Here is a 40547-nt window from a genome sequence, read left to right on the forward strand (position 1 = left end):
GGTCTGTCAGGTCCCCGAGTTCCAGCGCCAAAAGATCGCGATCCCAGCCCGCAGCTTCGGCCAGCCGATTGTCGGCCAATATGTAGGCCCGCTTTTGCGCCTCGCTCAGGTGGCGAAGTTCAATGACCGGCACCTCGGCCAGTCCCAGCTTGCGTGCCGCCAGCACCCGCCCGTGCCCCGCGATAATGCCATTCTCGCCGTCGACCAGAACTGGGTTGTTGAAACCGAACTCCCGGATCGATCCGGGGATCTGTGCAACCTGGGTTTCCGAATGCGTGCGGGCATTGTTGGCATAGGGGATCAGCATCTCTACCGGGCAATGTCGAATGGACGTCGCGCCGCGAAGGCCATCGCTGTCCAGGTCTTGTATCACGACGGTGCGTCCCATGAGCCCCCCGTTGGGAATTGGTCGTGTCCGTTTGCTTGCTTGGCTGAAGTATATCTCTGTTTTTAAGTTACTGAAAGGATGACAGTTTCACGCAAACGACGACAGGGGCGCACACAGACCGACAGGGAGGTTAGGGCTATCCCATGGAGGTCCGGCACCATGACGCGGTTCAGCGTGGAATCTGATGCACAGCGGCGAAATGGTAAGAATCCAATGACTGCTTTGCGGATACTCCTGTCATTCGCTGCATCAGCTCGATCTGTGCCGCGCTTTCGAGCCGCTGTACTGGAGGGGCGGGAAGCGGAACTTCGCTGCGGTTGCAGTGCAAGAAATCAAGCACGCTAAGCAGACATCCGCCAGTCAGAGCGACAGTTCGCAAGTGGTGGCGAGCGATCAACTCTCCTCTGTCGGGTTTTGGGTAAGTGACCTATGATGGAGGGCAGACCGCCCGACGCTGTCGAAATGCGATCATACACCAATACGAGAGACGTATCGTCAATATGAACCCCGGACATCAACACATCATAGTGCTCTCGGGGCCAACAGGAGTTGGGAAAACGACTTTGGCCCACGAAATGTTTCTGCTTTTCGGAGCGCTCCATGTGTCAACCAGCTCGCTGATTTCCAGTATCCGACCTACTCTACTTCCAGGCAGGGTATCTCTACAGCAAGCCGGCAACAGTCTCGACGAAGAAACCAATTTTCGCTGGATTGCTGACGAAGTGTCGAAGCTTGAGCGAGAACTCTCGGACCGCTCACTGGTGGTCGATGCGGTCCGCAAACCGGAACAGGTTCTGGCGCTTCGTGAGCAAACGACCCTGAATATCACACACGTTCACCTAGTGGCTAGCTACGACCACCTTGTTCATCGTCATAGACTAAGATCGCGTGACATAGATGCCGGCCAAGAATACGACACCATCGTAAAGGATGCTAGCGAAAGCTATCAGTCGGAATTGGCTGACGTTTCTGACCTCAAACTCGATGCCGAAGTTGCCTCTCCATCACAGTTGGCAGCAAAAGTCTTGTCGTTTCTCAATGGTGCGGCCACAGAAACCGCCTAGTCGCTATGCTGTTTCCGGCAAGCTCGAAATCGCATCCAAAACTTTGGATGCGCGCTCCTCTAAGGAACCGCGCACTTCGAGGGTTGGCATCCCGAAGTGATCCAGCAGTTCTCGGATTACTTCATCGATGTACGCCTGGTAATCAAGGTCCGCCGGTCTCAGTTCGTCTTGCTCCATCGGGAACTCAATTGGCAGGTATAAGTAGAGCCGGGTCCTGTGCTTCTCTGCGTGTATCTGCTCGACGATCAGCTTCTCAAGTGAGTACGAAAACCGATGAGGGAACTGGTCGCGGGTATAGGCATAGAGGTCGAGAATCGATCTGTCGGTCAAGACGAGCTTGGTTTGAACTTGGCGCACCTCTGCCAAACAGTAGCCAAGGTACTCAAAGACGCCATCGAGGGAAATCTTGTCGTTGACGTAGAAGCCGCGCTTGGCGATCTCCCTTGCCGGCTCACGGATGACACTGATGTCTTCGGGGCTCGCCGCATGCGCGGTTACTTCCTCGATTAGTGAGGTCTTGCCGACGCCGTGCGCGCCGGTGACGGTGATGAAATAATGGTCCATCGCAGAAAGGCCCCCAACCTCTAGGCTTTACCGAAGCCTGAACACCAAGTTATCCTCCATACAAGCAACAATTTGTGAGCAATTCCGCAAGGAGCGTAGATGGCCACCTCGCAACAACAACCAGCAGCTCAACCAACTGGCGTGTTGCTGCGCAAGGAGATCATTGATCGAGAAATAATTTTGGAGGACCCGTGCGGGACTTGCTTCAAGCCTGCAAGCTACGATCTGCGAATCGGTGACGACTACATCGACCCCACTGACGGTGAGCAAAGTGCCTCGCTTAAGCCTCTTCAAGGAAAATCGATAACGATTCCACCCTTCGGAGCCATGATTGTCTCAACACATGAAGTTGTGAAGATCCCCGGAGATGTGATTGGCAAATTCAACCTTCGGATCAAAATGGCCTTGCAAGGCCTTTTTGTTCAAATGGGTACACAAGTTGAACCTCATTACCATGGCAAGCTTTTCGCGGTTCTCTACAACATCACATCTGAACCAATCGAACTCTTCACAGAAGGCGGACAGGACAAGGTAGGCAAGGGCCGGGATCGCCTGTTCACTATTGAGTTCTTCAACGTTGGGCGAGAGGCTGAGAACGACGATCCTGGCCAAAAAGAAGTCGTAGATATCAGAGATTTTGTAAAGAACACGAAATTCTCTAAAAGCACAATTCGGGCGATGCAACAAGAGGTAGAGCGCTTCCGAGGTGAAATTCATAATCTGGGACAAAAGATAAGTCATACCGAAAAAGAGATATACGAACGCTTAAACCAACAATTCCTTGGTGCGTTCCAAGCGGCACAAGCGCAGGTAGATGCCGCAAAGACTATTGGGGAATTGAAAGCCGCTGGCGAAGCCGAGAGCTCGAAACGTCTACGAGAATTAGTTGACGGAAACAAAGAAGAGATAGGGAGAGCTAGGTCCGACTTTGATCATCGCCTCACAAGAGTTGAGGAGAAACGGCGTCACCTAGTTTGGGGCGTAATCTTGGGCGGGTTTGGTCTAGCGTTCCTAAGTGCACTCATTCCGGTCATTCTGGGACTGGCTGTGAACTACACCAGAGGATGGGCTGACGGGGATCGCGGCGAAGTCGTTCTGAGAGACGTCACCGCACTTCGAACGCAACTGGAAGCACTGACGAGCCGGCTCGATGACGTTAGAAAGATTGACACTCTAAGCCTGGAAATCGAAGCTCTAAAGGCCGAGATCGTTGCGCTTCAGCAACAGCTAGGCTATAATGTGGAGCAAAATGGAGCGGAGACACCGCCTCCGCCGGAGCAGTAAAGCGATGTTTAAGTACGCCTTCATCGGAGCGGGTCCAGCCGCATTGAACGCCGTTGTCGAGTTGCCGCTCGGCGACCGGCGGGCGGCTGTCGTTGTCGACGCTGGTTTCAAGAAGGGACGAAAGATCTGCCCGTCGCTAAAAAAACATTCTTGCTCAAGCTGTTTCAAAGAGAAATGTCATGTGATCAATGGCATAGGTGGGTCATCGGCAACGTTTGGCAACAAATACTGTCACTTTCCGGCCAGTTCTGGCGTCCAAGAGTTGATGAGCGTCAAGCCTGACGTTCGGTCAGAGGCATCCGCTCATGGAAGAAGCGTCGTGGTTCAACATCCCAACGTGCCAAACCGGAAGGTGTATGACGTCAGCATTGCGCACGCGGACAGCTACAGAGCGGCGCTCGACGACCTGATCTCGGACGTGCAGTCAACGACACCGATCCTCGAAGGTTGGTCAGTGGAGAGCATTGAGCGCCTAGGTGCCAACTGTTTCAGACTGGTCTCGGAGACGGGCGAGGTGATTGACACCGAGAATGTCGTGATCGCAACGGGTAGAAGCGGGCACATTGCATTAAGGCGATGGTTGGATCAGCTGGGCATTGAATACGCTGAGAACTCGCCAGACATCGGTGTTCGGATCGAAGCCCCATCGAACACGATCAGCAGGCAGTTCCTTTACCAGGATGACCCGAAGTTCAAGTTTGATTTTGGTAGCCTAGGACAGGCGAGAACCTTCTGCACGTGCAAAGGCGGGCAGATCGTTCCCGTCAAATTTGGAAGCGGCTTCTTTGCGGATGGTGCCTTTGTAAGAAAAGACACCGGACGGACCAACGTCGCGCTAATGGCAAGAACTGGAGAGGTTTTCGAACCGCAGCTCCTTGAGGAATGGTGCCAGTCCGTCAACGAGGCGAGTGAGGATCGGCTGCTCCTCGGAGCCTTTGACAAGTTTTCGGGAAGCGCTTCCACGTTGGAACAAGAAATAATTGACGTGATCCCAGAAGGACCGAGCCCGCAGTACAAGAAGGCGCTTCAGGCTTTGCTTCACAGGCTTCTCAACGATCCGTCTTGCCAGATTTTTGATGGCGCTACAGGAGAGCATGGGTCTCTCAAAGTGTTCGGTCCTTCAATCGATCTCTACTGGCCCAAGGTGCAACTGTCTCAAGGGTTCAAGGCTTCTGTCGAAGGTGTTTACGTCATCGGGGACGCTGCAGGAGTGTCGCGCGGTATTGTTCAGGCAATGGCGGCAGGGGGCTCTTGGGCACATTCGGTCAGTTGCAATGCCGCACGCAATGTAGCCCTATGGTGAGGTTTGGCGTCGCTGGATACCCGTTAGCTTTCACAGAAAGTCCTGACGGCAAAGATCGGTCAAAGATATTCGAATGGGTTTCCAAGATTGGTTTGGATGCAGTTGAGCTGCAGATGACATATGGACCGAGGACAAAGCCTGAAAAATGCTTAGAATATAAGGCTCTAGCTGATGGCCTTGGGATAAGGCTATCCGTACACGCGGCATACTATATCGTTTTGACAAGTGGTGAGGAAGACAAGATTTCTCGCTCGATTGACACGTTGAACAAGACCTACGAATTGACCGACCTACTAGGTGGTAAAGAGGTGATATTGCACCCGGGGCCATTGTACGGTGGAGATGAAGAAGAAGTTTCCGCGAGGTTTGCGGACAATGCAGCCAGGTTCGTCGACCAAATTGGGTCCACGGAAATTGGCCTGTTTATTGAGACGGCTGGGAAAGTCGGTCAACTTGGTTCAGTTGAAAAAATTCTCTCACTGTCGCAGCAAATTGAAGGTGTTCATCCTTGCATCGATTTTGGGCATGTCCATGCCAGAACGCTAGGAACGCTTGAGAGCGCCAACAACATTTTCGCGCTTTGCGATCAAATTCAGTGTTTTCTAGATAATAACCCGCTAAAGAGAGCGCATTTTCACTACACTCCGATCCATTTCGGGCCGCGGGGCGAAATTCAACATCGTGCAGTGGATGATCGCTATCCCGAACCACCGCAGAAAGACCTGTTCGGAGAAGCCGCTGTTGGCGAAAGTTCGGAAGACGGCCTGTTTCATCCAAGACCGGCCCCAGTTGCGGAAGCCCTCAGCAAGCTGCCTGGGGACTTCACTGTCATCTCCGAGACCCATAACAGCCAAGAAATTGGCGCGAAGACCCTCAAGAGAAGTTATTTGGACAACGTACGATCCGGTCTTGGCGTGGCAGAGGCGCGTAATGGCTGAACTGAGGCCCTGTTCTCGCAAACTTTGAACCCGGCCATCCCTTGATTTCGCACTCGCCGCGAATGGCCGGTAAGCGGGCTGTGCTTGCAACACTGCAAAGGTAGGACGAAGGTCCGGACTGGGCCGGGAGCGACGGCTCATCCTTTCTGCACTTGCGAGACGGTGCCTAGGCATCATAGAGCAATAAAGGCTCCAAGCGGTCCTCTGACGATTTCAATCAGCAACAGAACCAAGGCGTCGCCACTCCGCCAGACCACCAAAAGTCCTTTCGATCAGCGCCCGGGCTTCGTCTTCGCCGATCAACCCTGGCAGCCGCCACGCCCGCTGCCACGATCGGCCGCGTCCTGGGCGACGGTAGGAGGCCGATTTAAGCGACATTTCCCTTATATGATCCATATAAGAGGAATGTCGCTTAAATCCGGCTCTCTCGAAAGCTTTCTGGGCCTGCTTTTCGCTGCTAAACAGGGCCGGATGCAGGGCAGTGGCATCACCCGGGCTGTCGACGGCGACGCCCGCCAGCAACATGTTCTGCATCAGGTCCGGTGCTGCCAAGTCCCAGCTGGTGACCACAGCATGCACCAAGGGGAGGGCGACATCAGCGAGCACTTGGACTTCGAGCGGCGTCTGCGCCGTCGGGTTCACCCCACGCCCGCGGCCGATGGCCTGTATCAGTTCGTCGTCGCAGATGGCCGAACGCAACAGCTCGCCCGCCGGATCGCCGTGGGCAATCACCCGAACCGGGCGCCTGGACCCATCCGGCATGTGCACGGCGCGGCGGCAGAAGCCGTAGCCGCCGGCCACTTCCTTTCCGAAAAATCCGCCGACGAGGTGGTTAATATCTTCAGATGGAGGCAAAGGCCGCCCGACCAGGATGATCTGCGCGGCGTCGCACCAGGCATCGAGCCCTGCGATGGCGTTGAAATGCGCCGTCTCCACATTTGGGATCCCTGCAAAGGCGGCTTCAGCGGATTGGTAGGTAATCACCAACGTGCGGTCCGGCGCCACACGCAGCGCATGCCAGCGCAGGTAATCGACGACCTCGGCAAGGTGGCGACGCCTTCGAGCGTTGTTCTCACCGGTTGCTCGTGAGGCCTCGATCAAGTCCGACTTTCCGAACCGACCCGTGATCAACCGCAATGAATGTGCGGTGTGGAGGCGTCGATCTTTTCCACGTCCAGGGTCGGGAGCACCCTGCGAGCAATCTCCGGCCTCAGCGTGGCGTCAAGATGCAGGACAGGCTTCGAGCGCAGGTTTGGACGGATGACATGCATCCCGGTGATCAGCAGGTCGTGCAGCCCGGTCTTCGGATCAGGCGGCAGGGTCCTCACCTGTCCGCGGCTGTCGTTTCCTTCAAGGATATCGGCGCAGATGTTGAACAGCCCGCCCTGGCGTGTCGCGATCTGGTTCTGCGCCCCGATGGCGGCGGCGACCTGACGTTCGTCGCGGGACATGCTCGGATAGAGGCCGGGGTCCATGCGGCGGGCGTATTCCAACCCGGCAGCCCTGCGGCAGTGCTCGACCGTGAGCCCGCCGGCCACAAGATTGCCTTTCCGCACCGCGCCCGGTCCGGTGGCTATCAACGCCATCATCAGGGTGTGGCGCAGGTCCAGGAGATCGGCAGCAGAGGCGGCCGCCCCGAGTTTTGATGATCCCCGCTTGCGACCGGAGATGGATTGTTCCGCCAATGTCTCGACCTTGAGCTCTTGGTTCTCGATCATGGCGCGAGCCCAGCATCCTTCATCGATCAGCAACAGCGCAAAGGTTCCCGGTTCGGACGAAAAGCCGGTGAAGAGGGCGTCATAGGGCGCGATGACCACATCCGCTGCAGCCACCTCGCGCTGGTTCTCCTGCTTGAGACACGTGTCATGGAACTGGCACGCGCGATTGAGCTTGTCGCGGCAAACCGTGTTGGAAACGTCGAGCCCCGCAGTCAGCGCCAGCCGCACCGCCTCGACATCCCGGCACATCAGTTCGCCCCGGGTCGGGTGACGCATCTCATATCCTCGCAGAACCGCCACCGTGACCCCGGTCTGCCGCCACTCGGCAGCGCATTCCTCTGCCAGCGCGTGGGAGGGCGTGAACACGGCGATCCGGTGGGGAAGACCCGCGGCTCGCAGCCGTTCGCGCAGCGCCAGCAGATGGCGTCGCGCCGCCGAACTCTTGCCCAGCCCCACGGTGGCCCGCAATCCGATCTGCGGGGCGGGCTCTGCCTCTTCGCCACTGTGCCAAGCCTCGATCCGGTCGCAGGCATTCGCGAGGAATGCGTCCAGTTGTCCGCGCGCTGCGGCAACGCTGCGCCCGACAGGAGTATTCACGGGTTCGGGCGTGTCGGTGCTGCGCGGCGGCAGAAGTCCACTCCGAAGCAGGCGGAGCTTGTCGTTGACCTTCTTTCTCGCATCACCCTGCCTGTAAGGGCGCTGACTCCCCTTTCGTGCCCGCGAGAGGTCCGTTGAACCGACGAAGCGGTCCCAGACCTGAAGCGACACTGCCTCGGCGTCCGGCGCCAGACCGACGTCCAGTGCATCGTGCACCGCGTGAAACGCGATGATCGACAGCCAGACGTCGCGCCCGTCGATGACCAGCCCATCGACGCGGACGGGCTGATTGGGCTGGGGTGGCGATCCTCGCGGGCGAGGCGGTGTGGACGACCGACTCGGCAGCGCAGCAGATGCTTCGCCCAGGAAGGTGCGCAGCTGATCGCATGTAACGGAGGGAAGGTCGGTCAGGACGATTTCCAGCGGGGTGTCGCCAGTGGGCCAGCTGTAGGCCCGCCCGGTGTCGGGATGGACGCCGAAGGCCACGAACTGCTGGCCACTCCCGAGCACCTCAATGCCCGGCACCTGCATTTTGGCGAAGGGCGCGTCCGTGCGGTAGAGCAGCAGCCGTTTTGGCCAAAGCCCGACACGGACAAGGGTTACCCCGAGGGTCTGTTCGGCCTTGTGGGCCACCTCATGGGCGAGGTCGGCGTCGAGCAGGTCGATGTCGAGGCCGACCAGGGCACCCGTCCTGAGTCCGATGCCGCAGTCCGAAAACTTCGTGGACCAAGTATCGACAGCTCCGACATCGATTGGCACCGTCGACCATCGGGTCAGCGCGGGCACCTTGGTGCCGGTCCGGATCGGGATCGGGAGATAGCCGTTGTCGAACAGCCTGGCCGCAGCCAACCCATAGGTGATGGCACCAGCACCTGCGGGGCGGTCTCGGGCCACCCGCTTGTCTGTCTGCTTGTCCGGTGGGGGCCTGGTATGCCACTCCACCTTCACTGGTTATTTGCCTCGCGGACCGTGCAAGGCCTCAGACTCAAAAGTGTCGACGTCCTCCTCCCGGTAGACCACGCGCCCGCAGAGCTTCAGCCAGCAGGGGCCAGTGCCATTAACGCGCCAACGCTCCAACGTCCGAGGGCTTACGCGCCAGCGAGCGGCAAGTTCGGCGGGCGTCAGATGGCGGGGCGCAACAGAAAGCCCACCGGAGTCGAATGCACTGGAGTCGTCGGCTTCTAAGTCAGTTCCCGCACCGGTGATCGGCATTGTCCCCATCACACGATCTCCTGATTAATGAGTGGGGAAGCGCGGCGATAGAGGGCGAAGAGCGGCGTGCCGCACTCGGTTATCTCGACATAATGAACCTGGTAGTCGTCCGTCTGGTTAGTCCGGAACTGCAAATCCCAAGCACGGAACAGCCCGGGCAACCGGTTGAAGGTGGTGTCTGTCATGATCGTGTCCGTTTCGCTGCAAGACCTAAGCGAGGTCTCGAAAAGGAAAAGCCAACCGGACCGGCAGGTTGGGACATCGCTTTCAGCTACGGTCATGATCGGCTTGCAGCCTGGCGATGGCGCGCTGGTAGCGTTTGCGCGCGACGTCATGAGTCAGGCCCAGCGATGCGGACGCTTCCTTCTGGGAGAGCCCGAAGATGACGACAGCGATTACCAGGAAAGCGTCGTCACCGACGACATGCTGCAAGCGACGCACCAGGTCCTTCATAGACGTCTCGGAATTCCCTAGATGAGGCCGCCCGTCCCCGCCGATTGAATCAGCCAGATCGTTAGTGAAGGCGACCTCGACCCGGTCGCGCTCCTTCGTCAGCATCCGGCGGATGTCGCGTTCGACATTGCGCAGCAGGGTTGCCGCTATCCGGGACACCCGGGCAAGGTCCAGGGTGGAAATGCCGGCGGTGACCCGGCCAGCAAGTTCCGTCGCCAGTCGATCCGGGTCATTCCCGAACCACCGCATCAACCTGCCGTGGATTGCATCGAGGCCAGGCCAGAGGGCGAGGATCAGCGCTACCTTGGCGGTCCCCGACGTCTCCGCCATGCGCTGCGCCTCCGCGATCAACGCGCTCAGCACGGTGTTCTTGCAATCCGCGTCGCCGGACGTCGTGTTCAGGAAGGCCAGCAGGCTCGGCAGATCGGCGTATGGGGACAACGCTGGTTGGTGCTGTCGCAGCAGAATGAAGGACGAGATGAATGTCATACGTTGGGTCGAGAGCACAAGTTTTCGATGAACCGCGTGCCAGGGGGCTCGCATGGGACGCCTGCCTTGCGGCCGGGCGTCAGGCGCCTCATCGTGGCCGGGTCAGGGCGTCGCGCGCCTCATGGGGAATGAGTAAAACCGGCCGGGGACACCGGCCGGTCGTAGGTTCAGCGCAGTTCGTTGAGCTTGCCGCAGTTGCGGCAGACAGCGGTCACCGGGATGGAGACGACATACTGGTGCCCCCGGGCGAAGCAGATTTCGACGCGCTGTTCATTGAGGTGGCCGAGCTTCATGAAACACTTGGAGCAGAGCCAAGTTTGCTCGGTGGTGCACGACGTGCTGCGATTGGTGTGGCGGTTGGGGCGAAAAGGTGCGGCCATCTGAGGGCTCCTGTCGTTGAAGGAGCGCCACAGTTGTCAGGCGAATCAGGAGGTCGTCAGACCCCCCAAAAGGAGATCAAACGGAGATGGGCTCCTCACACAGCGCCCAGAACCCACGCTTCGGTGAATATAGATATCGGTTTTCAAGTTCCGGCCATTCATCTCCGATCATCTGTGGGAGTTGCTTGAACCCTGGGTAAGCCTTGAGTTCCGCCAGCTTGACACCAAACTCGCGGCTTTGGTGGGCCTTGAAGAGGCGTTCAAACAGCAAGACCTTCTTGGCTCCGATGACGATCCGCGGCTGCTGACCAGGAACGGTAACCTGCGCTGCGCCATCACCCTGCCGTCGAAAGTGGACCGCGCTGCCCCGCAGGGCGGCATCAATCGAAGCTTCGTAGGCAATACGGATCGAATCCACGTCGAGATGTCGATCGTCGGTATCCAGATAGTCAGGCAAACCCAAAACAACGTTGCAGCCTGAATACGGGAACCGAGCCGACTGCGGGGTGAAAACGATGCCGCGCGCGTTGTTGCTTTCACCACGCAGTAGCCGCTCGGTCCGTTCTAACAGTTTGTCGTTGGACATGCCCCGCATCAGGAAGACCGGAACATCGGCGAGCCCGATACTGGTCCTCCCAAGTTAGTGAAGGTGTTCGTCCAGTTCACGAACGCGTCCCTTTAACCCAAGCGCCGAGATGGTCTGACGCAGTGCGTCCCGGACATAATCGAAGCGGACCTCGTACTTCGTGATGTCTTCCGAAGCCATGCGGTGACCGGAGCCGCCGGGCTCCAAGCTAAGCGGACCTGGCCATCCGTTCGGCCCGCTTCGACGTAATGGGGCATTTCGCCAAGTTCGTCATCCTCGAACAAGATGACGTCCGACCACCCCTTGCTTACCAGAAAACCGTGCGAGGTCAAATCGGCCGCATCGACACCGATTTCCGCCAGGAGTCTGCCGGTGACGACAGTCTCGGTCAGATCATACAGAGCCATAAGTTGGGGCAGTCGTTCAAGGCGAGCACGCGGACTTAAACCCGAAATGCGTTCCAGAACGCCCCATGCCTCGAGCAGGTCGTAACCGAGCGCGCGCTTCATTGGGTCCCGTTCGCTCTGGATATTGGACTTGTTGCGTCCGAACACTTGGAACTTCAATGATCCAGACTTTCCCTTCGGTCCTGAGTATTCGATGTGGAACCCGACTCTTGTAATGTACCCGCCGCCCGTACCCGGAATGACCTTACCGAAAACCTCTCTGGCGGTTGTATCAATGTCTTTGTCCGGGGCAACCGTGAGTGCCACCTTCTTCGTCCAGTCACCCAGCGCGATTTGCACTTCCGTAATTGAGGCGCTTCGTACGCGATGCGCCTCCTGATCGGGGATCGGGAGTTTGAGTGACCTTCTGAATCTCGACAGATCAAAATTCTTTTGGGTGAGGGGCTTGTTCGACAGGTCGTGCCGGAGCGTTTCGCCAGCAAAAATGTTGGCTACCTCGCGCCTTTCAGTTGCATCCCTCGCACAGACTTCTATTAGCTGCCTCCTCTGAGAGTAGACCAGAAGTAGCTCGTCAGGGGGCCGGAAATATACCAGCTCCGTCTTTTTGTTGGGTCGTACCGTTTTCTGGCTGGAATAAGGACCAAAGAAGGTGACCGCCACAAGGATTTCAGGTGCGACGCCATCCCCTATTGGCAATTCAATCGCATCAACGTGACAACCTTCGCCATGTTGAAGACGATCGGCAATTTCCGTAACCAGCTTCACGTCGTCGATGTCTTCCGTGCCGATCGGTATCGACGCGTCGATCGACCAAGATTGATATACCCTTCCATGGTCCCTGTAGACCTTGACCTGCATTGCGCGCTTGGCCGCCTCGAACAGGGGAACAGCATTGCAGAACGCCCAGAGCGAGCGTTGTAATGCATCCTGCACTTGACGCATTTCGCTGAGATCGCCGAACCGACGATGTTCGCTGAGTTTTCGCAGCATGATATCCGGCTCTCGCTCGGCCATAGCAGTTATGCGCATCGCTTCCGTCTCCAAGAGCTTGATGCGGTCATCCTTCAAGGTTTTGATCCTCATCACTGGGCCGTCGTCGGAGGCGGCGTCCGCATTCGGATCGTTCTCGGCCATTAGTACGGGTAGAAACTCCGAGAACTGTGGGTGGCGTAGAAATTCGTCAATCATTGTTTCCGGGCATTCTATCACGAGGCGCGACAGCTCAGGCGCCCCGCGAAACAAATTGCGAGCCATGGCCAACTCCAATGTGAATTGCTCTAGAATCGTCTTCGGATTGCGGCGCATTTGGTGCGTGTTGACAAGCCTTGAGATTCTCAAAATGTTCCGATTTGCGAACCGGCGCTGTCCCAATCTCGGTCGGAAGACGGCTTTTCCCTTTCAGAACGACAAGCTGAAAGGACGCCTCGTGCCGGGTTCAAACCCCCTCCATCCCTCCTACCTGAGCCCGCGCGAGCGCCGCGCAGAACTCTGCGCGATCCTGGCGCTGGAGCTCGTCCGGCTCTGCCAGTCAAGCCAACTATCCGCGGGGATTGGAGAAAGTTCGCTACACAACCCATCCGATCCGAGCGGTCATGAGACCATGCAAACTCGGAGAACCGGATGACCCATGACCCCATCCCCGCACGCCTGGCCGCGTTGAAGACCACCCCGACGCCCGTTCTGAAAGCGCAGTGGCGCGAGTTGTTCGACAGCGAGCCGCCACCGTTCAACCGGCGCTACCTTGAGTCCCGTCTGGCCCATCGCCTCCAGGAACTGGTCTACGGAGGTCTGAAACCGGAGACGATCCGGCGACTGGAACAACTTGGTGAGGAACTGGACGGCGGCGACAAGAAGAAGCGCGGCATGCGAGCCGATCGCGACCGCCCGATCACCGGCACGCGGCTGCTGCGCGAGTGGCAGCGTGTCGAGCAGGTCGTCCCCGTCACCGCCGACGGCTTCGAATGGCAGGGGCGGCCCTACAAGTCGCTGTCTGCCATTGCGCGCGCGATCACGAAAACAAGATGGAACGGGTGGGTATTCTTCGGCCTGAAGAACCACAGGGGGCGGACATGACGAAGCCGCCTGAAAAATCGAAGGTCGTCCGCAAGCTGCGCTGCGCGGTCTACACCCGGAAATCCTCCGAGGAAGGACTGGAGCAGGAGTTCAACAGCCTCCACGCCCAACGGGAGGCCTGCGAAGCCTACATCGCCAGCCAGCGGTCCGAGGGCTGGGTGCTGGTGCGCGATCAGTATGACGACGGCGGCATCTCCGGCGGGACGCTGGAGCGCCCCGGCCTGAAGCGGTTGATGGCCGATATCGAGGACGGGCTGGCCGATGTGGTGGTGGTTTACAAGATTGACAGGCTCAGCCGCTCGCTGGCTGACTTCGCCAAGCTGGTCGAGGTGTTTGACCAGAACGGGGTGACCTTCGTCTCGGTGACGCAGTCGTTCAACACGACCACGTCCATGGGGCGGCTGACGCTGAACATCCTGCTGTCCTTCGCCCAGTTCGAACGCGAGGTGACGGCCGAGCGCATCCGCGACAAGGTTGCCGCCAGCCGCAAGAAGGGCATGTGGATGGGTGGCGTGCCGCCCTACGGCTATCGGGTCGAGAACCGGAAGCTGCTGGTCGACGAAGATTCCGCAGCACATGTCCGCTGGATCTTCGCCCGCTTCATCGAGATCGGCTCCTGCACGGTTCTGGCCCGCGAGGTCGGCGCGCGGGGCATTGCCACGCCACGCGGCAATCGGATCGACAAGAAGTACCTCTACCGGATGCTGTCCAACCGCGCCTACATCGGCGAGGCGGTCCACAAGGGCGAAAGCTATCCCGGCGAACACGACGCGATCGTCGACCACGAGACTTGGGACAAGGTTCACGCCATCCTGCAGGAGAGCCCCCGCAAGAGGGCTGCCCGGACTCGCTCCGACACGCCCGCGCTGCTGAAGGGGCTTCTCTTCGGTCCCGATGGCGCCGCGTTCTCGCCGACACACACCCGCAAGGGCGGCAGGCTCTACCGCTACTATGTCAGCCAGACGGTCCTGAAGCACGGCGCCGGGGCGTGTCCCATCGGCCGCGTGCCTGCTGGCGAGATCGAGGCCGCCGTCATCGACCAACTGCGTGCCGTCTTCCGCCAGCCCGAGATTATCGCGGGCACATGGAAGGCAGCGCGGCCGCAGGGCGACGGGATCACCGAGGCCGACGCCCGTGACGCGTTGACTCGTCTGGATCCACTGTGGGATGAACTCTTCCACGCTGAACAGGCGCGTATCGCGTCGCTGCTGGTCGAACGGATCGACATCGACACCGATGGCCTCGATGTTCGCCTGCGCATCGACGGGTTGACCGAGCTCGCGTGCGAAATGCTGGCAGATCTCGGAGCATCAAAATGAACCGTGCGAAGCCAACGCCGGAAACGGTGACAGTGCGAATCCCGTTCCGACTGGTAAAGCGCGGCGGGCGCAAGGAGATGCAGCTGCCCGAAGGCGCGCCCCAGCGGCGGCGGACCGACAGCACACTGGTCAAGGCGCTGGCCCGCGCCTTCCGGTGGAAACGAATGCTCGAAACAGGCGCGTTCGCGACAGTCGCCGAGTTGGCTGCGCATGAGGGGATTGCACCGTCCTACATGACCCGATTACTACGGATGACGCTGCTCGCGCCGGAAGTAGTTCAGACTATCCTCGACGGGCGGCAAGGGGCCGAAATGACACTGGCGCGGATTCTGGAACCATTTCCAATTGAGTGGGAAGACCAGACACTTGACGGTGCCATTGAGTGGAACTCTAGGTTTTGAGGTGACTGGCGAATGAATTCGATAATATGGTAGGCGGAATACCAGAAAGGAAGCTAGGAATGTCTGATTGGTTTGAAACACACACAGCGAGTATTGTGGCTGACCGACCAGTTGCGCATGATGCTTCTTTGCCCGTCTATTCCACCAAGCTTGGTGAAATGTATCTGGGGCAGTCCGAAGACGTTCTTCGCACCAAACCTGTAAAAAAATATGCAGGCCAGGTTCAACTTGTGATGACCTCACCACCATTCCCGTTAAACACTAAGAAAGCCTACGGAAATCGAACGCAGGATGAATACGTTGAATGGTTCGCCGATTTTGCGCCGATTTTGCGCGATATGGTGACCGAAGATGGGTCGATTGTAATTGAAATCGGCAACGCGTGGATGCCTGGTCGTCCCGTAATGTCAGTTCACGTTATGAAGGCTTTTCTGAACTTTTTGGAAAAGGGTGATTTACATCTTTGCCAAGAATTCATTTGGTACAACCCTGCACGTCTTCCGTCACCTGTAGAATGGGTCAATAAAGAACGATCTAGAGTCAAAGATGCGTTCACACGCATTTGGTGGATGTCACCGAACGAGCGGCCGAAAGCCGACAATCGAAAAGTTCTGCGCGAATACAGTCCCAGCATGAAGCGATTGATCAAGTCTGGAAAGTACAACGCCGGGCCACGGCCCTCAGCTCACAATATTGGGGCAGAGAGCTTTAAGACCGACAACAAGGGGGCGATCCCGCCAAATGTTGGTGATGTTGACGGCATTCCGCCGATCGACGGAGTGATTTCGCAAGAACAGTTCGAACAAACCCTGCAACTTGTCTCTGAGTTTCAGGGAGCCACGAACCTAATAAGGGCTGCCAACACAGTATCAAGCGATGGCTATCGCAAATTTTGCCTCGATCAAGGAACTCAGGTTCACCCAGCGAGAATGCCAAGGAGTCTGGTGGACTTTTTTGTACGGTTTCTTACCGACGAGGGCGACATGGTTCTCGACCCATTTGCGGGAAGCAACACGACCGGCGCGGTTGCCGAGGATCTCGGACGTAAATGGCTCGCAGTTGAGGCCGATTGGAAATACGCAGCGCACTCAATAGGCCGCTTTTCTCCAACTAGCCTCTTATCCACGTGTCAGGGCATCACGTTCGAACCTCGCCGGAATGGGCGATAAATAAATTCTACTGAATAGGAAAGAATCAGCCATGCGCAGAAGCGTCAATTCCGCGGAAAATTCGACATTCCCCAAAGCTTACCGAGAGTTATTTACTCATCAGCTTCATCAGCTTCATCAGCTTCATCAGACAAATCTCGCTCCTTTATCTCCCAGATACCATCCCCAAGGTAACGCGTACCTGACGACGAAAGCGCATGCGACACAGTACTCTTGTCAATCTGCCGTTCAGTGATGAATTCTAGCCAGTCCTTAATGTCCGAAATTTTCATTGGCCCTGGAACCTGTTGCATCAGCCTATCGAGCGCAGTTTTAAGTGTAACCCGCCTGGTGCCGCCCCATTCTTTCAAGTAGGCGAAGCGGCCAACACCGATTGCTATTCGATCATCTAATGCAGCAATACTAAAGATGGCCTCCGCGTCCACTAAAGGCGAGCAATCGATGTACTGCTTCACCTCATCTAGATGTATCCCGGCCCCCTTTTTCCGAAGCGCGCTGAAAACCTTGTCGACGAGGGCTGGTTGTTGGTCTCGCTTCACTACAAGATCTCGGTCGTTTAGCCCCCAAAGACCTCGTCCCACCCGCAATACTGGGTCACGGTTCCATATCTGAAAGGTACTGTTTACTCCTCTGAATTCAGAAAGACGCTTGTTGACTTCACCCGTTGAAAGTGGGCCGCCGGCAGCTTCCAAAATCCCAATGACGGCATCTCTAAGGTCAACGCGATGCTGATCATCCGCTTCGGGAAGAGCCCAAACTAGTCGACCAAGGTACTTCAATGGCGACTTCATCTGTAATGCAACATTAAGCCCGTATTTATCCAGTCTTTCGCATAGAGCGCCATCTATTTCTTGTAACTCCGACACCAATTCGGACGCATGCCATTGACGGCCATCGGCCTGGTCCGCCACGATATCGAATGCCATTTCCGCCACCTTCTCAATCTCGGCATCGGATAAAGGAACGTGTTTCCTGAGGCCGTAGGTTCCTCGACCAAGAAGAACACCTACGTTAGCAACAGCGTTGCGAATTTGAGACTCACCGATATGCCTGCCCGAGATTTCGCTAACCATCTGGGCCACCTCGCTCGTGTGGAGCGGGTTTGGACTATCTTCTAAGGCAACTTGAACCAGTTGCTCTATGCCGCGCCCGTAGGCAGTAAGGGTCCGCGAGTCTTCAGATCCGGAAAAATGACAAAGGCGGGATGCCTCAGCCCAGAGAAGTGGCGTCAATTCTTTCCCTTGATCAGGAAAGAAGCTTTCAACTGTCTGGCGGCATTCCCTCTCCGACCAATTAAGGTCGACCGCGCTCTCGAGCAGTTGCCGAGCTTCCCTTAGCTTTTCGTTCCAAGTTTCCTGGTCGACACGGGATACATAACCAACAGTGCCGACTTTCAAAACATGGAAACGATTCTCGCAAATCGAGTCTATCAGATACGCAAGGACGTCTTGCTTACCGGAAGTGCCTCTAAACCAGTCATCCACGACCTCTAACCCGAAGAGAGGCAATGGTTCTTCCCGAGACTCTAAAATAACGCTTAGCCGATGGCGCATCACATCATCCCAGAGCTCTTTTGTGATGATACGATCAAGTGTTCGCTTCTCAATTTGACGAATTCGTTCGCGTGTTATGCCGTAATCGCCGCCGATATCCTCGAGTGTTCGTTGCGGCTCATTGAAACCCATTCGACCGAGGAGGACCTTGCGATCCCGTTCTTCGATTTCATTTAATGTTTTGAGAAGGTTTCCAATCAATCCGAGCGAGATAGCCGCGGATGATTCGCCAGTCTGGCCACGTGCAACATCGTTTTCTCGCGTATGTCCCGATCCCCGGTCAAATAAGGCCATTGAGGCGTGTGTATCGACCGCTCCACGACGGAGGCCTTCAAGAAGAGCTTCAGCTAAGTGCTTTTTTGAATGGCGCCCAAAGTTTTTCAGGCGAAAAAGTTCCGCCTCTGAATAGTGGTCCAGGTCGGAGACGATCTTTATCCGGTTGTTGCTAAAAACGTTCCCTAGACGAACCGTCAGAGACAATCTTCCGACTTCAAGAGACCGGAGCCACGGCGGCGCACAGCGCGCAATGTCCAACGGATCGTCTAGGTCCTGAATCAAAGAGTCAAAGCGAAACTGCCCCAACGAGGTTCGAATTGAATCCTGCAACTCTCCCTCTTTCTCAAGGTAGCTTTCTTCATCATAGATGCCCAACTGATTCAAGTTTCCCTCAATCTCGGGAGCCACTGACAAGAATTCAGACACCCATCCACGCGCAACGGGCACTTGATTAACGCCGCATGCCGTGTCATCTTTGCCTGAAAATCCTGTTTGAGATATTAAACGTACAGTTGAATCCTCAATACTGTATCCCCAGCCTTCAAGAGCGAGAAATATAGGCAAGTCATCCACTTCGGCGACCTTTGCTACTGAGCATTTGAAAGGCTGCGGCAGCACAAATTTGGCGCTCTGAGTCACGAGCATCCGCCCTTCGTTGTTGCTAGCAACTTCATTGAAAACGCGTGTCGGCGGGCGCCCGAAACCTACATGTATGACACCTGCAAGTGCTCCATCCGCCAGTAACCTGGTCCATTCCTCGTGAACCTCTTCCAGTTTCTGGGAGACAAAGATTTTCCATTCCGACCCTCGTTTTTGGGTCATTAAAAAGAGTCTGAGCGGAGAGTTCATTGGGCTGATGCTTCGTCCACACTCTTCAGAAGGGTAGCAAAATCCAGCTGCCCCTGTGAGGCCTGTTCATACAGTTCACGAACGCCCCAATCCGCCAGGCGCTCGGCGACTCGATAGACTGAGGTAGTCCTTAGTTCATCTTCGTACAATGCTTCGATAGCGCTCCGTATCAACTGCCCCGGGTCAAGCGATCCCACGTTAAACAATGTCTTTCGCTTTCCGATCTCTGAGGGAACAATACCGGAAGCAACAGCAAAACTGATCGCAAATCGATAGCCGTCCAGTTTCTCAGCAAAGATTTCTTGCTCTTTCATCTGATCAAGGAGATCGTCGGCGTGCTCGGAAAGACCGACCGTTGTGACTTCAGCTTCAATCATAGTTTGGACCTTTCGATTTTCGTCTGTGTCTCTGAGACCTCGATCAGATCATAAACCGCGCCGATACGGTCCTTAATGGACTCAAGATCTGTTTCTCGACGAATCTCGCCGCCATGAACGAACAAGACAAACTGAGTGGTCACCGACGGTAGGTAGCCCAAAATGTTGTTCCGGTGCTTAGGGTCGAGGCGGCCGAATGGAGTGTCCATCACCACTGGTCCCGCCGATCGGCCCGTCCTGTTGAGTCCATCTATTAATGATAGTGCGACGATCTGTTCAGCACCGGCGCTTCGCATCGAAACGGTGCGTCCATGGCTATCGATAATACTCAGACCATAATTTTCGTTTATCTGGAGACCTTGATAAGCGCCCTGCGTCGTCATTTCGCGAAAAGCGTCGCTCGCCAGTTGCTCGACTTTGCCACGAAGCCGGTCACGGAGCTTTTCGATACTAGCTGAGAAAGCTCTTTCCAAATTGGAGGTTAGTGCAACTTTCTTTGTGGTCTTGTCGGCCCTCGCTGATGCCACTCCTTCAATTGCCTTTCTTGCGATCGCGAGGTCTTCCTTAACCTTCCGGATATTGGTCCTCACGCTGTCAACATCGCTGTTCAGCTTTCCTTCTTCCTTAAGGAGATCCGCAATCCGCGACCGTTTTCGAGCAATTTCGGCTGCGTCCTGCTCATCGATTTTATCCTCAATGTCTTCAATCTCGTTCTCTGCTTTCTGAAGCTTGATCTGCGCGAGATTCACGTCCTTTTGGATCTGAAACAACCGCTGCCCCGCACCAGATCCACGAATTTTTTCCAGGTTGCCAAGTTGAGCTGATATTTCATTAAGTCGGGCGCTTACATCTTTCTGAGCCATAAGCCCGGCTTGCATTTCACCGAGTGTCGTCTTTAGAGTTTCGCGAATTTGGCCCGTAACCGGCTGCAGACACGTTGGACAGGAGTCAGTATCAATCAACTGTCGGAGACGATCAATGTCCGCTTCAAATCGGGAGGTTGTCTTTATTTCTCCAGTAACGCGAAGCTGCTCCTCCCGCAGTTTTCTCTTCTTTTCGCCCAGTCGTGCGTCGAGCATGTCCTTCCAAGCAGAGGCTAGTATTTCATGGCGCTCGGTGTACTTCCGAGCAATGGTGGATTGGCTTTCGTCGCGGTCTGCTCGAGCGGCGTCAAGTTTGGCCTTTAGCGCAAGAACCGTCGCAGCAGCCTCAATTTCGTCTTCCAGGTTTTCGCGTTCCTCGCGAACCCCAGAGATCGAGGCTTCAAGATATTTTTGATCAGCTTCAAAGGCCTCTAGCTTCTCGTTCAAAGCGTCGGTGCGCAATGCTTGTGCTTTCAGGCCCTGGATGTGAGCCAGTGCCTTGGTTTGGGCTCGCGAAGCGTTTTTTAGAATGGTGCCGAGTTCATCACGTCCTCTGACTAGAGTCGGAACACCTAAAGCTTGCTCAATCGCGTCTTTGATCTGGCGCCCTTGTTCGCTTCCTTCGAACAGAAGCTCCTCATACTCCTGAAGCAGTTCACCGTCAAAAAGGAAGAATCGTGACGTCTGCTCGGGGGCAACTTGATCGAGTTCATAGGCCACTTGGTTGCCCGCGACGACAGAGCCATTTTTCTTCAGTAGTACTGAGGTCTGCAGGTCTTCCGAACGGGAAGGACGCACGACTGGGGAGCGGCGGTCCGCCGTCCGGCGAAGCTCGAAGACATCACCGTTAGCTTCGAATTCAACAAACACTTCGACGCGCCAGTTGTCCTCGAGCAATGCGTCCTTATTGACGATATCTATCAGAGGGATGAGGCGGGAATGCCTTCCCAACGCCTTTTCATAGAAGCCCCATCGAAGTGCATTGAGAAGCGAGGTCTTCCCCCTCATATTGTCGCCAAAGACGAGCATCACATTTTGGGACCCGTCTTTAGGAAAGTCAATAACAGCCTGGTCTTTGTAAGGCATGAAGTTTTTCATTGTCAGACGGATGAGCTTCATTTGAAAACCTCGGATTCGGCTGACAGTTTCTCAACTTCGGAGTCAATTAGTCTTTCCATCTCAGCCATCGGCAGCGAGCGGTCAGAAGTAAACTGATTGTTCTTTTGAACAAAGTAGCATGCACGAATAAGCTCTTCCGGCAAGTCTGGGGCAACCTCCAAGCGTTGTGCCAAAAGTATTTCGAGTGCAATGTCTGGTCCTGACCGTTCAGTCATCTTCTTCTACTCCGTCTCGAGCTGCGAGGTCGTCTATGTCGATGCCCATTTCCATGGCAATCGCCCTCAATTCCGCTCCAGCTGACTTGTTGATGGCACCATTAGCGAACTCAATAGCACGTATCAGTTCCCCACGGAGGAGGCCAAGTTGCTCGGGTTCAGACTCCGAGCTCAATGGTCGCACGATTGCGTCATGAATCTGTGCCATGTTCTTACAAGGAGAAATCCGCAATACTCTTCCTCGTCGCTGAATAAATTGCCTTGGGTTTTGAGACGACGCTAAAATCAGTGCGTGGGAAACCTTGGGTATGTCTACTCCCTCGTCGAGGCACTTGATTGAAACCAGAATGCCGCCAAACTTGTGGAACCATTCCATCGTGGCCACTCGATCGCCAATCATGTTTGAGTGGTACTCGATAGTCTCAATTCCCGTCACCCGAAGCGCGTTTACAACATCGCCAAGTTGCTCACTGTCCTCGCAGTAGATCAGCCAACTCTGACCGTCGCGGTACTCCCGTTTGATTGTACGAACTGCAAGATCCACCTTCGCTGTCGCCTTCTTGGCAATCCTCGAACGTTGAATGAGCAGCATTTTTGCTCGTTCGCTTAGCAGCTTTTTTCCGTTGGAATCAGTGCTGCTTCTTGCGATTTCCTTTTTTATTCTATTTGTGAAATCAAGCCATTGGTCCGCTTCATCCGCGTTAAGGCTGATAGCGTGCGGGAAATACTGATAAGGCACCAAGCGACCGGCTTTCATGGCATCTCCAAGCGTGATTGGTGGAGGCACAACACCGCCGAAGTAGTCCATGAGCCTTTTTGTTCCCTCAGTATCGCCGTAGCGCCGTGGTGTCGCGCTCAGTCCAAGTCTTAGGCCCGCCGCTATCTTGAGCGCACGCGAATTAATGGGACTGCCTATTTGATGAACTTCGTCAACAACCAGCAGCAGTTCGTCGCTTTCAGCGACCCCTGCCAGAAAGAGATCAGTTGCAGCGGTGGGCATCATAGCCAATGTTACCCGTGGTCCTAATTCCAGATCTGCAGCTGTCATGCTCTTGAGCCTACCGTGCAACTTCCAACGGTTTTGACCATCACCAGCCAGCATCAAGGCCGCGTCTGGTATCTCATCGCTTATCTCTTCAGCCCACTGATGCAGCAGTAGCCTGCTCGGCACGAGAACAAGGGCAGGTTTGCCGGTCCTGACATGATCTCTGATTGCTACGATCGCTGTGAAGGTTTTGCCAGTTCCAGTAGCGTGCTCAAAGATGCCGCGGCAACCTTGCCTTCGCCAAGCCTCAAGTGCCTCGGTTTGGTGTGGCAGGGGTTGTCGGCGTGACGTCGGGGTGACTGGGACGCTTTCCATGATTTCTTCGATGCTATTAGCGGCGTATTTGCGTAGATAGATTTCGGCCGTCTCGGGGAACGCCGAGACCGTGACGCTAGGATCCTTCCCCGACCAGAGTGTCGCGAAATGGTTTCTATGTTTCTCGATCCGGATCCTATCGGAAGGCCCATCCCAATCGCAAAAAACTTCAATTGCTTCGAAGTTTCCTTCTGCGTGCCAGCCGCTCCATGTTTCATTTGTTGATCCACGGAAGCTTACGGTGTGACCAAAGCCATCTGTGAAAAGTCCAATCTTTTCATGATATATGCCATTTCCAGAAATCAGTTGAGCTAGCCTAACCTCTAGTGCCCCACAAGAAATAAGAGTTGCTAGGGCTTTGGCAGGAAAGGCTGTCGAGGGCTCAGCTAGCAATCGATCAAATTCTTCAATAACCGCTGAGGCCAAAACTTCGTCGCGACGCGCGTAACCGCCTGAAATACTTCTGACATCCTCCTCACTGAGGCTCGGCGAGCAGATCAGTTGAATTCGACCTCCGCGACGTGCGAACTCGAGAAGTGTCCGTCCAATGATCAGCAAAACAGAAGATCGAAAATAGCCGACAGCTCTTTGATATAGATCAGCATTTCGAAGGCATTTTTTGTAAAAAGTCTCGACCGGATCATTCTTTGTAGAGCGGTATTCAGTATCAAGGTCGAGTTTTGATAAATCCCCCCTAAAAGCAATCTCCGTCGCATTACTAGTCATTGTTGCTCTTTGCATTTCTCGGCTTTGATACAAGCCCTTATTGTTGGACGAACGTTCTGACTTCTACCCTCGGACCATCTCCAGCTTCGGTCAATCCCGGTTCTACCCATCGGCCGCGGTTGGAAGGATTCGATTGGTGCCATGGTATGGTTTTCGATTCATGAGGATGCACTTCGGGAGCCGGCGGGGCAACAATGAAACGGTTGCACGCTTTCAAGAGCCGATCGGGGATTTCTGCTGCCTTGGCCAGTGGTTCGATGTGTGTTCCATAAGCCGAAACGACTGACGTCGAAGTGGTCAGATCGGCAGGTCAAAAAACTGTGAACTTTCCGTGCCTTGCAAGCCATTCACCAAAATCCCGCAGTCATGAGGTCCAGAGAATGTCGTTCCTGAGAGACCGCTTCCGAGCCTCCTGGCGCCGCTGCCGGTTAACAGCCTCTCTCGCATAACCCTCGAAAACAACGGAAAAATCCGGCCGCAGCCGGATCGGGAGAACGCTTTCGCTGGGGCAAGTGGCGGAGGGATTGGGCCTGATATACAACCTTCTCCAATCCGCGACAACCTGCTCCCCAATTGGTAGTGTGCCTAGATACCATCAATCGTACCTATAGGCCAAAGTGGCAAGACTTGAGACTTGCATCATTCTGCAGTTTTCTCACGAGGTATCATAATACCAATGACGAGTGTCTCACCTCTCCACTCACGGGTCAGTTCTGCCCCGATGTCTCGCGCCGCAAATTCGAGCAACTGGCTCCCAAAACCGCCCTCATCGCTTGAAGGCTGCGATCTCTCCACCGGCTTTTCTGCCCACGTAATCAGATTCCACTCCCGATCAATCTCGGAGGCGGTAATCTCCAGTGACCCCTGGCTGGAAAGACTGCCGTATTTGGACGAGTTGGTCACGAGTTCATTCAGAATAAGAGCAAGCGAAGCTGTCGTTTTAGGGGTAAGCTGATAGTCTAGCCCGCGACTTGAGAAACTGTGAATCGGTTGGAACGGCGCAAGCACCATTTGAACGAGGTCTCCAAGGTTTCTGGAACTCTCATGGGCCGCGAGCGCGTGGGTGTTGTCATAGGCCGCGGAGAGGGCAAAAACACGGCGTCGCAGACTTTCCATTGCAGTCGACGACGCCGCATTTTCACGTTTTGTAACTGATATCAGCGCTCCGACGACTGAAAAGAGGTTTTTGATTCGATGAGAAAGTTCCTGGGTGAGCATTGCTACACGTTGCTCCGACGCACGTCGTTCCGTGACATCTGCATTCACGCCACTCATTCCCAGAAACTCGCCGGTTGCACTGAACCTTGGTCGTGCGCTTGTGTGAAGTAAGCGGTAGACACCGTCGGCGCGCTTGTACCTGGCTTCGACCTCGAAATCCAACTGGTTTGCCATTGCTTTGCCGAACGTGGACTGGAGATGAGAAAGATCGTCCGGATGCAGTGTCCTTGCCCAACTGAAAGTGGATATCTCGTCAATGCCGACGCCCCAGAATTCTCTTTGGGCGCGGTTAAGGAAAAGGCATTTCCCCTGCGCGTCGCCCAGCCACAGCATAGCAGGCACACCCTCAAGGATATCGCGCTACGTGTCTGCCGTGATATCAAGCGGTTGCTGATCGAACTGTCTCCAAGGCACGGCTAGACCGTTGCGTCCAGGTACATCGTGAACTTCCCCCATCTTTGAGCCGGCGGGCGGCCGAAATCGTAGTGGAGGGGAATTTGCCAAACGGCTGACCCGTTGTAAACGACGGCTTAGTCTATCGACGCCCACCTCCAGGTTTGAGATTCGGCGCAACTGGATGCATCGGTGACCGCGTAGTCCGGGTTCATGGCACGGTGGCAATGGGATCGGGCAGTTGCTGCAACACCTTATCCAAGGTCAGCGGGAAATGCCGCACACGAGCGCCGCAGGCGTTGTAGATCGCGTTGGCAATCGAACCGGCCGCGCCGCAGATGCCCAGTTCGCCGACGCCCTTCGCCTGAATCGGACTGGAAGCCGCATCGCGTTCTTCCAGCAGGATAACATCGATGGCGGGGACATCAAGGTTGACGGGCACATGGTATTCGGCAAGGTCGTGATTGACCAGGCGACCATTGCGCGGGTCGAATTGGAGCTCTTCGGTAAGTGCGCTGCCGATCCCCCAGACCATGCCGCCCATGCACTGCGAACGGGCTGTCTTGGCATTCAGCACGCGTCCGAAGCCGAAGGCGCCGAGCATCCGGCGAATGCGGGTTTCGCCGGTGAAGGCGTTGACCGCCACTTCGGCGAAGAAAGCGCCGTAGCTCGCCTGAGAGTACTCCTTCGACGTCTTGCCCGGTTTGATGCCTCCCGTTTCGGTCAAGTCCTCGCCGTCGAGAAGTGAACGGACGTCCTTGGGCACCGAGTCGGACGCAGCATAGATAAAGCCGTCCTTGAGGATGAGTTGCTCTTCCTCGATCCCAGCCTTTGCTGCCAGCCGCTTGCGGATGGTTTCGCAGGCCCGGAAGACGGCCGATCCGGTCGAAATTGCCCCGAAACTTCCGCCTGACCCTGCACCCGCGGGGAGATCGCTGTCACCGAGACGGACAGTTGTCCTGGTGATCGCCACCCCCAGCATTTCAGCGGCGATCTGACCCAGAATGGCATAGCTTCCTGTGCCAATGTCGGTCTGGTCCGTTTCGACAACGACCTCGCCGTTCGTCTTCAGCGTGACCCTTGCCTCGGCCTCGACCAGCATGTTGACGCGGGCGGCAGAAGCCATCCCCATGCCGATCCACCAGTCACCCTCGCGGGTCTGGCACGGTCTGGCCTTCCGGTGCTTCCACCCAAACGCCGCCGCCCCTGCTTCAAGCGCTTCGGACAGCTTGCGCGAGGAATACGGGGTGCCGTCGCCCGGAACCTCGGCAGGCAGATTACGCTTGCGCAGCTCCACCGGATCGATTCCGGTCTTTTCAGCCAGTTCGTCCATGGCAGCTTCCAGCACCTGCATGCCGACGGCCTCGCCCGGCGCGCGGACGGAGCCGGCGGTCATCCGGTTGATTCGCGCGATTTCGACGGCAAGCCGCCGGTTTTCGCCAGCGTAGAGAAATTCTGTCGCCTGGGTGACAGGCTCGGCAAAATCCTCGGACGGGAGATTGGATACCCAGGCTTCGTGTCCCAGGCCTGTCAGACGGCCCTGGATGTCGGCTGCAAGGCGCACCCGCTGCCGCGTTTCGGACCGGCGCGTGATTGTCTGAAATACCTGCTGCCGAGTCAGAACGACGCGGACCGGACGGCCCAAGCGGCGGGCCGCTATTGCCGCCGCTACCGCGTCGTGGCTGATGCCGAGCTTCGATCCGAACCCGCCGCCGACATAGGGCGATACCAGCCGCACGTGGCGCGGCGCGATACCGAGTGCATCGGCGAGTTCCTTGACGTTGTACGACAGCATCTGAAAGCTGCCATAGAGCGTAAGGTCGTTGCCCTCCCAGACAGCGATCGAGGCATGTGGCTCCATTGCCGCGCTGACGTGTCCCGGTGTGGTGTATTCGACGTCGATGCTGTAGGTCGCCGATTGCATCGCCGCCTCGAGATCGCCGGACTCGGTCGGCTTTTCGTTCGGCTCGTACTCTGCCTTGTCGACGTCGAATGTCGCGTCGCCTGCCTCTTCGTAGTCGACCCTGAGCGCGATGGCGGCCGCCCGCGCCTGTTCGAAGGTTTCGGCCACCACGATAGCCACCGGCTGGCCGAAATAGTCGACTGTCGCGGGGCCCTGCACGGGGGCCTTGCCTGCGGTGCCCTGCGCAGGGCGGCGCAGAAGTGCCTTGTCATCGATCACAGCCAGCACACCGGGCATCTTCATCGCCGCGTCCGTATCGATGGCAGTCACCTTTCCCTTGCCGATGCTGGCAAGCACGAGCACGCCCTCGGCGCAGTCCGGAACCCGATGCTCTGCGGCATACGGGGCCGTACCAGAGACCTTGAGCGCGCCTTCCGGCCGGTCGAGAGGTTGTCCGATGACGCCCTGCTTCATCTGATCCAGCAAATTGCGCTGGTCGGGGGTATCGTAAGCTTTCATCGGATCAAACTTTCGTTGCTTCGGTCAGAACGGCGCAGAGGGTCCTGCGGGCCAGTTCGATCTTGAAGTCATTGCCCCCGTGCCCTTGTGCGTCGGCAAGCATCTGATCGGCCGCATCGGCGAAAAGCTTCGGTGACGGTGTGTGCCCCGCCAGCATCGCGTCCACGGCGGTGTCATGCCAGGGCTTGTGGGCGACACTGCCCAGCGCGATCCGCGCCGTGGAAATACGCCCGCTTTCGACCACCACGACGGCAGCCACGGAGACAAGCGCAAAGGCGTAGGACGAGCGATCCCGGACCTTCCTGTAGACTTGCCGCCCGCCCAGAGGCGGGGGCAACGTGACGGAGGTGATCACCTCACTTGGCCGCAGGACATTGTCCTTCCAGGGCGTGTCCTCGGGCAGGCGATGGAACTTGCGCAAGGGGATGTTGCGCTGGCCGTCGGGTCCCTCGACCAGGACAGTCGCATCCAGCGCGGCGAGGGCGACCGCCATATCGCCGGGATAGGTCGCGATACAGCTTTCGGACGTGCCAAGGATCGCATGGTTGCGGTTGACGCCCCGCAGGGCGTCACACCCTGACCCCGGCTCGCGCTTGTTGCAGGCGGAGGAGAGGTCGTAGAAATATCCACACCTCGTTCTCTGGCACAGGTTGCCACCGGTGGTCGCCTGGTTGCGAAGTTGCGGGCTAGCCCCGGCAAGGATGGCACGGGAAAGAAGCGGCCAGTGCTTCCGGACCCGCGGGTCGGCCGCGCAAACCGAGTTGGTGACGAGCGCCCCGATCGACAGGCCGCCGTCCTTCTCCTCGATTTCGTCCAATCCGATGGGGTTGATGTCGGTGAGCCGCTCGGGCGTCTCGATTTCAAGCTTCATCAGGTCGAGAAGGTTGGTGCCGCCCGCAATCAGACGCCCGGCGTTGACCCCGATTGCCTGTGACATGTCCGTGGCGCGGCTGTAGTCGAAGGCTTTCATTGGGCGAACCCTTTCAGCGCGTCGATGATGTTTGCGTAGGCTCCGCACCGGCAAAGGTTGCCGCTCATTCGCTCTCGCAGCTCCTCCAGGGATGGTTGAGGGGCCGCCGCGACGTCTTCGGTGGCGGCGCTTGACCAGTTCGCCTTGAGCTCTTCCAGCATGGCCGTGGCCGAGCAGATCTGGCCTGGCGTGCAATAGCCGCACTGGAACCCGTCATGGGTCACGAAGGCCTGTTGGATCGGGCTGAGTGCGTCTGGCGTTCCGATCCCCTCGATGGTCGTGATCTCATCGCCATCGTGCATCACCGCCAAACTGAGACAGGCGTTGATGCGGCGTCCGTTCACGATGACCGTGCACGCTCCACACTGGCCGTGGTCGCATCCCTTCTTGCTGCCCTTCAGTCCCAGATCCTCACGCAGGAAGTCGAGCAAGCTTCGCCTCGGATCACCATCGAAGGCCGCGTCATCTCCGTTCACAGTCATACGGGTCGTAATCGTATCGGGCATGAGACCTCGCTTGGTTGGCGTGCGTTTAACCCCCGGCCGCTGGCAAGGTTCCCCGCCCAACAGCCGAGGGTGGGTTAACAAATGTTTTCGGAACGTGGGCTGCCAGCAGCGGTTGTTTCGTCGATGAGCACAATTTGGTGCCCACCGTCGGGAGATTTTCGCAATGTTCAGGACAAGCAGCCGAGGCGTCTTTCTGGGTTCCGTTGCAGTTGCATGCGTTGCGCCCGGGACCGGTGTCGCCATGGTTGCGCATGCTTGTGTCGCGCAGGGCATGCTGGGCACGCTCAATCTTCTTGCAGGATTTTCCCGACCGGCCCGAGGCGCGGAAAAGTGCAGACGGCGCGAGCGGCCACTGCGTTTTTCCGTTCATATCGCGACCCACGAAGAGCCCCCGGCGATGGTGGTCGCCACGCTGCGGTCGCTGGCCGCGCAGGTCCGAGCTCCCCAATTCGAGGTGATCGTTCTCGACAACAATACCAGTGACCCGTCCCTGTGGCGCCCGTTGGAACAGGCTTGTCTGGACCTGGGTCCTCATTTCCGATTCCTGCACGTCGATGGCATCAAGGGAGCCAAGGCCGGTGCCCTGAACATTGCGCTGAAGATGACCGATCCGCTGGCCACCCACGTCGTCATTGTTGATGCTGATTACCAGGTTACGCCGGATTTTCTGGCGACGGCCGCGACCGAGTTGCAGCATTGCGATGATGATTTCCTGCAGTTTCCGCAGGCATACCGGAATGACTCCGGTTCAGCCGCCGGGCTATCGCTGGAACTGGCCGACTATTTCCTGCGCCACGCCCGCGAGGCCGATCACGTCGGTGCCATGCTCCTGACAGGCACCCTAAGTGTCATCAGTCGCGACGCGCTCGAAGCGACGGGGGGATGGAGCGGAGCGACGATAACCGAGGACGCCGAGCTGGGCCTGCGCCTGCGGCGGCTGGGGTTCAAGGGCCGGTTCGTCGACCGCACAGTCGGGCGCGGTCTGCTGCCGCTCGACTTTGCCGGACTCTCCATCCAACGGTATCGGTGGACCGCCGGAAATGCAGACACGGTTCGCAGCGGAATGAAGGGGTTGCCGCTTCGGACCGCGATCCAGATCTTCGCCCAGCTGACGGCGTGGTCGAACATGGCACTGCCACTGGCTGCGGGTCTGATCGGCGGCGCCCTGTCGCTGCATCTGGGCGGCGAGACGGACCAGGCCGCTCTTCTGACTGCCCTCTCTGGTTTTGGCATGCTGATGGTTCTGTTGTCGGTCTGCCTGCCCATGCTGATAGGAACCATCATCCGCCGACGACCTGCATTTCCTGTGATCCTCGGCGCCTTGGCCGCCCGGATAGCCATGATCGTCCCTTCCGCAGTGGCCACCGTGGACGCCGTGATGGGACATCCGGGAGGATTTAGGCGGACATCCAAGGACGTCGGTGGTGCGTCCAACGCCATCGGCTGGCTGTCCCCCGCTCTTGCCATGGCGGGCGTGGCGCTTCTCTGGAACGCGGCGGCCTTGCCGTGGCTGGGCGTTGCCGGCGCCGTGCTGCTGCTGCTGCCCTTTCCCGTGGCTGTGATTACATCCGCCAGTCTTGCCTCCTACCGGTCATCTGTTTCCACCATGAAGGACATCCGGACATGATCCCCAGCGTCACAATCGTCATCCCGACGTACAACCGTGCCAGATCGCTGCCGCAGGCCATCGAGTCCACGCTTGGCCAGTCCCACGCCCCCACCAACGTCATGGTCGTCGACGACGGTTCGACCGACGACACGGCTCAGGTGATCGCCCGATACACTGGCGATCCACGCTTTGTCGGCGTGTCCCTTGCCTCGAACGTGGGGACTGCCCAGGCCAAGAACGTCGGGATCGCACTGTCCACGACCGACGCCGTGACCTTCCACGACTCCGATGACATCGCGCACCGCGACAAGGTCCTGCGGCAGGCGCGCGTGATGGGGAACGAAACCATTGGCGCGCACCCCTGCCTGAACTGGCGGATCGCGGGGCGGGAGCCCGATACGCGCATACAGGTCGGCGCGGTCCTGGCGCACCATGAATTGATCCTGCCGGATGGCGAACGGGTGGAGATCCGCCGCGCTCTCAGCCTGGTCGACGACTTCTTCCCCAACCTCCAGATGGCGGCCGGCGTGCCCGGCGACTGGACCCACGTCAATTCCGGCCTCTTCCACCGTTCCGTCTTCGAACGACTCGGGGGCTTCTCGGATTGCATCGAGGAGGATCGGGAATTCCGCAATCGCATGATCATGGCGGGCGAAGTTCTGTGGGTCATCCCTGAGGTGCTGCTGACAAAGATCGAGTCGGCGGACGGCCTGACCCAGCAGGCATCGACCGATTACGACAGCGCCAGACGCCAGGCAGACCGAAAGCGGGTATGGGATGCCGTCGACACGTGGTTCCGGACACGCAAGGTCGCGCCCGTGCCAATCGATCTGACGGGGGTGAGGGTGGCGCGCTGCACCAATCCCGCGCTTTGCGATGCGCATACACTCGGACAGCTTTGCGGTCACTCGTTGGAAAAGGTCGCGTAGTGGGCGGGGTTACCTTTCTGGATCCGATGGCTCCAAGGGCCTACACCGGCGGACCGGGTGAGCTCGAAGGGCTTGGCGGCACCGAAGCGACACTTGTCCGCGTCAGCGAAAGCCTTGCAACCGCGATGCCAGTGACCGTGCGCCAATCCGCATGGGCCAGGGAGGGCGAACGGGTAAACCGCGCGCATTGGTGCGGCTGGTCGATTGACTGTCGGATGGACGAACGACCCGATGTGATTGTCGTCATCAACTCCTGGAAGATCGCACTTAAGGTCGCGCGCCTTCATCCGGACTCCCGCGTCATCGTCTGGCAGCATGTCTTTCCCGGGCGTCACAACCGTGCACATGCAGCGGCCCTGCCCGCGGCCGACGTCGAGATCGTCTGTGTCTCGTCGACGCATGCCCGCTGGCTGTGCAATTTTGCAGGGCCGGGCGGCCCACGCATCTCTCATATACCCAATCCCATACCGGACGAACTTGCTCCGGATGCCACCGAGCGAGACCGGGATCTGCTGATCTATGCCAGTTCTCCACACAAGGGACTGGCCCAGGTGTTCCGCCGGTTCGATCGGCTGAGGTCTCGGTTCCCGACCCTGCGTCTGGCCGTTGCCGATCCGGGCTATCTGGCCTGGCCGACCGGTCCACAACCGGACGGGGTCGTTGCACTGGGGCGGCTGGCCCAACCAGAACTTCACCGATGGATGCGCCGGGCGTTGTGCCTCTTCTATCCTCAGGACCACTTCGCCGAGACCTTCGGGCTTGTGATCGCCGAAGCCAACGCTGTGGGATGCCCGGCATTACTGCATCGCGGACTGGGTGCAAACGACGAGGTCGTTTCGGATCCCTCGCAATGCATCGACACCAGCGATGACGACGCCATCGAGGAACGTATCCGCGAATGGCGCATTGCGAGGCCTGGCACAACCCTCGCCGCTGCCAGGCCCGAATTCCGCCTGTCGTCGATCGCTGTACAGTGGCGCGCAGCCATCGGCGCCTGGGCGATCCCTGAATCCAGTATTTCAACGTAAACCTTCTAACCACAGGAAAGCCGCGACATGAAACGCCAGACGTCCAAGAGCCCCCAAGCCAATAGTGAAGAGACGCACCAGACTGCAGGAGACGGCTACGAGACCATGACCACACAGGTCGGCATGCCGATTGCGACGATCAAAACAGCCTCAAGCTGGGTCAACGCGGGCCGCACCTTCTTGAGGATCAGATATTCCGCGAGAAGCTTTTTCACTTCGATCACGAGCGAATTCCGGAACGCGTGGTGCACGCGCGCGGCTACGGCGCGCACGGCACCTTCGAGTTGAAGGAATCGCTAGGCGATGTGACGCGGGCCCGCGTGCTGACCGATGTCGGCGAGAAGACCGAGGTCTTTGTCCGCTTCTCGACCGTTGCTGGCAATAAGGGGTCCGCCGACCTGGCCCGTGACGTTCGGGGGTTCGCTGTCAAATTCTACACGAAGGAAGGTAACTGGGACCTTGTCGGCAACAACATTCCGGTGTTCTTCATCCAGGACGCCATCAAGTTCCCCGACCTGATCCATGCCGCCAAGCAGGAACCCGATCGTGGTTTCCCGCAGGCGCAGACGGCCCATGACAACTTCTGGGACTTCATGTCGCTGATGCCCGAGGCGATGCACATGGTGATGTGGATCATGTCCGACCGGACGATCCCGCGCAGCTTCCGCTTCATGGAGGGCTTCGGGGTGCATACTTTCCGGCTGGTCAACGCCCAGGGCGAGTCATCCTTCGTTGGCTTCGGGACGCTCTTCACCGCGGAATACGATCCTTCAGCCGTCACCATGCGACTGATATGGCCCGATCAGGAGTGGACTCAGGCGCTGCACGGCTTCCGCGAAGGGCGCCGGATCGTGCAGTATCCGGCGGGTTCCGTGAAGTCACAAACATCGAGAGATTTCGACTGGTCCGCAATTGGCGCAGCGACGGCACAGGGTGATTTTTCCGAACTTGCGCGGTTTGTTAAGGGTGTTTCAGGTCTTCACGCGTTTGATGTGCCCATCTGTGCATCCGTCGGCCGGAAAAGCTCGCTCATGACCCGTCCCAAGTCTGGCGCCTGAGTCACTCTGCGCGCCCGCATTCAAGCGGATTCACGGGTCCTGCTCCCCGTGAATCCGGGGCACCTCAAACCGGCACCACAATGCCATGGCCGAGACCTTCAAATGGATGATCCGGCACTGGGCCATCTGAACCGGGCTGCTGCAATGCCACCCGGAAGGCAGGACACCCGGCAAGCAAGGCAGCGCAGTTCTCGTTGAAGCTCGACGCCCCTGACTTGGACGCACTCGAAGGTTGTTAACCGACCAGCGCCTCCAGGTCCGCCACCCGCGCCCCGGTCAGCCCGACAGGCTTCGGCACAATGTCCGACCAGTCGCGTTCCCGCGCGCTGTGGATGTCGAAGCCATTCGCCTTCTTCAGCCCCTTCAGCTCGTCCCACGACACCGGCACCGCCACCGGCGCGCCGGGCCTTGCCCGCAGTGAGAACGGAGCAATCGCCGTCGCCCCCCGCTGGTTGCGCAGCCAGTCGATAAAGATCAGCCCCTTGCGCCGCGCCTTCGACATGGTGGCGACGAACGCTTTCGGGTGCGTATCCGCCAGATGATGCGCCAGCACCCGCGCGAACAGCGTCACCGTCTCCCACTCCGCCACCCGCCGCAGCGGCACGACGACATGCACGCCCTTGCCCCCGGTCACCATCGCCCAGGACGGCAGGCCCAGCCCTTCCAGCGTCTCCCGCAGCAGGAACGCCGCGTCGCGCACCTTGCCGAACCCCAGCCCCTCGTCGGGGTCGAGGTCGAAGACCATCCGGTCCGGCCGCTCCAGATCGTCGCGCTTCGAGCCCCAGATGTGAAACTCCAGCGTCCCCATCTGCGCCGCGCCCACCAGCCCGGCGGCGTCGGTGACATACATGTATTCGGCCCTGTCGCCGTCCTTCTCGGCGATCTCCACCGTCTTCAGCGCCTCGGGAAAGCCCTTGCCCGCGTGCTTCTGGAAGAAACTCTCGCCCTCCAGCCCCTCGGTCAGGCGCAGCAGCGACAGCGGCCGGTCCGCCGCCTCCTTCAGCATCTTCCCCGCCATCTCGGCATAATATTCCGCGACCTGCCCCTTGGTGACGCCCGCATCGGGATAGACCACCCGGTCCGGATGGCTGATCCCGATACCCGCGACCTGCTTGCGATCCTCGCTCATCCGGTCCTCTCCCAGCCGTACCGTTTCCGCGGGCTTGTCCTCGCGCAGGCCGACGAACACCGCATGGCGCAGCCGCCCGTCGTCCGTCGTCTCGGCATAGGTGATCTCGGCCACCAGGTCGGGCCGCACCCAGCGCACGCCACGGGCCTCGTCTGCCGGAACCTCCGCCGGGGGCGTCTTTCGCGCGAGCGGCTTCATCAGCCTTGCCAGTTCCTCCATCGTCGCCCCGTCGAACCCGGTGCCGACCTTGCCCATGTAGACGTATTTCCCGCCCTGCCGCGCCCCCAGCGCGAGTGAGGCAAAGGCTCGCCCCCGCTTGTCGCTTTCCTGCCACCCGAGGATCACGAACTCGTCCCGCCGCCCGCATTTGACCTTCAGCCAGGCCCGTGTCCGCGCCCCGCGATAGAGTGCGTCGCGCTGCTTGCAGATGATCCCTTCGCCCCCCGCCGCGCAGATCGTGCACAGCGCCTCGGCGGCCTCGGTCTCGATAACCGGCGACAGCTCGGCATTCCCGAGCGGCGGAGCCTCTGCGAACACCGTCTCCAGCGCCGCTCGCCGCTCCTCCAGCGGCAACCCGGTCAGGTCTCTCCCATCGAGGTTCAGCAGATCGAAGCCATAGAACCGGAACGGCCCTCCGGCCTTGATCGCCTTCTGCAAGGCCGAAAACCCCTGCATCCCCGCCCCGGCGACGATCTCGCCATCGATCAATGCCGAGTCACATTTGATCGCATCGAAGGCCGGGATCAGCGCGGCGAACCTGTCGCTCCAGTCGTGCCCGTTGCGGGTGAACACCCGCGTGCCGCCCTTGCCCAGCGCGATCAGCGCCCGGTAGCCATCGAACTTGACCTCGTGCCACCAGCCATCACCCTGCGGCGCTTCCTCCTCCAGCGTCGCCAGCTGCACCTTGTGAAAGGCGGGCCGCTTGCCCGTCCGCTCCACCACCACCGGCCCCTTGCCGGACGTGATCTCACGCGGGGTCCGGTTGGTCGACACGCTGCGCAGATACCGCGCCACCGGATCGCGCTTGCCCGCCGCCTCGTCGTCCTCTTTCATCAGCAGCCAGTTCTCGCGCCCCTTGTCGCCCGGCTTGCGCCCCTCCATCCGCACCAGATGCCATGACCCGGTCAGCCGCGCCCCATGCAGGCGAAAGTGCAGGTGGCCCTTCTTCAGCCCCCGGTCCGCCGGTTCCAGCGGCTGCCAGTGGCCGATGTCGAACAGCATCACCGTTCCCGCGCCATAGTTGTCCTTGGGAATGACCCCCTCGAAATCGAGGTAATCCAGCGGATGATCCTCCGTCCGCACCGCCAGCCGCTTTTCCGACGGCTTCAGCGACGGCCCGCGAGTCACCGCCCAGCTCAGCAGCGCCCCTTCCCATTCCAGCCGCAGGTCGAAATGCAGCCGCGTCGCGTCATGCTTCTGCATCGAATAGCGCAGCGCCAGCGCAGACACTGCCTCGCCGCCTCGCGGCTCGGGCGTGCGGTCGAAATCCCGCATCTCGTTGTAACGGTCGAGCCGTCCCATCACGCCGTCTTCTTGCCGCGCGCCGCCGGTTTGCGCTTGGCCCCGCCGTCCTTCTTCAGGCTCTCCTTCAACGCCGACATCAGGTCGACAACGTTGTCGCTGCTGCGCTCGGCGCCGCCCTCCTTCGTTGTCGCCCGAGGAGTCTTCCTGTTCTTCCGCTTCCGCTCGATCAGGTCGCGCAGCGCCGCGTCGTAGTGATCCTGGAACGCCTCGGCCTTGAACGGCTTGGTTTTGCGGTCGATCAGCTCGGTCGCGACCGACAGCAGCTCCTTGTCCGCCGGATCGTCCTCGATTCCCGAAAACAGCGGATCCGCCTGCCGGATCTCGTCGGCGTAATGCAGCGTCTCCAGCAGCAGCCCGTCGCCGCAGGGCCGCACGGCGCAAAGGTATTCCTTCCCCCGCATCGTCAGCTGCCCGATGCCGGTCTTCTCCGACGCCCGCAGCGCATCGCGCACCACGCGATAGGCGTCCTCGGCGAGGTCGTCCGTCGGCACCACGTAATAGGGCTTGTCGAAGTAGAGCGGCGGGATCTCGCAGGACCCGACGAACTGCACCAGCTCCAGCGTCTTCTTCGTCTCCAGCCGGATCGCGTCCACTTCGTCGGGCTCCAGCAGGATGTATTCGTCGTCGCCGACCTCGTAGCCCTTCAGGATATCCTCGGTCTTGATTGGCCCCACCCCCGGCACCGTCTTCTGATAGCGAACCGCCTTGCCCGAGGGCCCATGGATCTGCCGGAACGACACCCGCGCCCCGGTCTTGGTGGCAGAGTGCAATTCCACCGGAATCGACACCAGTGACAGCCGCAGCTGCCCTTTCCAGATCGCGCGCGACGTGGCCATGCCATCCTCCATTTGCAACTGGGGACAACGCGCGAAGCGCTGGTCTGGTTCATATGGTCAACAAAACATCTGTCCGGTGGCAGCAAACGGAGACTGAAGGGGCTTACACATGATCGTCGGGCATCTCCCAGACACAGTATCGGGGATTTCTTTGCGACCTCTGTCGATCCAACAAATTCTTGACATTCGAGGGACACCACCGCCCACCGCGCCGCGTGAGAATGCAGCGTTCGTTAAGTTCCGCCGCCATTGCTCTGAGCGTCGTGTGTCCCTGTGTCCGAATGTCCACGATTACCTCCGCCAGTTCCGCCGCATGCCGGTCTGCATTCGTCTGGACGGTTGCCCTGAGCGCTGCACCGCCTTTTCCAGCCCGACGGAGCGCCGCTGCGCCGTTGGGGTTGCCCAGCTTGACGCCGCGCGCCTTGGCGGCTGCCAGCGCCTCCCTGGTTCTGCGGGAGATCGCCTCGCGTTCCTGCTGGGCCACGAGGGCCATGATGCCGACGGTGAGGTCGTTGGCCTCCGGCATGTCGCAGGCAAGGAAACGAACGCCGGAGTCGCGGAGGGTGAGCAGGAAGGCGGCGTTGCGGGAGAGGCGGTCCAGCTTTGCGATGACGAGGGTGGCGCCGGTCAGCTTGGCGAGCTGGAGCGCTTTCAGCAGTTCCGGTCGGTCGGCGCGCTTACCACTTTCGACCTCGGTGAAGCGGGCGAAAACGGCGGCGCTCCGGGATGTCGCGAAGTCGTCGATGGCCTTGCGCTGGGCATCGAGCCCGAGACCGGACTTGCGCTGCCGAGCGGTCGAGACCCGCTCGTAGGCGACGAGGCGTTGAGATGGGGCAGTCGCGTTGACCATGTACACACCTGCGTAACGTTGGTTGCGCAGTTGTGTACATCCAATGCGATGGCGAGTGTAGAGATACCGGGTTGATTTCAATTGTTATTTCTGACGACCCGTATGCCTCGGCCTTCTTCGACGACGTCGCCGTCCCTGAGCTCCAACGGGTCATCATCACTTCTGACTATTACTCGAACAATTGTTCTCAACTCTTCATTGGGCGCGATTGCGGCAGGCAGTCGTGCGCGTGCCACAGGAGTCAGACCGAGCTCAGCCATGTATTTGCCCATCAGTTCCATCTGCTTGTTCGCGATCGACAGCCAAGGCGACTGCTGTGCATAACCTGAGGGCGTCCGGATTAGCATCGGTGTCTCCCGAAGCTTCTCTTCGGCTTCGACCCAGCGGGCCCAGGACTGGCAATAGGCCGCCAGCGCCGCCCGGTCGGTGGTGGAGATCACACCCATCTTGTGAAGGGGACCTGCAAGGCGGCGCCATTCCCTGGCAGCGACAGGTGTCAGGTGCGGCGGGCACCGGGGCAGGGCATCCGGGGCTTGCGGAGACCGGCCCTTGCCCAGGTGGGGTTTCGGGCCTCTCATCGGACGATCCCCATGATCCGCCGTGCCGACGCATCAACCAAGTTCGAGCATTCCGCCGGATCATCCAGATGATGCTGCGCACGGGCGAGCAGGAAAGCGACCCGCCGGGCCGTCTCGAATTCGCTCTTGGGCGGATGGAGGTCCTGACCGTTTGGTCCCGTGTGCTCATGTGCCGAGGTCTCCTTCCAGCCGGCGCGGGTCTTCATCCAGAACATGGCCGACTGAATGCAGTCGGCATGGGTGGCGCCGGTCCGCAGGGCTTCTCCCGTTGCCGCCGAGAACAGGAACTTGGCCAACACCGACAGGGCCTTCGCGTCGGCGACGTTGATTACCTCGCGGTAGTATTTGCGCATGGTCGGTGCCGAGATGCCGATGATGACGGCGATCTTGTCCTGGGGGATGCCGAAGGCGACCATGGTCGAGACCTGGCGGCGGCTGTCGTCGGTTGGGCTGTGTGGGGTTGGGTCAGGCATCCCGGCCTCCCATCTTTCCAGACGAAAAGCTGTGTGCGCCGAGGTGCTCGAAAAGCCGCCGCAGTGCGTAGCTGCGCCCCAGCGACAGGACAGTGAAGAGCAGGCCGACCTGCAGAGACTGGCGAAACGTGGTCTCAAGTCCGACAATCGGGAAGATCAGCAGCTGGCCGCCCACCGACAGACCGTAACCTGCAACGACATTGGTTGTCGCTTCGACAAGGGACATGCGACGCGATTGCTTTCGGCTTCGCTCACCTGCTGGCTCTGTTCCTCTGTTCACCAAACAGTCACTCATCGAAGAAATCCCAGTCCGGATCGGCTTCCCAGGGTTTTCGATGGCCGGGAATCTGGATCGCGAGCCGGGAGCGCGACGATGGCGTGATCCCGAGTTCCGCCATGTATCGGGCCATCAGTTCCATCTGTTTGTTGCTGATTGTCACCCAGGGCGAGACCTGGATGTAGCCGGAGGGCATCTTCAGCAGCGTCGGCGTCTCCGCGAGCTTGCGTTCGGCTTCAACCCATTTTCCGAAGGCCTGGCAATAGGCGGCCAGAACCGTGCGATCGACCTGGGTCAGAAGTCCGATCCGGTTCAGCGTCCCGGCCAGCCGTTTCCATTCCGCCTTGGCGGTGGGTGACAGATGCGAGGGGCAGGTTGGTTGTGAGGAGGGGGGCTTCGGCTCACTTCCGTTAACCCGTCGCTTGCCGGGATTGCCCTCCAACACCTTCAGAGCGGTTGGCTTCGGTTTGCGGCCACGCATTAGATATCCGTTTCGTTCCTTGAGGCGCGCTGCGAGGTCTTGGCTGACGTCAAGGCCACAGCCACCGAGTTGGTCGACCAATTCCGCCCCACGAGTCGATGTGGGTTTTTTGTAAGTGCCCGAATTCCCCCGGAAACCGGCCCGAATGTGATGGGGGATACCCCCCTGCCAATTACGCGGGTGTGTGAGAAGACCGACGCCGCCGGTTCGGGATCGAAAGGCCCCGGATAAATGACCTCCCCCCCGGTCATACCTGCGCCTCCCGGTCCCGCTTGACCTGATCGAAGGTGCGACCGTCGCCGTCCAGCGTTGCCACCTTGCTGGCGAAGGCCTGCCAGCGCAGGACCGCGACATCGACATAGGCCGGACTCAACTCCATCGCGAGCGAGATGCGTCCGCAGCTCTCGGCTGCAATGATCGAGCTGCCGGACCCGCAGAAGGGCTCGTAGACCGCCTGCCCGGGGCTCGAATTGTTCAACATCGGGCGGCGCATGCACTCGACGGGTTTCTGGGTGGCGTGTGTGGTGGAGGCATCCTGGTCCCGGCTCGGGATCGACCACAGGGTGGATTGCTTGCGATCGCC

General features: G+C 58.8%; 38 protein-coding genes and 1 pseudogene. 12 read left to right on the forward strand and 27 right to left on the reverse strand.

Annotated elements, in window-relative coordinates; genetic code table 11:
• Nucleotides 1-307: ParB/Srx family N-terminal domain-containing protein (locus ACFO5X_RS12795; RefSeq protein ID WP_380717900.1), on the reverse strand; the 307-nt coding region annotated here is incomplete at its 3' end.
• A gap of 644 nt (nt 308-951) precedes the next feature.
• On the opposite strand from ACFO5X_RS12795, the gene ACFO5X_RS12800 reads away from it, so the two are divergent.
• Nucleotides 952-1452 carry a hypothetical protein gene (locus tag ACFO5X_RS12800; RefSeq protein ID WP_380717863.1) on the forward strand — a complete coding sequence of 167 codons (501 nt, stop codon included), beginning with the start codon at nt 952-954 and terminating at the stop codon, nt 1450-1452.
• A gap of 3 nt (nt 1453-1455) precedes the next feature.
• On the opposite strand, the gene ACFO5X_RS12805 is transcribed toward ACFO5X_RS12800, so the two are convergent.
• The gene (locus tag ACFO5X_RS12805; protein ID WP_380717864.1) at nt 1456-2016 is read right to left on the reverse strand and encodes an ATP/GTP-binding protein; all 561 of its coding nucleotides are present in this window, start codon (nt 2014-2016) and stop codon (nt 1456-1458) included.
• Nucleotides 2017-2115: 99 nt separating this feature from the next.
• Here ACFO5X_RS12805 and ACFO5X_RS12810 point away from each other — a divergent pair, with 99 nt between their 5' ends.
• From ACFO5X_RS12810 to ACFO5X_RS12820, 3 genes are read left to right on the forward strand one after another with little or no spacing between them, the layout of a single operon-like run.
• Complete coding sequence (locus ACFO5X_RS12810; protein ID WP_380717865.1) at nt 2116-3300, forward strand: dCTP deaminase domain-containing protein; 1185 nt, start codon at nt 2116-2118, stop codon at nt 3298-3300.
• A gap of 4 nt (nt 3301-3304) precedes the next feature.
• Nucleotides 3305-4603: a hypothetical protein gene (locus tag ACFO5X_RS12815; RefSeq protein WP_380717866.1), complete on the forward strand. Its 1299-nt coding sequence runs from the start codon at nt 3305-3307 to the stop codon at nt 4601-4603.
• Nucleotides 4597-5541, forward strand: coding sequence for a TIM barrel protein (locus ACFO5X_RS12820; protein WP_380717867.1), 945 nt, complete (start codon nt 4597-4599; stop codon nt 5539-5541). Before ACFO5X_RS12815 ends, ACFO5X_RS12820 begins: the two co-directional genes overlap by 7 nt.
• A gap of 213 nt (nt 5542-5754) precedes the next feature.
• Here ACFO5X_RS12820 and ACFO5X_RS12825 read toward each other — a convergent pair whose 3' ends face one another.
• The 8 genes from ACFO5X_RS12825 to ACFO5X_RS12860 all read right to left on the reverse strand — a co-directional run bounded on the left by ACFO5X_RS12825 (nt 5755) and on the right by ACFO5X_RS12860 (nt 12637).
• A complete protein-coding gene (locus tag ACFO5X_RS12825; RefSeq protein ID WP_380717868.1) occupies nt 5755-6642 on the reverse strand; it encodes a hypothetical protein in 888 nt (295 codons plus the stop codon).
• A 26-nt stretch (nt 6643-6668) separates the two neighbouring features.
• Nucleotides 6669-8750, reverse strand: coding sequence for a bifunctional DNA primase/polymerase (locus ACFO5X_RS12830; protein ID WP_380717869.1), 2082 nt, complete (start codon nt 8748-8750; stop codon nt 6669-6671).
• 57 nt (nt 8751-8807) lie between these two features.
• Nucleotides 8808-9077, reverse strand: a complete 270-nt coding sequence (locus tag ACFO5X_RS12835) for a helix-turn-helix transcriptional regulator (RefSeq protein ID WP_380717870.1) — start codon at nt 9075-9077, stop codon at nt 8808-8810.
• Nucleotides 9077-9253 carry a hypothetical protein gene (locus ACFO5X_RS12840; protein ID WP_380717871.1) on the reverse strand — a complete coding sequence of 59 codons (177 nt, stop codon included), beginning with the start codon at nt 9251-9253 and terminating at the stop codon, nt 9077-9079. The genes ACFO5X_RS12835 and ACFO5X_RS12840 overlap by 1 nt, the downstream gene beginning before the upstream one ends.
• 82 nt (nt 9254-9335) lie before the next feature.
• A complete protein-coding gene (locus ACFO5X_RS12845) occupies nt 9336-10010 on the reverse strand; it encodes a sigma-70 family RNA polymerase sigma factor (protein ID WP_380717872.1) in 675 nt (224 codons plus the stop codon).
• Nucleotides 10011-10177: 167 nt separating this feature from the next.
• Nucleotides 10178-10390, reverse strand: a complete 213-nt coding sequence (locus tag ACFO5X_RS12850; protein ID WP_380717873.1) for a hypothetical protein — start codon at nt 10388-10390, stop codon at nt 10178-10180.
• A gap of 76 nt (nt 10391-10466) precedes the next feature.
• Nucleotides 10467-10976 (reverse strand): hypothetical protein, encoded by a 510-nt coding sequence (locus ACFO5X_RS12855; protein WP_380717874.1) that lies wholly within the window; start codon nt 10974-10976, stop codon nt 10467-10469.
• Between the two features lie 92 nt (nt 10977-11068).
• Nucleotides 11069-12637 (reverse strand): hypothetical protein, encoded by a 1569-nt coding sequence (locus ACFO5X_RS12860; RefSeq protein WP_380717875.1) that lies wholly within the window; start codon nt 12635-12637, stop codon nt 11069-11071.
• A gap of 366 nt (nt 12638-13003) precedes the next feature.
• On the opposite strand from ACFO5X_RS12860, the gene ACFO5X_RS12865 reads away from it, so the two are divergent.
• The 4 genes from ACFO5X_RS12865 to ACFO5X_RS12880 are packed head-to-tail and all read left to right on the forward strand — an operon-like array spanning nt 13004 to nt 16345.
• Nucleotides 13004-13456 carry a DUF2924 domain-containing protein gene (locus ACFO5X_RS12865; RefSeq protein WP_380717876.1) on the forward strand — a complete coding sequence of 151 codons (453 nt, stop codon included), beginning with the start codon at nt 13004-13006 and terminating at the stop codon, nt 13454-13456.
• A complete protein-coding gene (locus ACFO5X_RS12870; protein ID WP_380717877.1) occupies nt 13453-14775 on the forward strand; it encodes a recombinase family protein in 1323 nt (440 codons plus the stop codon). The genes ACFO5X_RS12865 and ACFO5X_RS12870 overlap by 4 nt, the downstream gene beginning before the upstream one ends.
• Complete coding sequence (locus ACFO5X_RS12875) at nt 14772-15176, forward strand: hypothetical protein (protein WP_380717878.1); 405 nt, start codon at nt 14772-14774, stop codon at nt 15174-15176. The genes ACFO5X_RS12870 and ACFO5X_RS12875 overlap by 4 nt, the downstream gene beginning before the upstream one ends.
• Before the next feature lie 59 nt (nt 15177-15235).
• Nucleotides 15236-16345, forward strand: a complete 1110-nt coding sequence (locus tag ACFO5X_RS12880) for a DNA-methyltransferase (RefSeq protein ID WP_380717879.1) — start codon at nt 15236-15238, stop codon at nt 16343-16345.
• A 92-nt stretch (nt 16346-16437) separates the two neighbouring features.
• Here the strand turns inward: ACFO5X_RS12880 and ACFO5X_RS12885 are convergent, their stop codons facing one another.
• From ACFO5X_RS12885 to ACFO5X_RS12925, 9 genes are all read right to left on the reverse strand, one after another.
• On the reverse strand, nt 16438-19023 hold the full coding sequence (locus tag ACFO5X_RS12885) for a sigma factor-like helix-turn-helix DNA-binding protein (protein ID WP_380717880.1): 2586 nt from the start codon (nt 19021-19023) through the stop codon (nt 16438-16440).
• Complete coding sequence (locus ACFO5X_RS12890; RefSeq protein ID WP_380717881.1) at nt 19020-19400, reverse strand: hypothetical protein; 381 nt, start codon at nt 19398-19400, stop codon at nt 19020-19022. The genes ACFO5X_RS12885 and ACFO5X_RS12890 overlap by 4 nt, the downstream gene beginning before the upstream one ends.
• Entirely contained in the window at nt 19397-21382 is a 1986-nt protein-coding gene (locus ACFO5X_RS12895; protein ID WP_380717882.1) for an AAA family ATPase, read from the reverse strand. The genes ACFO5X_RS12890 and ACFO5X_RS12895 overlap by 4 nt, the downstream gene beginning before the upstream one ends.
• Complete coding sequence (locus ACFO5X_RS12900; protein ID WP_380717883.1) at nt 21379-21597, reverse strand: hypothetical protein; 219 nt, start codon at nt 21595-21597, stop codon at nt 21379-21381. Before ACFO5X_RS12900 ends, ACFO5X_RS12895 begins: the two co-directional genes overlap by 4 nt.
• Complete coding sequence (locus ACFO5X_RS12905; RefSeq protein ID WP_380717884.1) at nt 21590-23683, reverse strand: DEAD/DEAH box helicase family protein; 2094 nt, start codon at nt 23681-23683, stop codon at nt 21590-21592. Before ACFO5X_RS12905 ends, ACFO5X_RS12900 begins: the two co-directional genes overlap by 8 nt.
• A gap of 639 nt (nt 23684-24322) precedes the next feature.
• A complete protein-coding gene (locus ACFO5X_RS12910) occupies nt 24323-25255 on the reverse strand; it encodes a sensor histidine kinase (RefSeq protein WP_380717901.1) in 933 nt (310 codons plus the stop codon).
• Nucleotides 25256-25505: 250 nt separating this feature from the next.
• Nucleotides 25506-27716, reverse strand: a complete 2211-nt coding sequence (locus tag ACFO5X_RS12915; protein WP_380717886.1) for a xanthine dehydrogenase family protein molybdopterin-binding subunit — start codon at nt 27714-27716, stop codon at nt 25506-25508.
• 4 nt (nt 27717-27720) lie between these two features.
• The gene (locus ACFO5X_RS12920; RefSeq protein ID WP_380717887.1) at nt 27721-28686 is read right to left on the reverse strand and encodes an FAD binding domain-containing protein; all 966 of its coding nucleotides are present in this window, start codon (nt 28684-28686) and stop codon (nt 27721-27723) included.
• Nucleotides 28683-29192, reverse strand: coding sequence for a 2Fe-2S iron-sulfur cluster-binding protein (locus ACFO5X_RS12925; RefSeq protein WP_380717888.1), 510 nt, complete (start codon nt 29190-29192; stop codon nt 28683-28685). Before ACFO5X_RS12925 ends, ACFO5X_RS12920 begins: the two co-directional genes overlap by 4 nt.
• A 241-nt stretch (nt 29193-29433) precedes the next feature.
• Between ACFO5X_RS12925 and ACFO5X_RS12930 the strand changes: the two genes are divergently transcribed.
• From ACFO5X_RS12930 to katE, 4 genes and pseudogenes are all read left to right on the forward strand, one after another.
• A complete protein-coding gene (locus ACFO5X_RS12930) occupies nt 29434-30819 on the forward strand; it encodes a glycosyltransferase family 2 protein (RefSeq protein ID WP_380717889.1) in 1386 nt (461 codons plus the stop codon).
• Complete coding sequence (locus tag ACFO5X_RS12935; RefSeq protein ID WP_380717890.1) at nt 30816-31730, forward strand: glycosyltransferase family 2 protein; 915 nt, start codon at nt 30816-30818, stop codon at nt 31728-31730. The genes ACFO5X_RS12930 and ACFO5X_RS12935 overlap by 4 nt, the downstream gene beginning before the upstream one ends.
• The gene (locus tag ACFO5X_RS12940) at nt 31730-32758 is read left to right on the forward strand and encodes a glycosyltransferase (RefSeq protein WP_380717891.1); all 1029 of its coding nucleotides are present in this window, start codon (nt 31730-31732) and stop codon (nt 32756-32758) included. Before ACFO5X_RS12935 ends, ACFO5X_RS12940 begins: the two co-directional genes overlap by 1 nt.
• A 27-nt stretch (nt 32759-32785) precedes the next feature.
• Nucleotides 32786-33498: pseudogene (katE, locus tag ACFO5X_RS12945) on the forward strand (catalase); the annotation flags it as partial.
• Between the two features lie 553 nt (nt 33499-34051).
• Here katE and ligD read toward each other — a convergent pair.
• The 8 genes from ligD to ACFO5X_RS12985 all read right to left on the reverse strand — a co-directional run.
• Nucleotides 34052-36466: a DNA ligase D gene (gene ligD, locus ACFO5X_RS12950; RefSeq protein ID WP_380717892.1), complete on the reverse strand. Its 2415-nt coding sequence runs from the start codon at nt 36464-36466 to the stop codon at nt 34052-34054.
• A complete protein-coding gene (ku, locus tag ACFO5X_RS12955; RefSeq protein WP_380717893.1) occupies nt 36466-37305 on the reverse strand; it encodes a non-homologous end joining protein Ku in 840 nt (279 codons plus the stop codon). Before ku ends, ligD begins: the two co-directional genes overlap by 1 nt.
• A gap of 103 nt (nt 37306-37408) precedes the next feature.
• Nucleotides 37409-38155 (reverse strand): recombinase family protein, encoded by a 747-nt coding sequence (locus ACFO5X_RS12960; protein ID WP_380717894.1) that lies wholly within the window; start codon nt 38153-38155, stop codon nt 37409-37411.
• 77 nt (nt 38156-38232) lie between these two features.
• Nucleotides 38233-38733: a phage terminase small subunit P27 family gene (locus tag ACFO5X_RS12965; protein ID WP_380717895.1), complete on the reverse strand. Its 501-nt coding sequence runs from the start codon at nt 38731-38733 to the stop codon at nt 38233-38235.
• Entirely contained in the window at nt 38730-39206 is a 477-nt protein-coding gene (locus ACFO5X_RS12970) for a hypothetical protein (RefSeq protein ID WP_380717896.1), read from the reverse strand. Before ACFO5X_RS12970 ends, ACFO5X_RS12965 begins: the two co-directional genes overlap by 4 nt.
• Entirely contained in the window at nt 39199-39501 is a 303-nt protein-coding gene (locus ACFO5X_RS12975; protein WP_465269466.1) for a DUF7220 family protein, read from the reverse strand. Before ACFO5X_RS12975 ends, ACFO5X_RS12970 begins: the two co-directional genes overlap by 8 nt.
• Complete coding sequence (locus ACFO5X_RS12980; RefSeq protein WP_380717898.1) at nt 39494-40045, reverse strand: phage terminase small subunit P27 family; 552 nt, start codon at nt 40043-40045, stop codon at nt 39494-39496. Before ACFO5X_RS12980 ends, ACFO5X_RS12975 begins: the two co-directional genes overlap by 8 nt.
• 166 nt (nt 40046-40211) lie before the next feature.
• Nucleotides 40212-40547, reverse strand: a 336-nt coding sequence (locus ACFO5X_RS12985; RefSeq protein ID WP_380717899.1) for a DNA methyltransferase, incomplete at its 5' end; no start/stop codon positions are given.

This window comes from Seohaeicola nanhaiensis, assembly GCF_042654245.1.
Classification (GTDB): domain Bacteria; phylum Pseudomonadota; class Alphaproteobacteria; order Rhodobacterales; family Rhodobacteraceae; genus Seohaeicola_A; species Seohaeicola_A nanhaiensis.

What these genes read in the sequence shown, in the direction of transcription:
- ACFO5X_RS12805 (WP_380717864.1), bottom strand. Translation starts at nt 2,016, where the DNA reads ATGGACCATTATTTCATCACCGTCACCGGCGCGCACGGCGTCGGCAAG.
- ACFO5X_RS12810 (WP_380717865.1), top strand. Translation starts at nt 2,116, where the DNA reads ATGGCCACCTCGCAACAACAACCAGCAGCTCAACCAACTGGCGTGTTG.
- ACFO5X_RS12815 (WP_380717866.1), top strand. Translation starts at nt 3,305, where the DNA reads ATGTTTAAGTACGCCTTCATCGGAGCGGGTCCAGCCGCATTGAACGCC.
- ACFO5X_RS12820 (WP_380717867.1), top strand. Translation starts at nt 4,597, where the DNA reads ATGGTGAGGTTTGGCGTCGCTGGATACCCGTTAGCTTTCACAGAAAGT.
- ACFO5X_RS12835 (WP_380717870.1), bottom strand. Translation starts at nt 9,077, where the DNA reads ATGGGGACAATGCCGATCACCGGTGCGGGAACTGACTTAGAAGCCGAC.
- ACFO5X_RS12840 (WP_380717871.1), bottom strand. Translation starts at nt 9,253, where the DNA reads ATGACAGACACCACCTTCAACCGGTTGCCCGGGCTGTTCCGTGCTTGG.
- ACFO5X_RS12845 (WP_380717872.1), bottom strand. Translation starts at nt 10,010, where the DNA reads ATGACATTCATCTCGTCCTTCATTCTGCTGCGACAGCACCAACCAGCG.
- ACFO5X_RS12850 (WP_380717873.1), bottom strand. Translation starts at nt 10,390, where the DNA reads ATGGCCGCACCTTTTCGCCCCAACCGCCACACCAATCGCAGCACGTCG.
- ACFO5X_RS12855 (WP_380717874.1), bottom strand. Translation starts at nt 10,976, where the DNA reads ATGTCCAACGACAAACTGTTAGAACGGACCGAGCGGCTACTGCGTGGT.
- ACFO5X_RS12860 (WP_380717875.1), bottom strand. Translation starts at nt 12,637, where the DNA reads ATGGCTCGCAATTTGTTTCGCGGGGCGCCTGAGCTGTCGCGCCTCGTG.
- ACFO5X_RS12865 (WP_380717876.1), top strand. Translation starts at nt 13,004, where the DNA reads ATGACCCATGACCCCATCCCCGCACGCCTGGCCGCGTTGAAGACCACC.
- ACFO5X_RS12870 (WP_380717877.1), top strand. Translation starts at nt 13,453, where the DNA reads ATGACGAAGCCGCCTGAAAAATCGAAGGTCGTCCGCAAGCTGCGCTGC.
- ACFO5X_RS12875 (WP_380717878.1), top strand. Translation starts at nt 14,772, where the DNA reads ATGAACCGTGCGAAGCCAACGCCGGAAACGGTGACAGTGCGAATCCCG.
- ACFO5X_RS12880 (WP_380717879.1), top strand. Translation starts at nt 15,236, where the DNA reads ATGTCTGATTGGTTTGAAACACACACAGCGAGTATTGTGGCTGACCGA.
- ACFO5X_RS12885 (WP_380717880.1), bottom strand. Translation starts at nt 19,023, where the DNA reads ATGAACTCTCCGCTCAGACTCTTTTTAATGACCCAAAAACGAGGGTCG.
- ACFO5X_RS12890 (WP_380717881.1), bottom strand. Translation starts at nt 19,400, where the DNA reads ATGATTGAAGCTGAAGTCACAACGGTCGGTCTTTCCGAGCACGCCGAC.
- ACFO5X_RS12895 (WP_380717882.1), bottom strand. Translation starts at nt 21,382, where the DNA reads ATGAAGCTCATCCGTCTGACAATGAAAAACTTCATGCCTTACAAAGAC.
- ACFO5X_RS12900 (WP_380717883.1), bottom strand. Translation starts at nt 21,597, where the DNA reads ATGACTGAACGGTCAGGACCAGACATTGCACTCGAAATACTTTTGGCA.
- ACFO5X_RS12905 (WP_380717884.1), bottom strand. Translation starts at nt 23,683, where the DNA reads ATGACTAGTAATGCGACGGAGATTGCTTTTAGGGGGGATTTATCAAAA.
- ACFO5X_RS12915 (WP_380717886.1), bottom strand. Translation starts at nt 27,716, where the DNA reads ATGAAAGCTTACGATACCCCCGACCAGCGCAATTTGCTGGATCAGATG.
- ACFO5X_RS12920 (WP_380717887.1), bottom strand. Translation starts at nt 28,686, where the DNA reads ATGAAAGCCTTCGACTACAGCCGCGCCACGGACATGTCACAGGCAATC.
- ACFO5X_RS12925 (WP_380717888.1), bottom strand. Translation starts at nt 29,192, where the DNA reads ATGCCCGATACGATTACGACCCGTATGACTGTGAACGGAGATGACGCG.
- ACFO5X_RS12930 (WP_380717889.1), top strand. Translation starts at nt 29,434, where the DNA reads ATGGTTGCGCATGCTTGTGTCGCGCAGGGCATGCTGGGCACGCTCAAT.
- ACFO5X_RS12935 (WP_380717890.1), top strand. Translation starts at nt 30,816, where the DNA reads ATGATCCCCAGCGTCACAATCGTCATCCCGACGTACAACCGTGCCAGA.
- ligD (WP_380717892.1), bottom strand. Translation starts at nt 36,466, where the DNA reads ATGGGACGGCTCGACCGTTACAACGAGATGCGGGATTTCGACCGCACG.
- ku (WP_380717893.1), bottom strand. Translation starts at nt 37,305, where the DNA reads ATGGCCACGTCGCGCGCGATCTGGAAAGGGCAGCTGCGGCTGTCACTG.
- ACFO5X_RS12960 (WP_380717894.1), bottom strand. Translation starts at nt 38,155, where the DNA reads ATGGTCAACGCGACTGCCCCATCTCAACGCCTCGTCGCCTACGAGCGG.
- ACFO5X_RS12965 (WP_380717895.1), bottom strand. Translation starts at nt 38,733, where the DNA reads ATGAGAGGCCCGAAACCCCACCTGGGCAAGGGCCGGTCTCCGCAAGCC.
- ACFO5X_RS12970 (WP_380717896.1), bottom strand. Translation starts at nt 39,206, where the DNA reads ATGCCTGACCCAACCCCACACAGCCCAACCGACGACAGCCGCCGCCAG.
- ACFO5X_RS12975 (WP_465269466.1), bottom strand. Translation starts at nt 39,501, where the DNA reads ATGAGTGACTGTTTGGTGAACAGAGGAACAGAGCCAGCAGGTGAGCGA.